A 57,671-nucleotide genomic window follows, 5' to 3' on the forward strand; every position below is an offset into this window, starting at 1 on the left:
TAAAAGGCGAGCATGTCGGCTTAATCGGCGCCAACGGTGAAGGAAAGTCAACGTTTATGAATATTATTACTGGCAAGCTGGAGCCAGATGCCGGAAAAGTCGAATGGGCGAAAAATGTCCGTGTCGGCTATCTTGATCAGCATACCGTGCTAGAAAAGGGAAGAACGATCCGTGAAGTTCTTCAGGATGCATTCCATTATTTATTCTCCATGGAAGCCGCAATGAATGACATTTATGGCAAAATGGGTGAAGCCGATCCTGATGAGCTGGAAAAGCTGTTAGAGGAAGTGGGCGTCATTCAGGATGCACTGACAAACAATGATTTCTATATCATTGATTCTAAGGTCGAGGAGATTGCAAGAGGTCTTGGCTTAACGGATCTCGGACTGGACCGTGATGTGACGGAGCTCAGCGGCGGTCAGCGTACGAAGGTGCTACTAGCGAAATTGCTGTTAGAGAAGCCAGAAATTCTCCTTCTCGATGAGCCGACCAACTATTTGGATGAGCAGCATATTGAATGGCTGAAGCGTTATTTACAGGAATATGAAAATGCGTTTATCCTCATTTCACATGATATTCCGTTTTTAAACAGTGTTATTAACTTGATTTATCATGTTGAAAATCAAGAGCTCACGCGTTATGTTGGCGACTACGACCAATTTAAACAAGTGTACGAAGTCAAAAAGCAGCAACTTGAAGCAGCTTATAAAAGACAGCAGCAGGAAGTGGCTGAACTAAAAGATTTTGTTGCAAGAAACAAAGCACGGGTCAGCACAAGAAATATGGCGATGTCCCGTCAAAAGAAACTGGATAAGATGGATATGATTGAACTGGCAGCAGAGAAGCCAAAACCAGAATTCCACTTTAAACCGGCACGTACGTCTGGGAAACTGATATTTGAAACGAAAGATTTGGTCATCGGTTATGATGAACCGCTCTCTCGCCCATTGAATTTGAAAATGGAACGCGGGCAAAAAATTGCGTTGTACGGTGCTAACGGTATCGGAAAAACGACGCTGCTCCGAAGTCTTCTTGGGGAAATCACACCTATTTCTGGTGAGGTGGAACGTGGAGAATTCTTGCATATTGGCTACTTTGAGCAAGAAGTAAAAGAGCAAAACAGCAATACTTGTATTGAAGAAGTATGGAGCACCTTCCCTTCTTACACGCAATATGAAGTCAGAGCCGCTCTTGCAAAATGCGGATTAACGACAAAACATATTGAAAGCCGTGTGTCTGTATTAAGCGGAGGAGAAAAAGCAAAGGTCCGTCTTTGCAAGCTGATCAACGAAGAAACCAACTTACTTGTTCTCGATGAGCCGACAAACCATTTAGATGTCGATGCAAAAGAAGAACTAAAACGCGCGTTAAAAGAATATAAAGGCAGCGTCTTATTGATTTCTCACGAACCTGAATTTTATCAAGATGTGGCAACCGAAACTTGGAATTGCGAATCTTGGACGACAAAAGTATTATAACGACAAAAAGGCCTTATATCTTTTGCAGATATAAGGCTTTTTTCTAATTAATGACCTGCTTGGATATTCACCAAATGCTTACGTCCAAGGAGCAGAATAATCATGCCTAGAAGAACAACAGCAGCCCCGACATAATAAGGTGTACTTGCTGTATAGGATTCAGCGAGCACTCCGGCAATCCAAGGAGCAATCGCGCCCCCAATAAACCGTACAGCACTGTAAGAGGATGAAGCAATTGAACGTTCAACCGGTGCTGAACCCATCACAGCTGTCGTGAGCACCGTATTGATCATACCGAGAATTCCCCCAGCAATGACAATTCCGCAGATCACGACCACAACATGAGACGTCCATATTCCAATGCCCAATAAAATCACAGCAAACGAAGCAAACAGAACCACCAGCGAGGTCAATGTCCCAAGTTTGCGATGAATGACCGGCGCGGAGAAGACGGAGGTCACAGCCAAAAATAGCCCCCAACCAAAAAAGACATAACCAAGTCCATGCTCATCAAGATGGAGCACAAATGGCGAATACGCTAAAAGCACAAAGAAACCGAAATTGTATAAGAAAGCAGCAGATGCCATCGTTAAAAGTCCTTTATATTTTAACGCCCCGACAGCCTCAAATAATTTCACTTTTTTCTGCGGCTTTTGCATAGGTGGAAGCATAAAGGTAATCGCTAAAAGAGCAATGAGCATTAACACGGCAACGCCAAAGAAAGGCCCGCGCCAAGAAATTGTTCCAAGCTCACCGCCAAGCAGCGGTCCAACCGATATCCCAAGACCTAGTGCTGCCTCGTATAAAATAATGGCCTTTGCACTTCCTCCAACAGACACACCGACAATGACAGAGAGTGCAGTTGAAATAAATAAAGCATTCCCAATGCCCCATCCGCCTCTAAAGCCAATTAATTCATTAATCGTTGAAGAAGTACCTCCTAAAGCAGAAAAAACAATAATAAAAATGAGTCCTACTAATAACGTCCATTTCGCACCAATCCGGCTAGAAATAAAACCGGTGAAAAACATCACAAAGCCGGTCACAAGTAAGTAGCTTGTAAATAAAAGAGACACCTGGCTTGGAGATGCGTGTAATTGCGATGCAATGGCTGGCAGGATTGGGTCGACGAGTCCTATTCCCATAAACGAAATCACACATGCAAAGGCAACAGCCCAAACGGCTTTTGGCTGCCTAAGCAGACTTGTACGCTGTTTCAACACTTCTTCTTCCTTCATTCCATCAGAACCTTTCCTTCAAATGTTGACAAAATAAAATAAACACGCAGAGGTGTTTAATCAGATTGTTGACAAAGGGCTAAAATGATGTTTATTTTAGCCCTTTGTCTTCTTTTCAGCGTGATAGAAAACCTTTGCAGTCTAGGAAGAACGAGCACTGGCGCGGAGCGAATTTGACATTCGTGAGCACCAGCGCGCAGGACTGACAAAGAATGCGAGGGTTTGTCTACACGCTGAAATAAACACGCAGAGGTGTTTATTTTTGTAATTGCTCAATTGCATGAGCCGCTCTTTCTTTCATCGCTTCAAGATCCTTTTTAAAAGATTGAATGGTTTCAAGCTTTTTTGAAATCAATTGATGCTGCACAGTCAGCTGCGCCTCAATATCTAACAGCTTCTCTAATCGTTCCTTCGGATCAAGCGACAGCAAGTAGCCTTCTTTATTCAGCTCTAGCTGCTTTCCAATTTCCATAAACGATTGAAGCTCCTGTAAAGAAAAGCCGAGTACTTCTTTTGCCTGCATCACTTTCTCTAGCTCTTCCATGTCGTCCTCTGAGTAAAGTCTGACTCCGCCCTCTGTCCGCTTTGGTGCTGATAATAAACCAATCTCTTCATAGAAACGAATCGTCCGTTTTGTCAGTCCGCTTCTTTTCGCCACTTGATCAATTTTCATCCATTCCATCACCAGTGCCTCCTGCTCATCAATTCATGTTTTATTATACACCTTTATAACCTTAACGTAAACGTTAAAGTTTTAACCAAATCGAGTGTCGTAATGAGGAATCCATCCACCAGCATGATGCGTATGCCAAATGCTCCTATGAAAAAAAACCTGTAGATTGCTCTACAGGTTTTTTATTTCCACTTCTTTATTCATTTAATTCCTCAATCATAAGCGACAGTTCTGTCCAGCGGTCCATTGCTTGTTCTAGTTCTTCCGCAACGGCTTTTTGTTCGTCCATCAGCTCTTGAATTTTCCCAAAATCACTGCCTGCTTCTGCAATACTTGCTTCAAGCTGCTGATGTTTTTCCTCTAATGCCTGTATCCGGTCTTCAATCCCGTCCCATTCAAGCTGGTCTTTATAAGAAAGTTTTTTTCTCTTTTTCGGCGCAGCTTCTACTTGTTTTTCAGCAGGCTTTGCCTCTGTCCGCTTCTGCTCTTTTTCCTGTTCCATATAATCACTGTAAGCACCTTGGAAGTGTGAAATGCGCCCATTTCCTTCAAAAACAAGCAGACGGTGAACCACTCGGTCTAAGAAATATCGATCATGGGACACGGTGATGACGACGCCAGGGAACTGCTCTAAATAATCCTCTAAAATACTGAGGGTCTCTGTATCAAGGTCGTTCGTCGGCTCATCTAAAAAGAGAACATTCGGCTCTTCCATTAAGACCTTCAATAAATACAATCTGCGGCGTTCTCCCCCTGACAGCTTACGGATAAACGTCCGCTGCATCGATCTTGGGAAAAGGAACCGCTCCAGCATCTGCTCTGCTGTGACAATGGCGCCATCAGATGTCTTGACGATCTCAGCTGTTTCCTTGATATACTCAATGATGGTCAGCTCATCATTCATTTCCTTGTGATCCTGCGTGTAATAGCCAATACGAACGGTTTGTCCAATGGTCAATTGTCCTGAGGTCGGTTCGATTTTACCCGCTAAACAGTTCAGCAGAGTGGTTTTGCCGACTCCATTCGGTCCGATGAATCCGATACGATCACCCGGCACGACTAAATCTGTAAACCGCTCCACAAGGGTCTGACCAGCAAATGAAATCGATAAGTCTTCTGCCTCGATCACTTGTTTTCCCAAGCGGTGCGAGCCGATGGCAAAATCAAGCTCTCCCTTCGCATCAGGTCCTTTTTGATCCTTCAGCTCTTCGACTCTGCCGATTCGTGCTTTCTGCTTTGTCGTTCTTGCTTTTGCTCCTCGTCTCAGCCATGCAAGCTCTCGTCTAAGCAAGTTTTGACGCTTCGTTTCTTTCACCTGAGCTTCTGCTTCCCGCTCCGCTCTTTTTTCTAAAAAGACTTCATAATTTCCTTTATACGTATAAAGCTGTCCTTGATTTAACTCATAAATCCGATTGGCCACCCTGTTTAAGAAATAACGATCGTGCGTCACGAGAATGACAGCACCGCTATATTGGCTTAAATATCCTTCAAGCCATTCAATAGTGGCATTATCAAGGTGGTTGGTTGGCTCATCTAAAATCAGCAAACCTGCAGGCTGAATTAAATTTTTAGCAATGGCGACACGTTTCTTCTGTCCGCCTGATAATGCATGTACAGAGCGGCTCACATCTTTCACACCAAGTTTTGTCAAAATCGTTTTGGCTGAAAGGTTCGCATCCCAAGCGTCTTCCTGATCCATTCGGTTTTGCATGCGCATCAGCGCCTCTTGTTTTGCCTCATTTTGCGGATCATGCTCTAAATCGGCGAGTGCCTGTTCATACGCCTTCATCGTTTGAATCATTGGTGCCGTACCAGAAAAAATGTAATCAAGAATCGTTTCATTTCCGCTCATTTCAGGATCTTGCTCAAGAAATTCAATATCAAGTGTCCCTGCTTTCGTGATGTCACCTTCCTCAAACGATTCAAGTCCCGCGATGACCTTTAAAAGCGTGGACTTCCCTGTTCCATTTGGTCCAATCAATCCGATGCGTTCCTTTGGTTCTATATGAAAAGAAATATGATCAAACAGCGTTTTCTCGCCATAGGTTTTATATAATCCTTCAACATTCAATAAACTCATTTTATCAGCCCTTACTTAGATTCTTCCTTTATTTTAAATCAGCCAGTGGCAGAAAACTAGTTTTAAAAAACCCGCTGCGGAAAAGAATGTTTCCTTTTGATGCTCGATACACTATGAAGAGGTGATCTAAAGATGATAACCATTAGTTTATGTATGATTGTGAAAAATGAAGAGGAAGTGCTGGCGGACTGTCTTTCTTCTGTTCATGACATTGTCGATGAGATGATCATCGTTGATACGGGATCAACAGATCAAACGAAGGAGATCGCACATTCTTTTTCAGCAAAGGTGCTGGATTTTGAATGGGTGCAGCATTTTGCAAAAGCACGTAATTTTGCTTTCTCACATGCAGCGAAAGAGTATATTTTATGGCTCGATGCTGACGATGTTCTGCTTGAAGAAGACCGCCAAAAACTGCTTCATCTCAAGCAGACACTTGATCCCTCGGTGGATGCCGTTTCGATGTTTTATCATGTGGGATTCGATGAAAGCGGTCAAGTCAATTTCAAATATAGAAGAAATCGCCTTGTGAAGCGCTCCTTAAACTTTCAGTGGTATGGGGCCGTTCATGAGTTTCTTCAAGTGTATGGAAACATCCTTCCAGCAGATATCGCCGTCACACATCAAAAACGCAAGAAAACAACTGCTGGTGAGCCTGGGCGCAACTTGCGAATTTATGAAGACATGCTGGCAAAAGGAGAGGACATGACGCCCCGTGATCTCTTTTATTTTGCCAATGAATTAAGAGACAACGGGCAGCATGTCAGGGCGATTCGTTTTTATCATGAATTTTTAAACACAAAACAGTGCTGGATTGAGGATGAAATTCGCACATGCCAATATTTAGCCGACTGCTATTATGCGGCAGGCTTTGAGGAAGCGGCCTTATCCTCATTATTACGATCCTTCTTATATGATCAGCCCCGGCCAGAATTTTGCTGCCGGATCGGGGATCATCTAAAAATACAAAATAAACATCAGGCGGCCATCTTTTGGTATGAGCAGGCGCTGAAGGCTCCTGAAAACGAAACAGCCTTCACACTTACACAATATAAAACGTGGTATCCTCACCTTCAGCTTTGCTACTGTTATTATCAGCTCGGCGACCTGGAGCAAGCCAAAATACATCACCATGCCTCCTCCGCCCATCATCCAACTCATCCAAGTGTCCTGTACAATGAAAAAATATTTGCTGAACAGACATAGGTCGTCTGTTACCACATCCGCCTTCCATCTCCCGGCGGATGTCTCTTTTTATACACTTATTCGGTTGTGACGTTTAACACTTTAGTGATTTAAAGCGTTTTTCAACCAATTGACTAAATTGTCATTTCCGCATATACTAACATTCGTCTTACGAAAAGATTTATCCATTAGGAGGTCAACATGAGTTCTTTATTTCGAAAAAAATCTCTCGACCAGCTCATGCTTGAAAGTCAAACAAAGCGGCTCAGCCGTTCGTTGAATACGTTTGATTTAATCTTGCTTGGCATTGGCTGTGTGGTCGGGACTGGAATCTTTGTCATTACGGGGGTTGCTGCGGCAAAAGATGCGGGACCTGCGATTATTATATCTTTTATTTTAGCTGCGATCGCATGCGCCCTTGCTGCTTTTTGCTACGCTGAATTCTCCTCATCCATTCCTGTGTCAGGAAGCGTTTATACGTATTCCTACGCAACACTTGGGGAATTTCTCGCCTTCTTAATGGGCTGGGATCTCATGCTTGAATATGTCATTGCGCTCTCTGCTGTAGCAAGTGGATGGTCGTCCTATTTTCAATCACTGCTCAGCGGATTTGGCCTGCACATACCGAAGGCTTTATCAGCTGCACCTGGAGCCGCTGACGGGGCCGTCTTTAACCTTCCAGGCGCACTCATTATTTTGCTCATTACCTTTATCGTCTCAAGAGGCGTCAAAGAAAGCACAAAGCTGAATAACATCATTGTGCTGATCAAAATTGCCATTGTCCTCCTCTTTATCATTTCAGGCTTTGCTTACGTTAAACCTGAAAATTGGACACCTTTTATGCCAATGGGCTTCCATGGCGTGATTGCTGGAGCGGCAACTGTCTTTTTTGCTTACCTTGGATTTGATGCAATCGCTAATGCATCTGAAGAAGTCAAAAACCCGCAAAAGGCGATGCCAATTGGAATCATCGGTGCGCTCGGTGTTTGTACGATTTTATATATCGGGGTTTCATTCGTCTTAACTGGCATGGTTCACTATACGAAGCTGAATGTCAGTGATCCTGTCGCATTTGCTCTTCAAGTGGTGGGCCTGAATAGTGTCGCTGGCATTATATCCGCAGGTGCTATTATCGGGATTACGACAGTGTTAATTGCACTTGTCTACGCTCAGGTTCGTTTAACCTTTGCCATGAGCCGAGATGGACTCATGCCGAAAATCTTTTCAAACGTTCATCCAAAATCGAAGACACCGGTTGCCAACACTTGGCTGACAGGCGCTGTTGCGGCCTGTATCGTTGGATTCGTCAACTTATCAACACTTGCTAATTTAGTCAGCATCGGTACACTTGCGGCCTTTACGGTGATCTCTATCGCTGTGATCGTACTCCGGAAAAAACATCCGAATATGAAGACAGCGTTTAAAGTACCCTTTGTCCCTGTCCTTCCTATCATTAGTGCGGTCATTTGTATGATCTTGGCTTTCACACTGAAATGGGAAACATGGAGAGCCTTCCTCATCTGGATCGTCATCGGTGTTGTTGTCTATTTCACCTATGCAAGACGAAAAAGCCATCTCAATGAAACACATTAGAAAAGAGACACGGGGATTCCCGGTCTCTTTTTTTGCTTAAATCACACTGTTTTTGACTGAATTTGAGTCCACCATATCTGGATCTAACACGCTTGAAATCGGAATGACAAGCGGTGAACAATCTCCATTGTCCTCACCAAAACCTTGGTTCAATTTCATTGAGAGAAAATAATCAATCTGCTGATAAGGTCCTAGCGTCAGTGATGCACCCCGATCCATTGCATTGATTTTAAAAGCACCGACATTGACGACTGAGGGTGAGAATAACATCACACGTCACTTCCTTTGAATGGGTTTAGCTGCTGGTGAAAAAGAGGCAGGTGAGTCCACTTGATCTCGATCATCTACATGGCTTTTTGTACCGACAAAACCGCTGGCATCTCCAAAATTCTGTCCGTAACCCTGATTTTTTTTATCTGAGTTTTGCCACTCTGCTAACAAATTTTGTCCGACATTCACCGCCGACGCATTTTCAAAGGAATTAATTTTTAACATGAAAATATTAATATTGATATACGGAGTTGGTTGAACCACAGATAAACCTCCTTTTTATAGGTATATGCAAGCACCCATCAAGTATGTTAACGGGAGGTCTTCACATGGACTTCGAAAAAATGAAGCAGTGGATGGATATTGCCCAGCAAATGCATGGAGATGATTTTTGGAAAATGATCTTCGATGATGAGCAAAGATCCCCCTTTATGGCAAACGGTCCATCTCCATTTACATTCACACAGCAGGATCAGCGGGGATCAGATGCGTCATTTCCTCCAATCGACATGGTGGAAACCCATGCAGAAATTCAATACTTAATTTACTTGCCTGGCTACCGAAAGGAAGATGTTCAGGTGTTATCATATGGTGAATATTTGGTTGTGAAAGGACAGCGTTTTTCCTTTTTTAACGAGCAGGACTTTCGCCAAAAGCAAGGAAAGTATGGTCCGTTTGAAAAGAAAATCCGCCTTCCAGAGATGATTCTCGGTCAAATGAATGCTGCCTTTAAAGACGGTGTACTTTACATCCGCCTGCAAAAGGATGAAGGAAAAGCGACGGCTATCATCATAGATGACGAATATTGATACTCACTGCGTCTATTTGATCACGATCATCAATTGTTTCAATTGGCAGGATCGTGATCACGCCATCAGCATTCTGTTCCCCAAAGCCATTGTTTCGTTTGATCGTACTGCAATGATTGCGAACAAACGTCGAGCCAAACGTCATAGATGATCCCGTGCCAATCGAATTCGTTTTCATATGAGCAATGTGAATCTGAGTAGGCAGCATGTGCGTCTCCCCTTTCTTGTCATCTCTATAAGTATATACGGGGCAGCTTTTCCATAGACTAGAGTAAGGCGGAAGAAAAGGTTGTGGTCTACTTGAAACATTTCATTCAATCACTCTTTAAAAAAACTGAATCCAATTCATCCCCATCTGTCATTGAGCTAGAAAAAAGACTCGCCGCTCTTGAGCAAAAAATGTCTGCACCAGCTGCTCCTGTCTCAGAGGATACACACATCCATATTGAATCCCTGCGCGTGGACAAAATTGATTACCATTTAGAATTTGGGGAGCTTTCTATTGACCAGCTTCAAGGCAGGCTCAATATTGGGGCAACCTATTACACGCCAAAGGACACATGCATCAAAAAATCCACACAAACACCGAAGCCAAAAGAAACAAAAACACCGGTTGTCTCGATTCGATCAAAGCCTTCATCTTCTTAATGCGCTCAGCTTTTCAGCACTACCGGCAGCCAGAAATAGACCGCAAGAACAATCACCACAATACTGATGATATTTAACCAAAAACCCGCCCTGACCATATCAGATATTTTCAGCACGTCCGCACTAAAGACAGCAGCGTTTGGGGGTGTGGAAATCGGCAGCATAAACGCACAGGAGGAAGCCAAAGCAGCCGCGGCCATTAACCCATACGGCTCGATTCCAATCGCAAGCCCAAGCCCTACCGTTATCGGAATAATCATATTGGCAACAGCCGTATTAGACATGATTTCAGTCATAAACAGAATCGCTCCCGTTAAAATAATCAACAGCATGATATACGAAAGCCCGTTTAAATGCTGTAAATTTTCTCCGATCCATCCTGTTAGATTGGTTTCTGCAAAGCCCGTAGCGAGCGAAAGCCCTCCTCCAAACAAAAGCAAAAGCCCCCACGGCAGTTCTTTCATATCCTGCCATTCTAATATTCTCTCTCCATTTGTTGCTGGAATGAGAAATAACAGCATGGCACCGAAAATGGCGATAGACGTATCAGATACGGTCATCCCTCCAAACAAAAAGAGCTTAAAAATCCATAAGAACGCCGTCATGAGAAAAACAACAAATACCCATTTTTCCTCTCTTTTCATTTTTCCTAAATCCTCTAATCCCTTTTGAATGAACGCAGCACTCATTTCACCTTTGTGTTCTACCTTGAACTGTATCCTCGTCAAATACAAAAATAAGAGAATAAGCAGAATTATCGCAACTGGAAAACCAAACAAAAACCATTCGAAAAACATAATCTCTCGATCTAGCAGTTTTTTTGACATCGCAGCAAACACCGCATTTGGCACAGACCCGACAAGTGTCGCCAAACCTCCAATTGACGCTGAATAGGCTACCGACAATAAGATGCTTTTACTGAATCGATCAAGAGATGGACCAGATAAGATTTCATTTGTCTTGACCTCTTTAATCACTGCAAGTGCCACTGGCAGCATCATTAGTGCTGTCGCTGCATTCGAAATCCACATAGATAAAAAAGCAGTCGCGATCATGACACCTAAGACAATGCGGTCACTTCTTGTGCCAATCACCCTTAAAATGTGTAAGGCCATTCTTCTATGTAATTTCCATTTTTCAATGGCAATTGCGATCATAAATCCTCCCATGTACATAAAGACGATCGGATCTCCATAAGCCCTTGATGCCTGTTCCATAGAAAGCCCGCCAAGTGTCGGCAGCAGGATGATGGGCAATAAAGAAGTAGCAGGAATGGGCAGTGCTTCAGTCACCCACCATGTAGCTGTCCAAGCCGTAATGCCCAAGACTATCCTCGCAGCATAGGTCAATTCATCTTCAGGTATGAGAAAAAAAACGAGCAAAAAGAGTGTCGGTCCAAGAACAAGTCCAATCAAATTCACCTTTTTATAAACGATAACAATTCCCCCCTATTGAAAGCGCTTGTCATATTTTTTCTAACATTCGATGATCTTTTAAGAAATCCTTTAAATCATAAGAAAAAATGAAGATATCTTTCATGATGAATAGCAGTTATTTTACTCCCATTACCCAACCATGACACGATCTCTTGGTCTATTTTCATAGGAGAAACTATACAAATCACGACCAATCACTGTAAAATATAGAGGATCTAATCAAAAATTGAGGTGTTTTCATTGTATACGGATCAAAAAAAATCATTTTGGAAACAGAAAAAGGTCATTATCCCTCTTCTTAGCATCATCGTCGTTGCTGCTGCTTTCTTTTTCTTAAAAGATACTCTTTTCTCAAAAGAAAAAGAGGCTTTAAAAGCCGCTCAAAGCTTTACGAAACATATGGAGAATAAAGACTTTACGAAGCTGGCAGATGAGGTGACAAGTGCATCTTTGAAAGCCAATGACTTTTCAAAAAAACAACTAGCCGAAAAATACGACAATATTTTCAACGGCATTGGTGCTTATGATCTGAACATTTCAAAGCTCAACGTTGAAAAACAGGACAAAGGAGATGGGTATCAATTCTCCTATGATGTAACGATGAAAACGTCTCTAGGCAAGCTGCATAAGCTGTCTTACAAGGGCATTCTCACCGAAGAAGATGACAAGTGGAAAGTGGACTGGAAACCAAATCTCATCTTCCCGCAAATGGAAAAAGGAGATACCATCAAGGTCAAATCTGACCCTGCTGTCCGCGGAAACATTGTCGACCGAAAAGGACGTACGCTCGCAGAAACAACTGGTGGAAACGCCCTTGGCATCATCCCAGGAAAGCTCGGAACAGGAGAAGAAAAAGAACGCAATATCAAAAAGATCAGCAAAGCTTTTGATATAGAGGAAGAACTAATCAACAATCAGCTGAAACAAGCATGGGTCACAGACGACACGTTTGTCCCGCTCAAATCGATGTTAAAACAAAAGCCAATTCCAAAGGACGTAAATGGCGTTACCTATCAAACGAAGGAAATGCGCTACTATCCATATAACAAAGCCGCCGCTCATCTCACCGGATATGTAGGAAAAGCAAATGCGGATGATATCAAAAGAAATCCAGCATTAAAGGCGGATCAAATTATCGGCAAAACCGGCCTTGAATTCACATTTGACAAAAACTTACGCGGACAAGATGGCGGAAGCATTCTCATCGTCCATGATGAAACAGGCATTGAAGAAACATTGCAAAAATCAGCTCGAAAAGATGGAAAAACAGTGAAGCTGACGATTGATGCTTCTTTACAGAAAAAAGCCTATGATCAGCTGAAAGGTGAAAAAGGGGCCGTCACAATCATGAATCCATCAACAGGTGATCTATTAGCACTTGTCAGCGCCCCTTCCTACGATGTCAATCTCATGACAAACGGGATCACACCTAAGCAATATCAGGCATACAGTGAAAATCCAGACCTTCCATTCCAAGCTCGATATGCGAGCCGGTTTGCACCAGGGTCCACATTCAAAACCATTACAGCCGCCATTGGGCTGGAAACAGGTGTCACAAAGCCTGACAAAGTGCGCACCATTCACGGACTGAAATGGCAAAAGGATCAATCTTGGGGAAATTATCGCATCACACGTGTTCACGATAAAGAAAAAGTAAGTATGGTCGATGCCCTTGTGTACTCAGACAATATTTATTTTGGACAGGAAGCACTCGAAATCGGCAAAGACACCTACGAGAAAAAAGTGAAAGCATTTGGATTTGGCGAAGACTTACACATGCCATTTACAATGAAGCCTGCACAAGTATCGAACGATGGTATTCAATCGGATATCTTACTGGCTGACTCGGCGTATGGCCAAGGCGAATTACTCATGTCACCGATTGAGCAAGTACATGCCTATTCTCCATTTGCTACAGGAGGCAAGCTTGTCTACCCTCGAGTGATTCAAGATGAAAAAACGGCATCACCAAAACAAATCATCAAAGAAGGCTCGGCAGACACAGTGAAAGATGCATTGACTAAGGTCGTGACCAGTCCAAACGGAACAGCCCACTCCTTACAAATCGAAGGAGCAGATATTGCCGCTAAAACGGGAACGGCAGAATTAAAAAGCAAACAAGGTGCAACAGACGGCACTGAAAATGGATTTTTACTTGCGTTTAATCCTAAAAAAGAAGATTACGTCCTCGTCGGCATGATCGAAGGGGTGAAAAACCGCGGCGGCAGTGGACTCGTCGTTCAAAAAATGAAGCCTGTCATTGCTTCTTTTTACAAATAACTCTTTAGAGACACAAGCTCAATCAAATGCTTGTGTCTCTTTTTTTCTAAATCATGACAATTTGCTATTGTTTTATAGTTCACCTTATGAATAAAATGAGAAGAATGCAAAAATCAGAAAACAGATAAATGAAGGGAGGAAGTCTCATTGGCCATTGCTGCTCGTCCAAAGGATAAACCTCAACATTCTGTTACCGGCTCAACGGTTTATCCCATCTTATTGATTATTGGTATTTGTCATATGCTGAACGACACATTACAAGCCGTTATTCCTGCGATGTTCCCTATTTTGGAACGCTCAATGGGGCTGACCTTTACACAATTAGGGCTGATTGCTTTTACATTAAATATGGTCTCCTCCGTGATGCAGCCAGCTATAGGGTGGTACACAGATAAACGGCCGATGCCTTATGCACTTCCGATTGCTTTATTTTCAAGTGCTGTTGGTATATTCGGACTCGCGTTTGCTCCGTCGTTTGCCACCATTCTGCTTTGCGTTGTCTTTATCGGACTCGGCTCTGCAATCTTCCATCCAGAGGGCTCCCGTGTTGCCAACATGGCAGCTGGTCCAAGACGAGGTCTTGCCCAGTCCATCTATCAAGTAGGCGGGAATACAGGTCAAGCCTTTGCTCCGCTTATCGCTGCATTAATGCTCGTCCCGCTCGGTCAGACAGGCGTGGCTTGGTTTACGATTGTTGGAATGATGGCGGTTGGTTTCCTTCTTTATATTTCAAGATGGTACGCAGGAAGGCTTCAAACCATTCGGGCCCAAGCGAAAAGAACACCTGCAAAAGCTGCTAGATCTGATATTCATCGTAAATCAGCACTCATTGCACTTGGCATTATCGTCTTTCTCATCTTCGCCCGCTCTTGGTATGGAAATGCCATTTCGAATTTCTATGCATTTTATGCGATTGAACAATACGGTTTGACGATTAAAGAATCACAGACTTATATCTTCTTATTTCTTATTCTAGGTGCAATTGGGACATTTTTAGGCGGGCCGCTTGCAGACCGCTTTGGCAAGAAAAACGTGATTTTAGTTTCCTTATTGGCATCCTTCCCGCTTGCCCTGCTGCTGCCATTTGCCGGACCGGTTTTTGCTTATGTTTTACTCGGACTGATTGGGCTCATTTTGACATCAAGCTTCTCTGTCACCGTGGTTTATGCCCAAGAACTATTTCCCGGGAAAATTGGCACAATGTCTGGTTTAACTGTTGGGCTTGCGTTTGGTATGGGTGCAATCGGATCGGTTGCCCTCGGCTCATTCATTGATGCCTTCGGCTTAACGCCTACCATGATCGGTGTTGCCTTTTTACCGATATTAGGCATCCTAGCCTTCTTACTTCCCAGCGACCAAACCATCTCTAAATGGAATGAATCATAAAAAGAAAACCGCTCAATAAATGAGCGGTTTTTTCATCTCTCATAAAAATGCGTGTCAGGAACATGCTTCCTTGCAATAAATCCTTGCTTAAATTCTGGAAATACCTTTTGCACCTGCTTAATCTTTTGATGAACCAAGTCGGCATACGGAATATACAAATGATCCACAAGCTTCTGTTCTTTCATATAATAATACCAATTAAGGTTAAAGGTATTCTCGTCAATGATCGTAAAGGCAGAAAAATGATAGAACAAGAGTGGACATTCGTCGAGATACATATCTCCTTTTACAACTGAAAGCTTGTAGTTTTCAATGTTCCAAATCGCCGCATTGGCTCCTTTAGATGCAACGATATGAACCCCTTCAAAATCATCAACCCATCTTTCCACATACCGCTGATCTCCGTATGTCTTTTTTTCTGTATCCATTTCTACAGTACAATGGGCAAGACAGTTTTCTTTCCATTGCGTGACTGCCTGTTTGGCAACATCTGTGTTACGGCAGCCTACAAACCCAGTATTAAAGCGGCCAGACAACTCATAAAAATGATAGAACCGCTTGGAATTCATATGATCCGTCAAAAATAAATGAGCGCTTGGATTTTCTGCAAAAATCGCCTCCGGATCATGATAAAAATACAAATCCGTATCCAGATGGGCAAGATAATCTGCATCTGAGGACTCAAGAATTTTGAGCAGAAAAGCAGGCTTTAATGTCCAGCAATACTCATGAAACGTTCGATCTTCTTTTGCCTTCCGCAGCGTATCATCTTCAATGTCCTCAAGCTGTTCATATTGAACATGCGGGTGAGGGAACTCCTTTAATACCTTATAAGCCAAAGGGTCTGCACATAAAACGGACAGCTTGAAGGCATGCGCGTTTTGTTCAAGCGAATGAATCAGCGCCAAAAGCTTAAAAACATGGGTATTCGACACAATGGTTGTAAAGTGATAAGACGCCATTTACAACACATCCACTTGGAACAAATCAACGCGCAACAGCTCTTTCGTCAGCCCTTGAATGGCTTCTACAAGCACCATGCAGCCATACTCCTCACGTGCAAGCTGCGCCGCTTCTGCCAGCTTTTTCAAAGGAACATGCTTGGCTGTCAACATATCTTTTTTATCCCGCTTGATGCCTACATTCCGCTCTGTGATCAAATGAAGCAGCTCTAAAAAATAGGATAACAGGTCATCAAATGCTGGATTCTCACGCAGCTGCCGAACTTCTTTCACAATATCATTTGTCACAGTGTGAGAAAACGGACCAGAGAAAGCCAAATGAACATCAATAGCGTCAATATGATTGTACTTCTCACACATATACAAAATGTTGTATTTGATGTCATCAAATGACGTTAAATTACTTGGATGCTCTTGATGCACACTCATGATATCCTCTCTCAATTCAAAGGAGAGACCAAGCTGATTCAATCGAATCCCTAAATCATAATCCTCAAATCCGTACCGAACGATATTTTCATCAAACATCCCTAGTGCCATGACATGCTTACGTTTAACAGAGGAGTTATTTGTAATAAAAAATCGCCATGGCAGCTCATAAGAATCTAAATCATAGTGGTACGTTTCCAAAATGTCTTTCAGGATATCAATAAACTCAGACTGCAAATCGAAGCTTTTCTCTAGAAATGCACCATTTTCGACTTCTTCCAATGATAAAAGAGGCGTTTTGTCCTCCATTTTCCGTTTATACAGTCCTTGCTTTTTCAACCGCTTCATATGATCCTTATCAAACGCTTTGTAAAAATAGCGATAAATCCGCTTCCAGCACACACCGCAAATGACAAGATCCTCCCTGTCAGCATGAGCCTCTGCATGCTTTTGAATAAATCTCGGTTCTGCCAGCATATCACTGTCATGAAAAATGAGCAGATCTCCCTCCGCCTCGCGAATGGCATGATTACGCCCCTTTGCAATCCCTTGATTGACAGGAATACGCACCTTTTTAAACGGGAAGTTCACCTCAATATTCTTGAGCATTTCCATCGTGCCATCCGTTGAGCCATTATCGGCAACAATGACCTCAAATGGAATATCTGTTTCCTGAAGCGTTAAGGAAAAAAGGCTTCCTTCTAAACGCTCTTTGGCATTATAGCTTGGAATAATGACGCTTACCTTTGGCTTTTCATTCATGCGTCATCCTCCTCCCGTTTGGCATAGCCGTTAAACAGCGGATCGACCTGCTCCACAGATTCAATCACATGGCGAAGCACTTGCCGATAGGCTTCTTGGAAAAACGGCAGGTCATTTCGTCCTTTTTCATGAATTTGCTGCATCTCATCCTTGCTCACAATCCGAAAGCCGCTGTAATGATAGCAAATGAGCGGGTGCCCATCCTCCAGAAGAATACGTCCATTCTCCTCCCGATAAGAATGCTGCCCATAGTTCCAATGACCAATATTCACGCCTTTTGTCTCAATATCTTCTACTTTGTCAAACAGTCTCGGCATATGATCTAGATATCCTTGATCGCCAAACTTGCCTTCTCCCGGTGCATTTTTACATTCTTTTAAGCATTCTTCTTTCCACCAGCTGAGGCATTTTCGTCCGGCTTCATCTCCTTTAAAATGCAGAAAGCCTGAGTTATAGCGTCCTAAAAGCTTCTGAAGCATCTTCACTTCCTCTGCATCAAAGCTTGGAATGACAATATCCCCTCTCGAAATTAAAACAGAAGCATTCGGCTGATGTTGAAAAATCACCTGAGGGCTCTCATAAAAGAACAAATCCGCATCAAGATAGGTCACGCTCTCTGCCTGCTCCTGTTCAAATAACCACTCAATCCAAATCGGCTTTAGGGTCCAGCAATATTCCGATGCATCCCGTTCCTCTTTTTTCTCCAGCAGCTCTGGTGTTTCGAGCTCCCGTACATGAACAAGATCCACATGCGGAAAATTCATTTGATGAAGCAAATCAAATGCAGCATCATCCATGCATAACGTCTTGATGACAGCATCATCTTCTACTTGCTTCAACGATAAGAAAAACGCAATGGCTTGATAAAGTCTTCCACTTGAAAGAACCGTACAATATATGCTGTTCATCTATTTACACCTCTATTTTTGAAAGAATTCGCGGTACCATTCAATCGTCTTCTCTAAGCCTTCATCAATGGAGTAATCAGGCTTCCAATCAAGCAGCTTTCTCGCTTTCTCTGCTGACAAATATTGATGCTTAATTTCATGTGTTCCTTGGCTCAAAATACGAGGCTTCAGTTCACTTCCCATTGCCTTTAAAATCTTATCCACAAGCTCAAGCACTGTCAGCTGAATCTCGTTACTAAAGTTAAAGGCTTCTCCCGCCAGCCCTTTTTCCTCCATCTTCTCAGCTAGCAGCAAATAAGCCTTCACTGCATCTTCAATGTAGAAATAATCACGAATAAATGTCCCGTCACTTCTAATTTCCGGCGCCTTTCCTTCTAACACAAGCTGAATGGTTTGCGGAATGATTCTGTTGAAATTCAAATCTCCGCCTCCATATAAATTACCGCAGCGTGTAATACAAACCGGAAGACCATATGTGTTGTAGTACGTATGAGAAATGAGATCTGCACAGCTCTTCGAAACATCATACGGATGTTTCCCGTTTAACGGCATGTCTTCATCGTATGGCAGCTGCTCTTGATCACCGTAGGCTTTGTCACTTGATGCCACGATCACTCGTTTGATCAGCGGCTGTCTTCTGCAAGCCTCCAGTACATTCCATGTCCCTAAAATATTCGCTTCAAATGTAGAAACAGGATGTCTATTTGCGACCCCAACAATGGCTTGGGCAGCCAAATGGAAGACGGTGTCAATTTCATATTCTCCTAACGCACGTTCAATCGTCTGCATATCCTCTAATGCGCCTTGCACCACATTCATTTTTTCAAATTGACTGCCTTGATATAAATTCGATCGAGGCACCTGATCACGCACAAGTCCAGTCACGTTTGCCCCTTGATCAACCAATTCCTTAACGAGATAGCTCCCTAACAGCCCTGTACATCCAGTTACAAATACGTTCTTTCCATTCCAAAATCCGCTCATGCTGTCACCAAACCTTCCATGGTTGTTTTCCATCTGTCCACATGTCGTTGATTTCCTTCAGGTTTTTATACGTATCAATTGCTGTCCAAAATCCGTGATGCTCATAAACGGCAAGCTCTCCATCATCCGCCAGGTTTTGAAGAGGCTCCGCTTCAAACACGCATTGATCATCATCTGTCAAATAATCAAATACCTTTGGAGACAACACAAAAAATCCTCCATTGATCATCCCGATACTGTCTGTCTTCTCAGAGAAGGATTGTGCCATCCCGTTATACACCTTCAGTGTCCCGTACTGGGACTTCTTTTCAATGCCTGTGACAGTCGCAGCTGCTCCAAGATCCTGATGACGTTTCAGCAAATGAAACATATTGATATTGGCCAGTCCATCACCATACGTCATCATAAAGGTCTCATCACCAATGTAATCCTGTGCCTGCTTTAAACGTCCGCCTGTCATCGTATCTTCACCTGTATCTAAAAAGGTGATTTTCCAGTTCTCCTTTTTCCCTAAAAGCTTCATTTCTCCTGTCGCCATATCGAGCTGCATGCTGTGATGCTGCCAGTCGTAGTTCAGAAAGTACTCTTTGATCTTCTCTCCTTTATATCCAAGCAATAGGATAAATTCGTCTACACCGTAATACTGATAGATTTTCATAATATGCCATAGAATAGGCCGATCTCCGATCATAGCAAGTGGTTTAGGAAGCGCTTGTGTGACCTCACTCATTCTCGTTCCCTTTCCTCCGCAGAGAATGACTGCTTTCATCTTCTCCCCTCATCTCTCTATGAAAATTTTTTGATTAAAAACCCTATCTTTATGCGGAAAATCAGTACATGTACCCCCATACTTTGTCCGACATCAGGTTTTGAATCTACTCTATTCATATGTCGAAATGAGAGAGTGTGCCACCTAGCATTTAACTATTTTTAAAAATAAAAAAAGAGCGAGATTCATATTCTCGCTCTTCCAAAGTTTAAATTGTATATTTTCAGGGTAGATGGTATGATAAACATGTGCATAACCAGCACAAACAGCCTCTTTCTACAAAGAGACTACTAGATTGAATGAATTCAAGTGGCAGCTTGTTTCATTCTCAATATGAATTACGGAGGTGAATTCCCTTGGCACAAAACGTTCTTTGTGAAGTGAACTCTTGCCGTTTTTGGGCTGAAAACAGCTGTACCGCTTCTACCATTAAAATCGGTAAAAACACGATGACTGAAGTGACTCGCAATGCTGAAACTGATTGCGAAACATTTGAAACAAAATAATCTATTTTTTTCTGAGATGAAGGAACTGGCAGGTTCCTTCTTTTCTTTTATCATTCTATCAAGAATGATAATTATTATCAAGTGTTTTTCAATAAACATTTCTCGGGAAATAATGACACGATATTTCTCCATTCGTTGACGATTTTCACTCCTTTTTCTATACTCAACATATCCGAAGAAGAAAAAGTGGTGACCAATCAATGGATTTTACGATACGTTTTCTATCATTCTTTGTCGTGGAAATCGAAGGCAAAGATGAACAAGCAAATAAACGATTTAAACATTATCAAACACTAGATCAAGAAGAATTTGAACAAAGTGAGCTGAAGGACTTTTTAGACGGTGAACTGAAAAAAATCGTCAAACGAAAAGTGGACAGACACCCTAAATCTGAACAAGTACCGACCAAAATTGGCCGATTTATTGTAGAGCCCGGTCATGAGCTCGATTCAAATCCAAACTACAACCTATTTCATCAAACGAGATTTGCAGATACAAAAGAATTGTTTAATGAATACAGTGAACAGTTTGTTCGCACATATTTAGATACAAGTGCTGTCAGAGGCGGCGTTTTTTTAGTTGCTTCTGCTGTTCCTAAAAAGTATTTCGATGATTCCTTTGTCTTTATTATGAAATGCGATTTCGAACAAAAAGTGGCTTCTATCGCTGATACATCTACCTTAATTAGAAAAGTCGAAATGGCTATTACGACCAAAAACATGAAATCGATTCAATACCCGTTTATGCCAGAAGAGGGAATGACTGAGGAAGCTGAAGTGAAAATTCACCAATCCTCACACGCTCGTTATTTTGAGGACTTTTTGAAATTCGTCGAATACGGTGAATCCATGCCTGAAATCATGAAATCACAGGTTATGAATATGGTACAGGAACAGGTTTTTGAAACATTACAGGATGAAAGTGAAGAATTAAAGCAGTTTGAAGAGGATCTTGAAATATGGGAAGCGAGTGAAAAGCGAGAAATTAGAGAAACACTCGATACAGAGCAGGTCACACAAGCGGCCTCCCATATTGTTGAACAAACCCCTGATATCACAATGAAAATGCGTCTAGGCGAAACGGAAATCAAAGGTCTTCTAGCAGACTTTGGCCACTCGATCCATATTGCAAAGCTCAACAATCGATATGTCGTGCTCGTTGAAGCAGATCAAATCGTCTTCGAAAAAGGAAGCACACCTGTTGAGTTTCATAAACCAAATGGGTTAAAAGAGGTGGTCAGCCAGCTGACGCAAAAAGCCTATGATTCAGATCTAGAATAAAAAAACACGACTGCCTCTTGCATTCAGCGCATGAGGCAGTTTTTTGTATAACGCTTGATTTATTACGCTGGATCAGAAGTAACATGCAGCTCTCTGCCTCTTGCCCACATGCTGACAAGCAATAAGCTTATAATGAGCATCAGCCAAAAGACGCTGCTTGATCCAAAAAACTGAATCATCGTATACCCGCACAAGGGTCCTAGAGCTGCTCCCATATCTTGAACAAAGGAATAGCTTGCGAGAAAGCGGTTTTTATCTGTTTGAGCAGACGCTTTTTGAAAAGCAAGCGTATCCGTTAATGTTGTTAAGATTGTTGACAGCAGCTGGATCAAAAGCAGCATCACAAGAAACCAGCCGCTTACCTTCAGCATGACCGCCAGAAGACTGAGACCTCCAAATGAAAGAAACATCCAGCAAAGCGTTCGTTCCTTCATCACAAGCCCATCAAACCATCTGCCCGTTTTCGGTGCTACAAATGGTTCCCACCCCCATCTGAGCGCTTGAATGATTCCACTTAAAGCCGAAGCTCCGATAACAAAGCCGAACAGAGCAAATTCACCATGACCGATCCTTGCTTCAATGACATGACTGAGGGTTGATGCGAATAACCCTTGGATCACAAGTGCGATCAGCATACCTGTCATTAATACTTTTACAACATCCCGTGCAAGCCACCTCTGTTTGATGACTTGATACACCTGCCCCTCTTCTCCCTTTTCAATCTCATCCAAAGAGACATAAAAAATGATTCCTAGTAATGTGAGTAAACCAAAAACAAGCGTCATGGACTGGAAGCCGATCAGGCTGGCGAATATTCCGCCAAATAACATGCCGAATAAACTGCCAAGCCGGTAAAGCCCATTATAAATGCCCGTATAATGCCCTTGAGAGCTTTCCTCCATCTCAGCAATTAATCTCATTCCACTCATACGCAATAACGTCCATGCCAGCCCCCAAGCGCAGCGGCAAATCAGCAGCAGCCAAAAACCGCTCACACCATAAAGCACTGTGGTCACTGATGCAATCAAAATAGCGATCAATACACCGGTCTTCATTGGGACAAACCGATAGAGCCACCAAACAACAGGTGTTAACGGGATGCGGATGAATCGGTTAATGGACAGCAGCAGCCCGACCTCCCAAATAGATGATAAACCAACCTCTTTCCAATAGATCGGAAGCACAATATAAAGCATTGAATCTCCAATCAGTGCAAATGCTGTGATAAGCGATATTGACACCACTTGCTTTTGACGATGATCCATTTTCCCTTCCCCCTTCGCTATCTTTACAATAAGGGATGCCTTATAATAAATCTAATGAATGTTTTTGATTAAACCATCAAAATAATTGATAGGTGGTGCAAAGTTGAATTTACATGCCCTTCGGATTTTTGCAAAGGTCGCAGAGACAAAAAGCGTTACACAAACAGCAGACTTGCTATCTTTGACACAGCCAGCTGTGACGGCTCAGCTTAGAAGCATTGAAAGTGAGATCGGTTTCCGTCTTTTTAAACGAAATGGCAGAGGCATTACACTTACGGAAATGGGGAAAATTCTATACCCTTATGCCCGGCAAGTGTTCGAGGCTGAAAAAGAAGTAGAATATCAGATCACACTTTTACAAAACGGAAAAAAGGGGCGGCTCCGCATCGCTTCTACCTATGTACCACTCAACTTTTTACTGCCAGATTGGCTTGCTGCTTTTAAAAAATCTTCACCACAGACAGAAATTGAATTAAAAAGCGGAAACTCCGCTCAGGTTTTAGAGAGCCTGCTTCAATATGAATCAGATGTGGCCATCGCTGTGATCGAGGATCTGCACCATGAGGAGATTCTCACTTCTCATTTAACGAATTTAAGCTATGATTTTATTGTGCCGGCAGACCATCCGTTAAACGGAAAAACCGTCCCGCTGGAGCGCCTGAGTCAGGAGCCTTTTTTGATGCGTGAAGAAGGCAGTTCCACAAGAGATAAGCTCTTTTCTCTTTTTACCTCGAAAGGAATCAAAAAACCGACCGTTGATTTACAATTCAGCGGTGTTCATGAAGCGATTCAAATGATCAAAGCTGGATATGGCATCACACTTGTTCCCCGTGATGCGGTTCATGGCAGTCTCAAGCGGCAAGAAATTGGGCGCGTGTACATTGAAGGCATCGAGATCGTCAGACCGGTTGTTGTGTGCAAACGGGCGAATGATCTTGAAGAAAATAGAACCGTGGATGCCTTCCTGCAAATGAAAGGTATCGGTCCATTTACTACGCCTGCTACCAATTAAAAAAGTGCCTGCTTCTGAAACAGGCACTTTTTTTATTCAGCTGGCTGCACGATGTCAAACGGTACAGCTTTTGAGGCTTTCACTAATTGTTCTGGTGTGATGAGGATTTCATTTCCCCATTCGCCTGCCCCAACACCTAATATTTCCTCTTCTAATAACGAAGCCTCAATAATGGTGCGGAATCCTTCTGGCTGCCAGCAAAACGGCGGAATCGAGCCAATTCGATAGCCCGTCACTTCAAGAACCTTCTCCGGTGAAGCCATTTTAATATTACGGGAGCCGGCCGCTTTCTTGAGTTTCCCTGACTTAATATGCTGATCAGCGCCAACCATCACAAGCAGCTGCTCTCCTTCTCCTGTTTCAAAAATCAATGTTTTAATCATTTGTCTTTCACGAAAACCAAGAGCTGCCGCTACATTTGCTGCTCCCTTTTCTGTTTCGGCAGAAAATGTTTTGACCTCGTATGGAATGCCATGTTTGTCCAAAAAGTCATGTGCCGGTAATTTTTTCAATCGATTGAACCCCTTTCCTTACAATGTCCTTCATTTAGCTTATCACAATCTTCTCATCCTTAAGATGTATTTTTCAATGGAAAGCCTCTGGCCCCTTCATCACCATGCTATACTAAACTTGTTTTTGAAAAGGAGCCGGTTTGATATGGGAAACAAATTTTGGTGTTATACAAGCAGTAAAAGCCTTCTCATGCTGAGTGATATTTTATTTGTGATGACGATCACGTTTGTCATTTATCAAGATACACAATCTGTTGCCTATGCGGCTGTATTTCCGCTGATTAGAACAATATGCCAGCTATTGGCTGGGCTCTTCTCTCCTGTTTTAACCGATTACTTTCAAGCTGGCCGGCTATTGAAATGGGTCCCGCTTTTACGTCTTGGGATGCTCATCGTGTTTACAGCCCAATTTCATTTCTTTCAGCAGCATATGGTCTGGCTGTTTAGTGCGCTCATTTTGATTTCCATCACAGGCGGGTTCATCAGTCCTTTAATGCAGGCCATCATGCCGATGCTTGTGAAAGCAAATCAGCTTGTGAAAGCAAACAGTACAGCCTCCATTTTTCATCAAATGGTTCAAATCGCTGGCTATTCGTTCACTGGAATGCTCGTCCTATGGATCGGGCCATTTTATTTAATGTGGATCACCTGTGTCATGATTGTGTTGTCTTATCTATTATTCATCCCTGTCTTTCCTGTTCTCAAGCAAGAAGAGACGGTTCGAAAAGCAAATAAGATGAACAGCTTCAAAGATGGCTGGACGATCATTTGGAGAAATAAAACGGTGCGCACCCTGACCTTTATGGATGTTTGTGAAAATATTGCGGGTGCTGTGTGGATCGGGGCGATTACGCTTGCCTTTGTCACCCATGATTTAAAGCAAGGTGAGGAATGGTGGGGATTTATCAATGCCGCTTATTATACAGGTGCCATCATAGGCGGACTCTTGGCTGCGTGGATAAGCCGGTTCATTCAAAAGCAGCTTCTTCTCTTTATGGCAGGTGGTTCATTCATTTATGCAGTGCTGACCATTGTCTATTCACTGAACAGCCTCCCATGGCTTGCTTTGCTGCTTTGTATTTTGATGGGGCCTGCCTACCAAATCCGAGATGTTTCGCAGCAAACCATTCTTCAAACGGAAACGCCAGTACGTGATTTATCAAAGGTGTATTCGGCTCACTACGTCCTTTCTTCTGTATCGGTCGGTTTGTCTATTTTCTTTGTTGGATTGATTGCAGATGCATACGGGGCGAGGTCTGTGTATTTGCTGGGCGGTCTATTTGTACTCGTTTGTTCCGGCATTGCCATCCTTGCTTTTATGAAGCAGAAAAAAGAGAGCAGCTGATGTATGCAGCGGCTCTTTTACTTTTCTTTTAACATCGCAAACATGTCACGGGCCATGGCTTCTAAAATATACACAACTGGCGTCTGTGTGGTGATATTGGCTCTGTGGACCCGTTCATCTGTGACGTAGTAGGCAATATTTAAATCTGAAATGCGCGAAATCGTGCAGTGCTGGTTATTCGTAATACTAATGATCTTGCTGCCTTCTCTTTTTAACTTCGAAATATGATCAATCGTAATACTGTTCTCCCCTGATACAGACAGCACAATGGTGACACTATTGTCTAAATACTGCATATTCATCGGGAAAAACGGATCGTTGATGTAAAATGAAAATTTCTCAAGACTTGAAAAGTACCTCGCCCCATACTGCGCCAAAATGCCAGAACTGCCAGTCCCAATAAACAGCACATTTTTTGCCTCAGCAATGAGCTTTGCTGCCTCCTTAATTTTCCCCTCAAAGTCTCCCTTCAATGTTCGTTCAATAAATTCATATAGAAAGTGCTGTGTACTTTTTAAAGAAGGTGTCTGCTCTGATTCTAAATACATTTTGAGCTTCACTTTAAACTCTGAAAAGCCTTCACAATTTACTTTTCGGCAAAAGCGAAGGACAGACGAGGTGGAAATATGTGCAGCATCTGCAAGATCTCGAATTCTCATGTACACGACCTTTTCACTGTTTTCCATGATATATCGGTATAAAGCGCTTTCTAGTTCATTAAAGCTGGAAATGACCTCACTTGAAAACATCTGACTTCCCCTTTCTCCAACAACATGTCACAATGTGTTTCTTTTATGTAACAAATCTCTAAATAGGGCACCCTTGCCTAAAGACACTGAAGTCATTTACGCACACGATGCTCTCACGATAAGCTAAAGATGTACAAACAAGAAAAAAGACTTTTCTCTATTATAACATTGCGCGTTACATTATTCGGAGGTGCAGAACATGGCAAAAGGATTAAAGGTTGTCACAATTGGCGGAGGATCAAGCTATACACCAGAGCTTGTAGAAGGATTTATTAAACGATACGATGAATTTCCGATTAGCGAGCTTTGGCTCGTTGATATTGAAGCGGGAAAAGAAAAGCTTGAGATCGTCGGAAACCTTGCAAAACGCATGGTCAAAAAAGCAGGGCTTCCAATCGAGGTTCATTTAACATTAGACCGCAGAAAAGCACTTGTAGATGCTGATTTTGTCACAACACAATTCCGTGTCGGACTTCTTGAAGCACGTATGAAAGATGAACGCATTCCTTTAAAATATGATGTCATTGGTCAAGAAACAAATGGTCCAGGAGGTCTATTCAAAGGACTTCGCACCATTCCTGTCATTCTTGATATTGTCAAAGATATTGAAGAGCTTTGCCCGAATGCATGGCTTGTGAATTTCACAAATCCAGCTGGTATGGTCACTGAAGCCGTTCTTCGTTATTCAAACCATCGTAAAGTCGTTGGTTTATGTAACGTGCCGATCGGCATTCGCATGGGAATCGCCAAAGGGCTTGGTGTCGACGCAAGCAGAGTCGAAGTCAGCTTTGCTGGATTAAACCATATGGTCTTTGGACTCAATGTATTCTTAGATGGCAAAAGCATCATGGATCAAGTCATTGAAGACATGGCTGATCCAAACTCCAGCATGTCGATGAACAACATTCAAGCGATTCCGTGGGATGCTGATTTCTTAAAAGGGCTTGGCGTCATTCCTTGTCCGTATCACCGTTACTACTACAAAACAAGTGATATGCTGGCTGAGGAAAAGAAAGCAGCAGCAAATGAAGGAACTCGTGCTGAAGTCGTTCGCGCATTAGAAAATGATTTGTTCGAGCTTTACAAAGACCCTGATCTCGACATCAAGCCGCCACAGCTTGAAAAACGAGGCGGTGCCTACTACAGTGATGCGGCTTGTAACTTGATTGCATCCATTTATAACGACAAGCATGACATTCAGCCTGTAAACACCATTAATAACGGGGCTATTAGCGACATTCCAAATGATTCTGCGGTTGAACTCAACTGTGTGATCACAAAAGACGGTCCTAAACCAATCGCTGTTGGTGAAATGCCGGTCGCTGTCAAAGGACTTATTTCTCAAATTAAATCCTTTGAACGTGTAGCTGCTGAAGCAGCCGTGACAGGCGATTACAACACAGCTCTTGTCGCAATGACCATCAACCCGCTTGTCCCATCAGATGCCATTGCAAAAAGCATCCTAGATGAAATGCTAGAAGCACACAAAGAATATTTGCCACAGTTCTTCAATAAAGTAGAAGCATAAAACTGTCTACCCGCTGACCGCACTTGTCGAAAGTGCGGTTTTTTATTTGGCTGCAAACAGCCGGTCCATCTTAGGACGATCATAGTCTAATAGCAAGTGCTGTAAGCCTTCATAGACTGGGCGTAGACGCTTAGCATCTGCCGCAATGAGATCACAGCCTCGATCATCATATAAGTGAAAAATCATTTTTTTTGAGAGATTCATTAAGTAAATTTCATACCCCAGTTTTCCCTTCAAGATTTGATTCGGTGCATAGAAGTCCTCCTGGCACATCGCATGGAGAAGCGGACGCAATCGAATGTCTTGCAGCTGGCATTTGAGTGTAAATCTCTCTAATGTCAGTGAATCTTCTATTTCTGGACGTACATAAGTCAAAAGCTCGTGGCGCAATCTGTTCCTTACTTGCCGATGCACATATTTTTGATAGACAAGGAGCTTATGCTTCGTTAATTCATGTTCATGATCTGTATACACATCCGTCACAAGCAGCATCTCGTCTTCTGGATCAAAAGTATATTTCACAATCTCTAAAGCACGATCTCCCGCTTTTTCTAATACAATCGATTCTTTTCCTAATGACCAATCTGCCACTTCAAACCGAAGCCCAATAGGCCACTCATAAAAAAGAGGCGGCGTGAGGATAAGATGAGGAAAATGATTTTTTAGAAACATATTTGTTTGATCACTCATTTGCTTTCCTTTCACTCGTTTTATTTTTCATTTTACCGTTGAAACATATAGGAAAACAAATTGGAAATAAACTGTCATTTCTTATATGATAGAAAGAGATGGAGGTGTGGTCAATTGAAAACATCAAAATGGTTTTTACAAGTGTTCCTTACAGCACTGATCACCATGTGGATACAGGCTGGACTTGATCAGGCGAACATCATTCAGATCACCAATGTATGGGTCGATGTCAGCAGCTGGATCCTGATCTTCTTTGTCATCTACGCACTTTTTGAATGGACAGCTCACGTCTTAGCAAAACGGAAAACCGTTCATCGCTGAACATCTCTTTTCATAGAGATGTTTTTTCTTGAAATTCTTCTTGCACCAGTTCATGAATGACGCCCATTCCTGCCTGGCTTCCAGCTGCTGCTGCGAGAACTAACTGAGCAGGACCGCCTAGATTATCACCACATGCAAAGACACCACTGACGGTTGTACGTCCAAGAATATCTGTTTCAATACCCGCATTCTTCGTCATTTGACAGCCAAGCTTTTCGGCAAATGGGGCTGACTGCTTGAATTCACTTGCGACAAAACCGCCTTCCCTATTCACTATCTCCCCATTCGCAAGCTGTAGAGAGCGCAGCTGCCCATTGTCATGATCAATCGACACAATTGGCACATCAATGACTTGAATAGAATGTGCCGTCAGAAGCGTCTTGTCCTCTTCAACCAACACGTGCCCATTCGTAAACACGATCAAATCCTTTGTCCAATTGGAAAGAAGCTTAGCCATATGCAAGGCTCGCTGATTCTCTGCAATGAGGGCAAGTGCTTTGTCCTTTAATTCCCATCCATCACAGAAAGGACAGCTAAACAACGTTTTTCCGTACACATCATGAATTCCTTCGATCTCTGGCAGTATATCCTGAAGACCTGTTGCCAAAATGATTTTTTTCGCTTCAAATGCATCCCCCTCGTGTGTCAGTAACGTAAAGCTTTCCTCTTTCTTTTGTATATCAACAATTCTACTTCGTTTGATTGTGATATTAGGGTATTTTTGAAGATCTGCCTCTCCCGCTTGTCTGATCTCAAATGGTGTCATTCCATCGTTTGTAATAAATCCATGTGATTCCTGCGTCACTCGATTTCTTGGCAGCTCATCATCAAATACAGTGACCTGCTTTCTGCCTCTTCCTACAACAAGTGCTGCACTTAATCCGGCTGGCCCGCCTCCGATAATGGCACAATCTAATAACATATCAACCTCTCCTTTTTCATTCAAGACTTTAAAGACTCTTAATATCCATAATCAGTTCAAAAAAATCACATGTTGAAAAATGGATTTTTTTCTGTCTGCTCAATTTGGTTCGCAATATCACTTAACCGTTTTTGACTTAACGTCTCCTGCATTTTCGTTTCAACATCCTGCATGACCTGTTCAATCAAACAGCCATCATGAGGCATGAAGGAGTCATGCTCTAAGGAGCAGCGAAATAAATTCGTTTGTCCTTCTACAGCCTGAATGACATCTAAAAACGAAATGTCTTCCTTTCGTTTGATAAGGGTATAACCTCCCTTTGCACCAGGTGTTGATTCAATCAATCCCGCCTTCACAAGCTTTGTTAAAATTTTAGATAAATAGGTTGGTGAAAGGTCTTGCATCTTAGCAAGAGGCTCAACGCCAATCGCTCTACCCTTTGGCGCAAGAGTTAAAAACACCATCGTATGCAGCGCATAGTTGGTCGCCTTAGAATATTTCATGAGGAAACTCCTTTCTATCTATTATAGATCTTTTATATCTGTAATTGATCATAGATGATTCAAGAGAAAAAAGCAAGAGTTGTGAATCTGCTCCACTTTTCATTCCACATTTCACATTTCCTTCCGATAATAGAAGTAAGCACGAAATAAAGTTTTGATTGAGAACGAGAAGGAGTGAAGAAAAATGTCAGATCAACAGCACAATGCAGCACACGAAGAAGAAGAGGAATTTAACGTATACGACATGCTTCCGCCCGCAGGTACAATCATCGGAGAAGCAACAGAAGAAGAAATGGAAGCCGCAGCAGCACTTGAAGTGAGACATGTCGCGTTCATGCGCCTTCAAGATATGTACATTCAATTTGATGGCTCGTCTTACAAAGACTTATTAAAAGACTTCCAAGAATTCGAATTGGATTCCACAAAATTCTGGAGAGCCATTGCTAGACGTCTTCAAATTCCGTACGAATGGCCAATCCGAATCGACCACGCAAACGGCCCTATTTATATTGGTGAAACAGAGGATAGCCGTGAGGTTGAGGAGAGCGCAGAGTAAGGAATGGCGGCCCCCTTTTGGTAAGGGGGCTTTTTGTCTCCATTACAATACATCGGTTGAAAAAACAAATAAGCAATATGAGCGCTGTCACGCCCATATTGCTTATTCTCGTGTTATGTTAACTCTGGCCAAAATGCTTGATTTGCCACAATTAAGTCGTCTAAAATATCTTTTGCTACTTTAGCACTCGGCACCGTTTTCGATAATGTGATAGCCTGCCATAGTTTTTGATAGGACCCTTCTTCAAATGCTTCTACTACTAGTTTTTCTACGCCAACTTGCTGCTCCATGAGACTTTTCTGAAATCTAGGAATCTCTCCAACTACTAATTTTTCTGGTCCATTGCTCCCAACGATACAAGGAATTTCGACCATAGCTGTTGGATCAAAGTTCCTAATGGCGCCATTGTTCTCTACAATCATCAGCATCCGTTCCTTTTTATTAAAAGCAATGGCTCTTGCTAAATCAACAATATAAGAAGCGTGCTCATCAATGGTCAGCTTTGTTTCCTTTGCAGTTCCTTTATCAATGATGGCCTGACATTCACTAAAAACAAAAGCTTCCCGCCCCTCCATCACTTCATTGGCACGCGTGAACTCAATATTTGAATGTGCCACTTCTTCATCTGGAAATATATAGTATTTCAAATACGTATTCGGTACCGTTTTTGGATCAAGTGCTTGAATATCTTTGGCCTTTTTTAATGTGCTGTTCCAGCTCTTCTGCTGTTCTAATTCAGATGTTCCATCTGTTGCATAACCATGCTGGCTTACATGCTTAATTACCTCAGGCATTAAGCTATTTCCTGATTTATCTCGAATATCTGTCCACCAGCCAAAATGATTTAAACCATAGTAATCGACTTCTAGTTCTTTCCGTGAAGATAAACCTAAATTCTTTGCAATTAATTCTTCGATGCCAATTGGCATATCGCATATGTTTAAAATCTTGGAATTCGGTCTTAGCTTACGTGTTGCCTCTGCTACTATCGCTGCAGGGTTCGAATAGTTTAACATCCAAGCTTCAGGTGAGTATTTTTCCATATAATCGACAAGTTCTAATACACCTGGAATGGACCGCATTCCGTAAGCTATCCCGCCTGGGCCGCATGTTTCCTGTCCGACGACTCCATGCTTCAATGGAATTTTCTCATCTAATTCACGCATTGCATATTTGCCGACACGAATATGTGCCATCACAAAATCGACTTGAGTAAAGGCTTCTTCTGGGTCCGTGCTTGCCAGTAATCGCACTTCTGGTGCTCGTTCTTTTAACATAATCTCACATGCATCTGCAATCGTCTTTTGTCTAGCTTCATCATTATCATAGAGTTTAATTGTATGAATTGGGAACTCCTCTAGATAGTCTAACAGCATCAAAATGATTCCCGGTGTAAATGTACTTCCGCCTCCAGCGATGGTAATATTAAATTTTTTCATCATATCCAGCTCCTTTTTCAATCTAATAAAAGTTTTGTCTCAAAGGACTCTCTTACTTGCGGTACACTTAAGCCAACAATGATTTGAATGCTTTGACCACTCTTCGCCATGCCGTGGGCCAGTTTATTTTTTGTAAAGTAGTCCCTATCTTTCACCAAGCTAGGGTCAATCACTGTAATACGCAGACGTGTGGCACAGTTTGTCACATCTTTAATGTTTTCTTTACCGCCAAGGCCTTCTAAGAAATAAACGGCTTTCTCTTCATACTCAGACGCATAAACGGGCGCTTCCTTTTGGTCATGACCTTTTTTATGAGCATTCTCATAATCTTGTTTTGTATATAGCCTCGTCTCCTCCTCATGTTTTCGTCCTGGTAATGGAATATCAAATTTCACAATCAGCCATCTAAATATGACAAAATACAATGCTGTAAAAAGAAGTCCAATCATCGCTTGGATCAGATAAATCCCTCCATGATTTGAAGAGAGCGGAATCCAGTTCAATGCAGCTATTTCAATAAGCCCGGAACCCATCATTCCGACAACACCAAACATATTCATGATTGTCACCATGGTCGCTCCAAGAAGTGCATGTATCACAAACAAATAAGGCGCGAGAAATAGAAACGTAAATTCAAGCGGTTCTGTAATTCCAGCAAATATGGCTGTTAATGTGGCGGGTAGTACCAATGCCAAAACCTTTTTTCTGTTTTCTTTCGGTGTAGAAAAATACATGGCTAAAGCTATCCCTAAACAGCCAAACATCTTAATATTCCCATGCAATAAAAATCCGTATGGATAAAGATCCTTCAAATCGGAAGTGGAGGACGCAAATTCATTTAAGTGAGCAATCCAATATGGTTTTAACCCCCCATTTACAGCCGCTGGACCAAACTCAAAAGGTGTATAAATAAAATGGTGAAGTCCTGTTGGAATTAACACCCTTTCCAAGAAATGAAACAGCCAGACACCAATATAACCAGACTGTGCCATGAACCCTTGGAGAGATTGAATCCCCTGCTGAACATAGGGCCATACAAAAGCAACGATAAAAGCAATAGGAATCATCACAAAGAATCCGATGATGACAACAAATACAAGCCCCTGGAAAATCCCAAGCATTTCAGGCAACTTTTGATCATAAAAACGATTATGGATCCAAATGACGATTCCAGATATCATCACCGCACCAATGATACTTGTATCCAGCGTAGGTATACCCGCTATTTCTTTTACTCCCGCTACATTTTCGACACCTTGCGATAAATCAACACCAAAAGTAGACGGCCAAAGTGTCAAAATAGCATGAATATAATTGTTAAATACAAGATAAATCATCAAAGCTGCGAGCGTCGCACGTGCTTGCGCTTTTTTTGCAAGTGAGATGGGCAATCCAATCACAAAGGCTAATTCCATATGATTGAAAATCGTCCATCCCCCGCTTTCAATCAGTGACCAAACCTTGTACCACATCGTACCTTCTGCAGCCATTTCCCCCATAATCGCTGGATTCTTACATAAAGTCGCGAGGCCGACAACAATACCAAAAAACGCGAATAAAAGTACAGGAACTACCATAGCACTGCCAAACCGCTTGATTGCATTCATAAGCATAACCCCTTTGCTTGATCCATAACACCACTGTAAAGGGAGCGCTTACAAAAACCAATAGGTTTGACGTATTTAGAAATCAAGTTGTAACATTAGATTATATTTTCACAGGAAGAAAATATTTTCATGTTGGAGGGCACATCGCATGATACTGGACAAGCTGGTAAATGAATACTTCGAAGATTTAAATAAGAATGACCTGCACATTATTAAAACAATCCATGATCATCTTGAAGAAATGAAGACAATGAAAATTCAGGACCTTGCCCGTTATGCTCATACTTCCATCTCATCCATCCATCGGCTTGCTAAGAAAATAGGATTTGACGGCTACAGTGACTTAAAGTCTTATGTGAAATTAAATGCTTTCAGTGAAGAGACAACACAGGATTTAATGCAGCTGCTTGATCAAGATATCAGGCAGACAAGAAAATATATGGAGCAGCTGGACTTTCATCAATTAAATCAACTGATTGATCGTGCACCGTATATTTATATTTATGGGACAGGAACTGCACAGCTTGATTTGGCAAATGATGTACAGCGGCAGCTATGGTCACTGCATAAGAAATCTCAAGTATTACGAAGCAAGCGGGACTTAACAGATGGAATCATTGAATTTGGTGAGGATGACCTTTTATTTATCATTTCTTTATCGGGTGAATCGAAGAATTTAGATGAAATCATTCAATTGGTGAAAACGAGACATATCAAATTTATCAGCATGACCACATTAAGGAATAACCTCCTTGCACAAAATGCCATGTTTAATATCTATGTAAGCAGCACCCCGTTTCACTTATATAACAAAGTGGACAACTCCAGCTTTCTGCCATTTTACATTGTGGCAGATATTATCGTCAGAAAATTTAGTGAGTGGAAAGTGAACCAATTGAATAATAAGACTTAAACATAACAGATACAGTTTTAGAGAGAGATTCAATGTTGCTTCGCAAAAAAAAAGAGAGACTCTTTTGTCTCTCTCAAAAAATACTATATAACAACGGTTTTAATGAAATATATCTACTCGCGGCTGCCTTTTCCTTTTCATGTTATTCAGCAGTATAATGCCCAGCAATCAGTTCATCAAACGAATCCGCTAATTTAAAATCCGTCTCATCTTCTAAATCAAAGTAGTGAATCGGCGGATGCTCCTTTGTTTCTCTATAATCCAATGCAATCCACGTATGACCATCCCCACAAATGAGCACAAGTCCCTCAGGCAATTCCCATTCTTCTATTAAATAATCACTATCCATAATGCCTTCGTCTTTGGCAATTCCTCTTAAATGATCAAATGATACATGATCCTCTGCCCATCCATTCGGCTGGTCCGTTGGAAAAGCGTTATGCAATGTATACCCGCCATTTTGTTCGAGGATCAGTTGCTTATATGTATCAGGCAGGATGACGCCTAGCTTCTTTTCCGCTTTTGCAATGCCTTTCTCATTGATTTTCTTAAATGTTTCTTCGCTTTCTCTATCTTTATCCCAAAATGGTTTCAAATAAAATACCTCCAATTGTTATTTCTATCTCATTTTACCATTTAAGTGAACTAGTTTAATAGTCCTATTCAATAAAAAAAGAGAAGGGTTCCCCCTCCTCTTGTTGGTCATGATTGTTCTTGATTTCTCGCTTCAAACTCATCCAGCATGGCACGCACTTCATCTGTTGATGATGTGTTCATTAATTGATTTCTCAAGAAACTCGCTCCTCTGAATCCTTTTACATAAATCTTAAAGAAACGGTGCAGTGCCTTGAATGGACGCAAACCTAGTGATGAGTATTGATCATGGAGATCAAGATGTAATCTTAAAAGACCGAGCAGTTCATCACTTGTATGCTCCTTCGGCTCTTTTTCAAAAGCAAATGGGTTATGGAAAATCCCGCGCCCAATCATCACGCCGTCCACTCCATACTGTTCAGCAAGTTTTAAGCCTGTTTGACGATCTGGAATATCACCATTGATTGTTAAAAGCGTATCAGGTGCTACTTCATCACGAAGTTTTTTAATCTCAGGAATGAGCTCCCAATGAGCATCCACCTGGCTCATTTCCTTTCTTGTGCGAAGGTGGATCGATAAATTCACAATATCTTGCTCCAAAATGTGTCTAAGCCACCCGCGCCATTCATCGACTTCAGTAAAACCTAGTCTTGTTTTGACGCTGACAGGTAATCCCCCAGCTTTTGCTGCTTGAATCAGCTCTGCGGCAACGTCTGGACGAAGAATCAAGCCGCTTCCCTTCCCGTTTTGCGTGACATTTGGAACAGGACAGCCCATATTAATATCAAGCCCCTGAAATCCCATTTCCGCCATTCCAATGCTCATTTGTCTAAAGTTCTCAGGCTTGTCTCCCCAAATATGAGCAACAATCGGCTGCTCATCCTCTGTAAACGTTAAACGCCCCTTCACACTTTGAATGCCATCAGGATGGCAATAGCTCTCACTGTTCGTAAACTCTGTAAAAAACACATCCGGTCTCGCCGCCTCACTCACGACATGACGAAACACAACATCTGTCACTTCTTCCATTGGTGCTAATATAAAAAATGGCCGCGGTAAATCACGCCAGAAATTTTTACTCATCTTTCATCCAATTCCTCTCATGACATAGCGCCTTTTAGGGCATGTCCTTCTGTAAATTCTTTCAGCAATTTTTATCATTATATACTTTAATATGAACCGGGCAAAATTGCAAAAAAGGACATTTGGTAATGAATTACGGGATAAAAATATAAATTCCACTTCCAAATATCATTTTTTAGTGCCGATTGAACATACAAAAATAAAAACATCCCGATATCGATGTTTTTCACGAAATCGGGATGTCTCAATACATTACTGATTAATCACAAGACTTGCTACACATTCTACATGGTTGGTATGCGGAAACATATCCACCGGCTGCACTTCCTCCGTCACATACCCGCCATCTTCAAGAATACGCAAATCACGAGCAAGCGTCCCAGGATTACAGGATACATAAACAACTCGGTTTGGTTTCATCTTTAAAATGGTGTCAAGTAATGCTTCGTCACAGCCCTTTCTTGGAGGATCAACGACTAATGTATCTGCTTTGATGCCTTCTTTGTACCAATTCGGAATAACCGCTTCTGCTTCGCCGACTGCGAATTCAACATTATTGATTCCGTTTAAGGCAGCGTTTCGTTTTGCATCTTCAATTGCTTCTGGAACAATTTCAACCCCATATACTCTGCCTGCTTTTTGTGCGAGAAATAAGGAAATCGTACCGATTCCGCAGTAGGCATCGATGACGGTTTCTTCGCCTTGCAGCTCTGCATATTCAAGCGCTTTGTCATAAAGCACCTTTGTTTGGGCTGGGTTCACTTGATAAAACGAACGAGCTGAAATGGCAAATTTGATGTCGCCAATCGTGTCATAAATGTATTCTTCTCCCCATAAAACGGTTGTTTCGTCTCCGAAAATGACATTTGTTTTCTTTGAATTCACGTTTTGCACAATTGACCGAACATGTGGGAAGCGTGCTATAATCTGCTCAATCACCTGCTGCTTTTGCGGAAAGTCAGCCGTTCTAGTCACAAACACAACCATCATTTCACCTGTTGCAATACCGTAGCGAACCATCACATGACGCAGCCAGCCTTTGTGCCGCTCTTCGTTATATGCTTTGATGCCAAACGCATTGCATATGTCTTTTACTGCCTGTACCACTTCGTCGTTTTCTGACTGTTGAATCAAACATTTTTCCATATCAATGATTTCATGGGTACGCTGCTGATAAAATCCTGCAACAAGTCCGCCTTCCCGTTCGCCAACTGGAACTTGTGCTTTGTTTCGGTAATTCCAAGGGTCTTCCATGCCGAGTACAGGATGAACTTTTACACGGCTCATATCAAGCTTGCCGATCCGCTCTAAAACGTCCTTTACTTGTTTTTGTTTGAATAGCAGCTGGCCTTCATAGCTCATATGCTGAATTTGACAGCCGCCGCACTGCTTGTAAATGGGACATGGCGCATCTTGCCTGTGCTGACTTTCCTTTGTCAGCTCCATGAGTCGTCCAAAAGCAAATCCTTTTTTGACTCGTGTGACTTTGATTTGCCCTTGTTCGTCAGGAAGGGCATTTGGTACAAAGACAGGGAATCCTTCAATTTTCGCTACACCTGCACCTTCATGCGTTAAGTCTTCGAAGGTTACATTGTAGTATTCATTCTTTTCAACAGGCGGTTTCATTTTCACCAATTTTATCACCTCATTTGCAAAGAAAAACTTGGCCGCCATAAGGAACCAAGTTCAGTCTTCACCCTATTTTTTCAGCTGTTGCTTTTGGCACAATAAATTCAATATGGCGATACAGGTTTTCAAATTCACCTGGCAGCATGCCGCCGTATTCACCATCTAAATTCAATTGCATTTTATCTTTTACATCTACCTTCACGCGATTCGCTTTTGCGTAGATGACATTGTTATCATGAATATGCTCGCCTCTAAGAGCAAGACTAACCACTCGAATGGCTTCTGCTAAATTGACCTTCTTTAGAATAATCAGGTCAAACATCCCATCATCTAAAATGGAATCTGGCGCTAGTTTTTCAAAGCCGCCTACTGAGTTTGTGAGTGAAACAAGAAACAGCATGATTTCTCCATGAAACAATTTGCCGTCATATTCAATTTCGACTTCTGTCGGGCGGATAGAAGGAAGCATCTCCATGCCTTTTAAATAATAAGCAAGCTGTCCAAGCATGGTCTTCAGCTTACTAGGCACCTCATAGGTGAGCTCTGTTAACCGGCCGCCGCCAGCAATATTAATAAAATAATGGCCATTGACTTTACCGATATCAAGCGGCTTTGCTACACCCTCAATAATGGCATCTGTCGCTTTCAAAACACCTTCTCGTGGAATTCCAAGTGCTCTTGCGAAATCATTTGTCGTTCCAACTGGAATAATTCCTAGTTTTGGTCTTTTTTCAAGCGGTGCTAGTCCGTTGACGACTTCATTGATCGTGCCGTCTCCACCTGCTGCTACAATTAAATCAAAATCTCTCTGTGCGGCTTTTTCTGCTGCTTGCGTGGCATCTCCTGCACATGTCGTCGCATGACAAGAAGTTTCATAGCCAGCTTGTTCAAATTTTTGCAAAACCTGCGGTAAATTCTTCTTGAAGAGTTCACGCCCAGATGTCGGATTGTATATAATTCGAGCACGTTTCATTCATCATCATCCTATATTCATTATGCAATCTATTTTCACCACTAACAACCTTTAATTATACTATGAGATTTGAAAATGGCAACAAAACAACCACCTAATTATGTGAAATCTCCTAGCCAACCTCCCTCAGCAAGAAAGCATTCTGATAAGATAAAGGTAAACACTGTAAAGGATGATATGCGATGAAAAAGCCTGTCTATTTTAATCATGACGGCGGTGTTGATGATCTCGTCTCTTTATTTCTTCTCCTTCAAATGGAACATGTGAAAGTCATTGGAATGTCTGTGATTCCTGCTGATTGTTATTTAGAGCCTGCTCTCAGTGCATCTCAAAAAATCATTGATCGCTTCAGTCCTTATGAAATTGAAGTTGCTGCTTCAACTTCTAGAGGCGTCAATCCATTTCCGAAGGAGTGGCGTATGCATGCTTTTTATGTAGATGCTCTGCCAATTTTAAATGAAAAAGGCACTGTTGATACAAAAGTGTCCAAGCTGCCAGCACACCTTCACCTGATTGAAACGGTTAAGAAGGCAAAAGAACCTGTCACCCTGCTCTTTACTGGTCCGCTCACAGATCTTGCACGCGCTTTAGAAGAAGATCCTTCGATCTCTAATAGAATTGAAAAATTGGTGTGGATGGGTGGAACGTTCCTTGAAAAAGGCAATGTTGAAGAGCCCGAGCATGATGGGACAGCAGAATGGAATGCCTTTTGGGACCCTTATGCTGTCAGCACTGTCTTTCAGGAACCGTTTCCTATTGAAATGGTCGCGCTTGAAAGTACAAATCAAGTCCCGCTTACACTTGATGTACGTCAGCGCTGGGCTTCTCTTCGTTCTTATATTGGAATAGATTTTATCGGACAGTGCTACGCCTTTTGTCCCCCGCTCATTCATCATGAAACGAACTCGACTTACTACTTATGGGACGTGCTAACAACGATTACTCTTGCTTCTACATCATTTACCCGTTCAAAAGAAGTGAACGCAATCGTTTATACCGAAACGCCTAGACAAGGTCGCACTGAAGAGCATCCAGATGGAAAATCAATTCAAGTGATTGACCATGTCGATCGTGATGCCTTTTTCCACGCATTTGAAGAGCTTATGAGAAAAGCTGTTTGTCAGATTTCAACATAAAAAAAGCCCCGCTCATTGGCGGGGCTTCCTCTTACTCTTCTTCTGCGTACTTTTTCTTACGTCTAAACTTGCTTAACATTTCATACACGATTGGAACGATAACCAATGTGAGAAGTGTAGAACTTGTTAAGCCGCCAATTACGGTAACACCAAGTCCTTTTGATACGATCTGGCTTCCGCCTTCAAATCCTAATGCGAGTGGTAGCAGTGCACCAATTGTCGCAAGTGCCGTCATTAAGATTGGACGTAATCTTGTTGTACCTGCTTCAAGTAACGCTTCTCTTGTTGAGAGACCTTCTTGTTCTTTATGAATCACTCGGTCAATCAAGACAATGGCATTAGTTACAACGATACCGATCAGCATGAGCAATCCAATCATGGCATTTAAGCTGATGGTTTCTTTTGCTATAAACAATCCAAGCAGTGCGCCAATAATCGTAAATGGCAGGGAGAAAAGAATCGCAAATGGTGCAAGACCTCCGCCAAATGTGATGACGAGAACGAGATACACAATGGCAATCGCTGCAAGCATTGCAAGGCCCAGCTGTGTAAAGGATTCCTCAATATCCGCACTTACGCCGCCTGTGTCAATCGTTACGCCAGATTTTAGATCAAGCTTGTCGACTTTCTTCTGAACATCCTGCGTTACACTTGAGACGTCGTCTGTTGTCATGTCACCAGACACTTCTGCGTAGATTTTTCCATCACGTTTTGTCACCGTATTTGCAGTCGTACCATCTTTTACTTTGACGACATCACCAATTCGGACTTCTTGCCCTGTTGGTGTGGTGATCTTTTTATTTTCTAAATCTTTTTTGCTCTTATATTCATCTTTTTCCGTTTGAAGCTTCACATCAAGTTCTTTGCCGTCCTCTGTGACTTTCGTCAGTGTTGTTTCACTATTTTGAGGTGCAATTGCTTGAGCGATTTGTGAAGCAGTTAGACCTAGTTTCGCTAGTTTTTCTTGATCTGCATTAAACGTATATTCATCGTATTTCTCAGATAAGCTTGTGCTGACATTTTTCAGGTTTTTCTCATCTTTTAAGATGTTCTCAACATCTTTTACTGTGCCTTCAATATCACTTGCTTTGTCCCCGTACACATAGTATGTCACGGTATTATTTGCACCAGCAGATGAGAAGTTTTGTGATTTCCATTCCCCTTTAGACGCTTTGTCTTGAAGGGCTTTGACCACCCGGTCTTTTTCTTTATCAAAGTTTGGCGTGTCATCATCATATTGTACGAAGAATAATGCACCGTTAGAGTTACCGCCAACACTTGCGGTCATGGCATTTGAAGAGCCTAGTGAATACTGAACTGTATTGACATGGTCACGTTTCATCAAATATTCTTCAGCTTTTTTCGTTTCATCAATTGCTTGCTCTCTCGTTTGTCCAGGTTCAGGTGTATATGTTACCATGGCCGTTTTCTCTGCTTCCTGTGGTAAGAAGCTGACACCGACAAGTGGTGCTAAGAATAAGCTTCCGACAAGCATAAGAATGGCAATTCCTGATGTGATCCATTTATGGTTGAGTGTCCAATTAAGTACACGTCTATAACCGCCAGCAAGTTTGCTTGGTTTATGCTCTTTTACTTTTTTCGCTGTGCCGTAGAGATTCTTTTTAAATAGACTGTGTGCCATCATTGGAACAATTGTAATAGCGACAAGCAGTGAAGCAAGCAACGCAAACACAATTGTTAGGGCAAATGGGATGAATAGTTCACCAATCATTCCACCTACTAATGCTAACGGTAAGAATACTGCAATTGTCACAATCGTCGAAGACATGATTGGGATAAACATTTCTTTTGTGGCTTCTCTGACGAGTGCCTTACCTTTTAACGGTTCATCCTTTAACGCCATTCGTCGATAGATATTTTCTATGACCACTATCGAGTCATCGACAACACGCCCGATGGCGACGGTCATGGCACCAAGTGTCATAATATTTAACGTGATATCCAGCTGATTTAATATTAAAACAGCAATCAACAGAGATAACGGAATGGAAATGACCGAAATTAATGTTGATTTGATATCTCGCAGGAACAACATAATGATAATGATCGCAAAGATTGCTCCGATGATCGCCTTGTTCAGCATTGTGCTGACAGACTCTTTAATCGGCTCTGCTTGATCATATGTGGTGCTTACTTTGATGCCTTTGTTGTCTTTTTTGAATTTCTCAAGCTCTTTTGTCACTTCTTCTGCTACACTCACTGTGTTGGCATCAGAGCCTTTGACAATTTGCAGACCGATACTGTCTTTTCCATTCGTTCTAGAGATCGATTCTGCATCTTTTACGACTTTAATATCTGCTATCTCAGATAGCTTGATCGTCGGCAGCTCTACAGATTGACTGCTTGCTGCACCTCCACCTGCTGGCTGCTGAGCTGCTGCTTGCTGCTGACTTGCACTTCCAGCCTGCTGCTCCGCACCTTGCGCACCTGGGTTTTCTGAACCGCTAGAAGGTGCTCCAGCTCCAGCGCTTCCCGCACCGCCGCCTGCACTTGGTGTGACTGGAATGCGCATGTTTTTCAAATCTTTGACGCTTAAAATATTGCCGTCCACGACAACTGATTTTTGTTTGTTGCCAAATGTGTATAGACCTAATGGTACATTCACATCAGAGCCTTTAATCATGTTTTGGACGGTATCTTCATCGAGACCGTATTCTTTTAATTTCTTTTGTTTAAACGAAAATTCTACTTCTTTGATTTGCTGTCCTGAAGTTTCGACAGAAGAGACACCGTCTAATCCTTGAAGTGAAGGAACGAGATCATTTTCTACTTTTTGTGTAAGGTCTTGTAATGATTCTTTATCACCAGAGACACTAAGGGCTAGGATTGGAATCGCATTAATACTAAAGCGTGCGATTTTAGGTTTTTCTGCATTTTCAGGGAAATCGATATTGCTAATCGCATCTTCAATTTCCTTTTTTGCTTCATCCATGTCTTTGTTGTAATCGTACTCGATTTGAATGGATGATGCATTTTCAAAAGAATTAGAAGTGACTACGCTGACCCCATTGAGGTTTTGAATCGACTTTTCAATTGGATCTGTCACCTTATCTGATACTTCGTCCGGCGTTGCGCCAGGGTACGTTGTAGAAACCGTAATGACTGGCGTGTTGATATTCGGGATTGATTCTTGTTTCATATTCAATCCGGCATATAGACCAGCAACTGTTACGATAATCGTCATGAGCCATACAGCGAACTTATTCTTTAACACAAAATTGATGATCGAATTCATTATATCCTCCATTTTCCTTTATGTATTGACTGACTGGTCATTCTATATCATAATAAACGGTGATATACAATGCCGTCAACCATTTCACTTGCGTTTGACGTAACATTCTAAAGCTGAAGGGGCCTTATTTCATGAACGAAAAAAAAGAAAAAATCATTAAAGCAAGCATCCAATTGTTTGCGAAAAAGGGTTTTTCTTCTACGACCATTCAGGAAATTGCAGATGAATGCGGAATATCAAAAGGCGCATTTTATTTACATTTCAAATCAAAAGAACAGCTTTTCAACCGAGCGTTTGAATATTATATCGACACTTCGATGCAAACTATCGAAATGATTCGAAAAGAGAATCAGCATCTCGCGCCGAGAGAGATCTTTCAGAAACAAATCGCTGAACAGTTTCAGCATTTTGCTGAGAACAAGGATTTTATCATTCTGATCCTCAGCGAGAACATTATTCCGGAAAACCAGCAGATTAAAAAGTATTCAAAAACTGTGAAAAAGCAAATGAACGATGAAATTCAAATTTCCATCTTGACGACTTATGGACAGGAGATCGAACCCTATATAACTGACCTGTCAGTCATGATTCAAGGAATTATTCAATCGTATGTGCAGGTTCTGCTTTTACAGGATCAAATGCAATTATCATTTAATGAGCTCTCATCCTTTATACTCGAACGGTTTGATGATCTGGTCCAAGGCTTGCTTCGTTCTCAGACGAAGCCGATTTTGAAGCAAGCCATTTGGGATGATGAAGCGCCGAGTGCTGCTTCCCTTCAGGAGGAGCTTCGTTCGTTAAAGCTTGATCATCTGCTTTCAGATGATACCGTTGTATCCATTGAAGTGATTGAAGAAGAGCTGGCAAAAGCTGAACCTCGTAAGCCAGTCATCCAAGGGATGCTGACGAATTTAGAAAAGTGTGAGGAACCTGCTGTTCTAAGAGCAGTGGAGCAATTGAAGCTATTTCTTCAGTAACATGACGTGCTGTTTTTCGATTTAGCTCACCTTTTCCCCTTCGAATGTGCACTTTCGCTTATGCTTCATTATAAGAAAAGATTCTCTAAATTGATATACGGCGGTGGTCTGAATCTATGATAAGACCCTGTCATTTCAAGCAAAAAAACCGCCTATTTCATCAGGCGGTTTTTTGCTATTTAACGTTTTTTGATTTCTTCAAGGAGAATCTTGTTCACCATCGGCGGGTTAGCTTGGCCCTTCGATGCTTTCATGATTTGTCCGACTAAGAAACCAATCGCGCGGTCTTTACCATTTTTAAAGTCTTCAATGGATTGCGGGTTGTTATCAAGTGCTTCTGTAACAAGTTTAAGCAGCGCACCTTCGTCAGAAATTTGGACAAGTCCTTTTTCATTGACGATTGTTTCTGCATCTCCCCCATTTTCAATGAGCTCTTTGAATACCTTTTTCGCAATCTTAGAGGAAATCGTTCCTTTTTCAATGAGCTTAATCATGCCAGCAAGTCCTTGCGGCGTTAGCTTTGTATCGTCCAGCTCTTTTTGAGCAGAGTTTAAGTAAGCAGATACTTCACCCATGAGCCAGTTTGAAGCTTGCTTCGCTTCTGCACCTTCTGAAATGGTCGCTTCAAAGAAATCAGACATTTCTTTCGTCAGCGTGAGTACCATTGCATCGTATGCAGGGAGTCCAAGCTCATCAATATAGCGTTTGCGGCGCTCGTCTGGAAGCTCTGGGATCGATGCTCTTACGCGTTCTTTCCACTCGTCATCAATGTACAGCTCCACCAAATCCGGTTCTGGGAAGTAGCGGTAATCATCAGAGCCCTCTTTGACACGCATCAGGATCGTCTTTTTAGACGCTTCGTCATAACGACGGGTTTCCTGTTCGATCAAGCCGCCAGAAAGCAATACTTGCTCTTGACGCTTTTCTTCGAATTCAAGGCCTTTTTGTACGAAAGCGAATGAGTTTAAGTTTTTGAGCTCTGTCTTTGTACCAAACTCTTCACGGCCGATTGGGCGAAGAGAAATATTGGCATCACAGCGAAGTGAGCCTTCTTCCATCTTACAGTCAGAAACGCCTGTATATTGAATAATGGATTTTAATTTTTCTAAGTAAGCATACGCTTCTTCTGGAGTACGAATGTCTGGCTCAGATACGATTTCAACAAGCGGCGTGCCTTGACGGTTGAAATCGACGAGTGAGTAACCGTCACCTGTGTGCGTCAGTTTCCCTGCATCCTCTTCCAAATGGAGACGCGTAATACCGATTCGTTTTGTTTTGCCTTCTACTTCAATTTCAATCCAGCCGTTTTCACCGATCGGTTTATCAAATTGAGAAATTTGATACGCCTTTGGGTTATCAGGATAGAAATAGTTTTTACGGTCAAATTTTGTATCTGTTGCGATTTCACAGTTCAGCGCCATGGCCGCTTTCATCGCAAAGTTCACCGCTTCTTTGTTCAGTACAGGCAGTACGCCAGGATAGCCAAGGTCGATGACACTTGTTTGCGTGTTGGCAGCTGCACCAAAAGGTGTCGGCGAGCTTGAGAAAATTTTCGATTGTGTTTTTAGCTCTACGTGGACTTCAAGTCCAATTACCGTTTCAAAGTTCATTCTAATTCACCCCTTACAGTTCAGGTTTTGCTTTATGATGATCTGTTGCTTGCTCAAAAGCGTGAGCCACGCGGTACACTGTTCCTTCGTCAAAGTGCTTGCCGATGATTTGCAGTCCTAACGGAAGCCCATTTGCAAATCCACAAGGTACACTGATTCCTGGAACGCCTGCAAGGTTAACAGGGATCGTTAAAATATCGTTTGCATACATGGTCAGCGGGTCGCTTGTCTTTTCACCAATCTTAAATGCAGGAGTTGGTGTTGTTGGTCCTACAATGACATCATACTTTTCGAAAACATCTTCAAAGTCTTTTTTGATCAATGTACGGACTTTTTGTGCTTTTTTATAGTACGCATCATAATATCCTGAGCTTAGCGCGAATGTACCAAGCATGATGCGGCGCTTCACTTCGTCTCCGAAGCCTTCAGAACGAGTATTTTTGTATAAATCAATCAGGTTGTCTGCATTATCTGTACGGTAGCCATAGCGAATGCCGTCAAAACGAGCAAGGTTCGCAGATGCTTCTGAAGAAGACAGTAAGTAGTAAGTCGCAAGCGCATATTTAGAATGCGGAAGAGACACTTCTTCCCACGAAGCACCAAGTCCTTCTAATACTTTTAACGCTTGAAGAACAGATTCTTTTGCTTCCTCGCCAACGCCTTCGCCAAGGTATTCTTTCGGCACAGCAATTTTCAAGCCTTTGATGTCGCCAGTTAATGAAGAAAGAAAATCTGGGACATCGACATTTGCACTTGTTGCGTCCATTTGATCGACACCTGCAATGGCTTGAAGAACATATGCGTTGTCTTCTACATTACGTGTAATCGGACCAATTTGGTCTAATGATGAAGCAAATGCGATTAATCCGTATCTGGATACACGGCCATATGTCGGCTTAAGACCGACAACCCCGCAGAAAGATGCCGGCTGACGAATAGAACCGCCTGTATCTGATCCAAGTGAGAATGGTACTTCACCTGCTGCAACAGAAGCTGCTGATCCACCGCTTGATCCGCCTGGAACGGTATTTAAATTCCATGGGTTTTTCGTCGCTTTGAAGCCTGAGTTCTCCGTAGAAGATCCCATAGCAAATTCGTCCATATTTAATTTACCGATTGTGACTGCTTCTGCGTCTCTTAGGCGGTTCACAACGGTTGCATCATAAATAGGATCAAAGTTTTGCAGGATTTTACTTGAAGCTGTTGTACGCAAATCCTTTGTAACAATGTTATCTTTCACACCAATTGGCATACCGAACAATAGGCCAAGCTCGTCCTTTTCACCAACTGCCTCGTCCAATTCCTTTGCATACGCACGTGCTTTCTCTTCGTCCAGTGCAAGGAATGCTTGTACTTTTCCGTCTACTTCATTGATTCGTTTATAAGACTCGTCCACTAAATCAGAAACAGCCAGTTCCTTTTTATGTAAAAGCTCTTTTAATTCAGAAATTTTGTGATCAAACAGTGACATGTCTCGGGCCTCCTTTAGTCCAAAATTGATGGCACACGAATATAGCCGTCTTTATGATCAGGCGCGTTTTTGACGACTGCCTCAATGGAAAGACCTTTATTCGGAACATCTTCTCTCATGACGTTTTTCATTTTTAATACGTGTGTAGTAGGTTCAACGTTTTCCGTATCTACCTCGTTTAACTGCTCTGCAAATGAAATGATGCTATCAAGCTGTTCTGTAAACATCTCAGCTTCTTCTTCTGTAATCGCAAGCCTTGCTAAATGGGCAACGTGCTTGACTTCTTCTATTGAAATTCTTGACATGCAGGTTCACCTCCAAAAATGATGCGTACTCGTGGTCATGATCATAAGTCATATACACTTTATCATATCAAATTTTACTGTTCTAAAGCAACTTTACGCAGGCTTCAGAAGGTAGCCATTCTCCCCATCACCCTTAAAACCAGAAAGTATGAAAATGATTTGTATCAGAAGTTGATTATTTATCAGAAAATTTTTTCTTTTAAATGTTTTTGATAACGCTTACATATAGATTCTTATCAATCATTTACGCATTTTTTTATGTAAGAAAGAGGTTTAAGAAGGTTGATCAGCAGGGAATACTCTGTTAGGTTAAGTAACCATAGCAGTGAGCAGACAGACGATTTGAATGTTCTTGTATATTTTGAATGAGGTGATGTCAAATTAATACGAAAAAGGTGATATGGAAACATGAGTATTGAGATTGGAATTTCTCTAGCTATTTATTTTATTGGAATGCTGGCCATTGGCTGGTATGCATTTAGAAAAACAAATGACTTAAATGATTATATGTTGGGCGGACGCGGGCTGGGTCCTTACGTGACAGCTCTATCTGCTGGTGCTTCAGATATGAGCGGCTGGATGCTCATGGGGCTTCCAGGCGCGATGTATACAACAGGGCTTTCGTCAGGATGGCTTGCTGTTGGTTTGATTAGTGGGGCTTACTTGAATTATCTATTTTTAGCTCCTCGCTTACGATCGTATACTGAGGTTGCTGATGATGCGATCACCATTCCAGACTTTTTTGACAAACGATTTAAAGATTCTTCTACTTTATTAAAAGCTGTCTCAGCTGTCATTATTATGATTTTCTTTACACTGTACACCTCATCAGGTATGGTATCTGGCGGTCGTTTATTCGAATCTGCGTTTGGTGCCAATTATATATTTGGTTTAATTTTAACCTCTAGTATCGTGATCTTATACACTTTATTCGGCGGCTTTTTGGCAGTGAGCTTAACTGATTTTGTTCAAGGAGCCATTATGTTTTTAGCATTAGTGCTCGTGCCGATCGTTGCCTTTACTCAATTAGGTGGCCCAATTGCCACGTATCAAGATATCCAACAAATTGATCCAAAATTGCTTGATATATTCAGAGGAACGAGCGTCATTGGCATTATTTCCTTCTTAGCATGGGGGCTTGGTTACTTTGGACAGCCGCACATCATTGTTCGATTCATGGCCATTACGACTGTAAAAGATTTAAAACCAGCACGTCGTATCGGGATGAGCTGGATGATTGTGTCTGTTATTGGTTCACTGTCTGTTGGATTAGTCGGTGTCGCTTATGTACATGAGACTAGTACCACTTTAGCAGATCCAGAAACCATCTTTATTGTGTTTTCTAAAGTGTTATTCCACCCGTATATTACTGGATTTTTACTCTCTGCTATTTTAGCTGCGATTATGAGTTCGATCTCTTCACAGCTGCTTGTGACTGCAAGTGCCATGACAGAGGATTTATACCGAACCTTCTTTAGAAGAAAAGCGTCAGACAAAGAACTAGTGATGATTGGGCGTATGTCTGTATTGGTGGTTGCCATTATCGCGCTTTGTCTTTCACTTAATCCAAGTGATACCATTCTTGACCTTGTTGGTTATGCTTGGGCAGGCTTTGGATCTTCATTTGGTCCAGTCATCCTTCTATGCCTATATTGGAAGCGAATGAACCATCACGGTGCACTTGCAGGAATGGTTGTAGGGGCAGTTGTAGTGTTAACATGGATTTCAACCGGCTTGAATAATACAACTGGCTTGTACGAAATGGTTCCAGGATTTATTTTGAGTGGTTTGACTGCCATCATTGTCAGCCTCTTGACCAATAAACCATCTAAAGCTTCTAAGAAACTGTTTACCAAAATGGAAAATCATCTTGAAGAAGAATCAAAATAAAGAATTGAAGAGTCATCTGCCCAATGCGGATGACTCTCTTTTTAAATAAAATAAAAAGCTTTTCTTTCTTCAGAAACTGAATAAAATAAGAGTTGTGCAGCTATATGGGCTGTGAGAAGATCATATACATGTTGTGAAACGTACATGAAGTGAAAGGAGCGATACGCATGTTTTGGACAATTGAATGGGATACAGTCTTAAAATTAGCCGTGGCCACCTTAATCGGTCTGATTATCGGGCTTGAACGAGAGCTGAAGAAAAAGCCCCTCGGCTTAAAAACGTGTATTGTCATTGCTGTCAGCTCCTGCGTCTTAACCATCATCAGCATTGATGCAGCCTACAATTTCCCTCGAGTCTCTAAGCTTCAAATGGACCCACTCAGGTTACCGGCGCAAATTATATCAGGTGTTGGTTTTATTGGAGCAGGTGTAATTCTTCGAAAAAGCAATGATGTCATCTCAGGTCTCACGACTTCTGCGATGATCTGGGGAGCAGCAGGACTTGGGGTTGCAACAGGTGCAGGGTTTTATAAAGAAGCCTTCCTCAGTCTTTTCTTTATTCTCATTAGTGTTGAATTTCTACCATGGCTCTTCCAGCGGATCGGACCGATTCGCCTGCAGGAAAAAGAAATCCGCATCAGAATGTCTCTTTCTGATCGAAACCGCATGACCGATATTTTAAAAGAAATGAAAGCCCTCAATATCCGTATTCATTCTGTTCGAATTGATGATTTAAAGGAAAAGGATTATCCGATCATGGAAGTACGCGTACGTGTGCATAAAGACCGCTATACAACCGATGTGTACTTTGATATTAAAGATCTAGAAGGCGTCGTTGGCGTGAAGTGTGATACGGTGTAGTCATAAAAAACCCCTTGCTGTTTGACACAGCAAGGGGTTTCTTTTATCGGGCCAGCTGTTGAAAGTCAAAAGGAGTAATTGGTGTTTTTTGCTCAATTTCCTTTCGAAAACATGACAGCATGGCTTTTTGGTCAGAAGTCATTGTTTGGAGATCAAATGCTTGATGTAAAAGCCCATAAATAAGCATATGACGCAGCATGAGAAAATCAGGAATTGTTGCCAGCCACGCGTCATCAAGCTCATTTTCCTGTCGATAGCCTTTTAGAAAATGACTCATAAATTCTGCCGTAAATTCAGCTTTATCATCATATGGAATCACTGGATACCAAAGAACATTGTATAGCAAAATACTAATATCATTGATAAACCAGTGATATCCAATATCATCAAAATCGAATGCGATAATCTCTCCTTGATGATAATGGAAGTTTCCATGATGCAAATCAGCATGCACCAGCCCATACACATCCTTCGAAATTCGGAGCTGGTGAAGCTTTTGCATCAGTTCATCTTTTCTTCGCAAAACAACCGTTTGATCAGACGGAATATATTGATCCAGCTTTAATTGCTCCTCTTCATACCACTCTTGACGCTTATAAAGAGGATCTTTTACTTGATATCGTTTTGTTATTTGATGCATTCGTCCTGTATAGGACCCTAACGCTTCAAACAGCTTCCCATTCCAATCTCCTTCATTCACTTTTCTCCCTGGTGCTTTTTCATACACACGAAGTAAAAATGCGCCTCCGGCTTGATCAGGAATGGTTTCAACGTCTTTTCCTCTTGCTGATGAAATCGGCTTTGCTACGGAAATACCATGATGAGCCAGGAATCGAATCCAGTCCATTTCTCCTAAAATATATGTGGGTGAACGACGAATGGTATGGGTGATTTTTAATATATAATTCTCCCCATTCATTGCCTTATATTCATACACATAATTTTCTGCATCGGCTAGAAATGTGACTTGGTCAAGCTGAAAGTCATACAAATGAGCCGCTTTCTTTAAGACTTTCTGTTCATCGTATCGTGCTTTTACTTCTTTATGCATGCTGATTCTCCTTTATCGTCTTTTTAAATGTTCTTGACGGTAATCAGCATTATACGAGCATCAACATACCTGCCTTTCTTCTTGGTTTCTCCTAATATTTTGACAAGAGTTTGGAAATCCCTCTTATTTAGTCATATATATGAACAGTCGGTTCTTTGTCTTCAGCATTTTTCGTAATCAAGGCTTCTTGTTGATCAGAAGATGTAATGTTGATTTCGATATTGGTACTCTTGTAGTAATCCATGACTTCACCGGTTAAATATTGTGTGAAGGCTACGACTTCCGTTTTTCCATAGAACTGCATTGGAATTTCGATTTTCATTTTTTGCAGGTTGCCGTTTTTGTAAAAGCCTTTTCCTACAACACCAGTATAATTCGGGAAGTAGTCTTCGACCTTTGTCTTGAAGCGGTCAAATCGCTCTGAATCATCTTTGTAGCTGCTTTTCGCATTATCTGAAGGGAAGAATACATTCTCCTCATTGATCGTATCCCAATTTCCGATATCAGCGGAGCCTGCTTTCACATCCGTTTTGGCGATAAAGTTACCTGGAACGATAGATGATTTTGGTGCTTGCTTATAAAGGGCAATCATGACAGGCACTTTTTGCAGTCCGTCCATTTGACGAATGCGCTTGACCACTTGTTCAGCGATTTTTTCACCCTCTGCCAAAAGTTTCTTTGAATTTTTCGATGAATCGATGGTCACCTCTTGCTGCGGGTCACCGATCTTTTCACGGTAATAATAAACAGAGTTCAGTGCAAGACCAATGACAACTCCGCCAAGCTGTAAGCTGTTTTTGTCTTTTCGAATTAAGTAATTATGCTCTAGCATGGAAGCTAAGTAGATGGGACTATTTTCATTTTTAGACTTTGTTGAACCTGAGTTTGGAAGAGCAGGATTTAAGCCTAGATTCTTAAAGTCTTTATCTTCTTTTTCTGCCTTTTTCAGATCACTGCCTGTTTTTTTGCGTGCCAGCCAGCTGAGAACGGTGTCCTCATCTAAATGCTGTCCTTCTTGGAAAAGATAGTCGTTAGTATTAAATGACTCTGTTGCAAGACGCATGAGTCCTGTTTCAAATTCATCAATGTCCAAGCGTGTGTTGAGACGCTCCGCTGTTAAACCTCTCGCAGCTCCTTGTTTAAACGGCAGTACCATTTTGTAATAGGAGTCTGAGATATTGTACATCGGGATGATGGCTGTTTCCTTTGTTTCCTTCGTTTCATCCGTTTTTTGTGTGACCTCTTCCTCTTCCTTTCCCCCAAAAGGTGCACACGCTGACAATACCAGTGTGAGCATTGTCAGCAGCAATAACAACTTTTTCAATAGAAAACACTCCTCTTATTTCTTTAGCTCCTCGAGCATTTTAGCTTCGTCCCAAATTTCAATATTGAGTTCTTCTGCCTTTGTCAGCTTACTCCCCGCTGCTTCTCCGGCAATGACTAGATCTGTTTTTTTACTCACACTACCTGCCAGCTTGCCGCCTAACGCTTCGATCGCTGCTTTTGCATCGTTTCGAGCCATTTCTTCTAATTTTCCTGTCAGCACAACGGTTTTTCCTGCAAAGTAGGAATCACTTTCTTCTGCTTTTACCGGCTTCGGTCCTGTATAGGTCATATTGACTCCAAGCTCTTTTAGTTCGTTTAGCAGATCGAGTATTTCTTCTTTCTCAAAGTACGTAACGACGGCATCAGCCATTTTTTCACCAATTTCGTCGACTTCAAGTAATTGTTCTTTCGTTGCTTGCTTTAATTGATCGATGTTTTCGAAATGCATCGCCAAGGTCTTTGCCGCTTTTGAACCAATAAATCGAATGCCGAGTCCAAATAGTAAACGCTCAAGAGAGTTTTCTTTCGACTGCTCAATCGAGCGCAGTAAATTGTCGACAGATTTTTCGCCCATTCGTTCAAGCTGAATGAGCTCTTCTTTCGTTAAACGGTAAAGGTCTGATACACGAGAGACTAGCTGTTCCTTGAAGAGCTGTGTAATGACCCGCTCGCCAAGCCCATCAATATTCATTGCATTACGGGAAACGAAGTGAATGAGTCCCTCACGTATTTGGGCAGGACATTCTGGATTGATGCATCGCAAGGCCACTTCGCCTTCGATTCGCACCAGCTCACTATGACACTCTGGACATTCAGTTGGCATGTGAAACGGCTTTTCTTCGCCTGTACGCTGATCGACAAGGACACCTGCGACTTCAGGAATAATATCGCCGGCTTTTTTCACAATCACCTGATCAAAATAGCGAATATCCTTTTCTTTGATCAAATCTTCATTATGAAGAGATGCACGCTGCACTGTCGTCCCTGCTACTTTGACAGGCTCAAGAATCGCTGTTGGTGTAATCACTCCTGTACGTCCGACACTTAGTTCAATATCAAGCAGCTTCGTTACGACCTCTTCAGCCGGAAACTTGTACGCAACCGCCCAGCGCGGGCTTTTTGCTGTAAAGCCGAGTTCTTCCTGCTGAGCCAATGAATCGACTTTAATGACAATTCCATCGATTTCATATGAAAAATCGGCACGCTTTACTTTTAATGTTTCAATGAGGTCGATGACTTCTTCGATCGTTTGGCACATCCGTCTTTCTTTGTTTGTTTTAAAGCCAAGTTCGTCGAGAAGATCAAGTCCTGCGCTTTGCGTTTCAACACCAATTTCATCAAGCTCCGCTATACTGTAGACGAATATATCAAGGTTTCGTTTCGCTGCAATTTTCGTATCAAGCTGACGAAGTGAACCTGCAGCCGCATTACGCGGGTTTGCAAACGGCTCTTCTTCGTTTTGTATTCTTTTTTCATTTAATGCTTCAAAAGAAGGTTTTGGCATAAATGCCTCGCCTCTCACTTCGATCGACAGAGGGCGTTTGATTTTAAGCGGGATGGAACGAATCGTTTTGAGGTTTTCAGTAATATCCTCCCCCGTTGTTCCATCGCCGCGTGTCGCTCCTCGGACAAACACGCCATTTTCATAACGGAGAGAAACAGCGAGTCCATCAATTTTCAGCTCGACATTGTAAGCGACATCGTCACCGACTGCTTGACGAACCCGGCGGTCAAAATCAAGAAGGTCCTGTTCATTAAACGCATTCCCAAGGCTGAGCATCGGTGTGCCGTGACGCACTTTTTGGAAGGCGTCTAAAACAGCGCCGCCTACTCTTTGTGAAGGAGAATCCGCTGATTTTAAATCAGGGTGTTCTTCCTCCAGAGAGATCAGCTCACGCATCCGCGCATCATATTCAGCGTCAGGAACACTTGGACGATCAAGTGTATGATATTCGTAGTTGTATTGATTCAAAATCTGGTGCAGTTCCTCGATCCGGCGTTTCGCTGCTTCTTTATCCATCTGCTTCTTCCTTTCAATTCATCCGTTTTGTCCTATCAGTTTATTGCTTCTCAATTGGTGCAAATGCTGCGAGAAGACGCTTAATGCCTGTAGGGCTTGGGAACGCAATGTCAAGCTCTGTGCTGTCTCCGCTGCCCTTCACACTGACAACCGTACCAACGCCCCATTTTTTATGGGCCGCTTTATCGCCCACAGCCCAGCCAATACTGCCGCCGCCTGTGTTTTGAATGGTTTGTGTTTGCGGACGTGAGACAGGTCCCCGTCTTTGCGGTCTTTCTCTTGTTTGGCCAAACGGTGTTTTTGTTTCTTTTTTCTCATTTAGGTTGTCCAATAAATCCGCTGGTATTTCTCGAATGAATCTTGATTCAAGGTTCATGTTCGTCCGGCCGAAAAGTGTTCTCATTTTTGCACTTGATAAATAAAGCTCTTCTTCAGCCCGTGTGATGCCAACATAAGCGAGGCGGCGCTCTTCTTCCATCTCTGCATCTTCCATTAATGAACGGCTGTGCGGGAAGACACCTTCCTCCATTCCCATTAAGAAAACAACAGGGAATTCTAGACCTTTTGCGGCGTGAAGTGTCATTAAGATGACGGCATCCTGATCTTCTTCTTCATTCTCATCCAGCTTATCAATGTCTGCGACGAGGGCGAGATCTGTCAGGAAGGTCACAAGTGACTTGTCCTCATTTTGTTCTTCAAAATTCTTAGTGACGGATAAAAACTCGTCAATATTTTCTAAACGGCTTTGTGCTTCAATCGTTTTTTCGAGCTTCAGCGCTTCACGATAGCCTGTTTTCTCTAGAATTTCTTCTGTTAATTCAGTGACAGATAAATAGTCCTGCATGTTTGTCATTTGATCAATGAGCTGTTTGAACTCATCAAGCGCATTGGCTGCCCGTGCACTCAGTCCAATGAAATCCACCTGACCAAGTGCTTCAAACATAGACAGATCATTCATCTCCGCATATGCCGCAATTTTATCAACAGATGTCGCACCGATTCCGCGCTTTGGTACGTTGACAATTCGTGCAAAACTAATATCGTCATCTGGGTTTGCCACTAGGCGTAAGTATGCCAAAATGTCCTTGATCTCTTTTCTGTCATAGAACTTCGTGCCGCCGACAATGTTGTATTGAATGTTGGCTTTCATTAACGTTTCCTCTATGACACGAGACTGGGCATTTGTCCGGTAAAGGATCGCAAAATCGGATAATTTGCGCTTTCCGCTCTGATGAAGCTGACGAATCTTTCCTGCGACAAATTGTCCTTCACCGAATTCATTATCTGCACGGTAATAGGCGATCTTCGCTCCTTCATCATTTTCTGTCCAAAGATTTTTCGGCTTCCGGTTTGCATTGTTTTGAATGACCGTATTTGCGGCATGCAAAATGCGTTTCGTCGATCTGTAATTTTGCTCAAGCAGAATCACTTCACTGGATGGATAATCTTTTTCAAAGGAGAGGATGTTTGTAATATCCGCTCCGCGCCAGCGATAAATAGACTGATCCGAGTCACCTACAACACATATATTTTGAAAGCGCTGCGCGAGCAGTTTCACAAGCATGTACTGCGCTCTGTTCGTATCCTGATACTCATCCACATGAATGTATTGGAATTTCCGCTGATAGTGCTCTAATACTTCAGGAATGCGCTCAAACAGACGAATTGTCATCATAATTAAATCATCAAAGTCGAGTGATTGGTTTTTGAGTAAACGCTTTTGATAATCTGTATAGACATCACTGACCACTTGATCATAGAAATCACCGGCTGTTTTGGCGTATTCCTCTGCGTCAATGAGTTCGTTTTTTGCACTGCTGATTGATCCTAAAATACTGCGCGGGTCAAACTTTTTAGGATCGATATTCCGTTCTTTTAAAATGTTTTTGATGACTGAAAGCTGGTCAGATGTGTCTAAAATAGAGAAGTTGCGATTCACACCAATGCGGTCAATATCGCGTCTTAAAATACGGACACACATGCTGTGGAACGTAGAGATCCAAATGTCATCTGCGCCAGGCCCTAAAATAGCCTGGACACGTTCACGCATTTCACGTGCTGCTTTATTCGTAAATGTAATCGCTAAAATGTTCCACGGCGCCACATGCTTTTCTGCCATTAAGTAGGCAATTCGATGTGTGAGCACCCGTGTCTTCCCGCTTCCTGCTCCTGCCATCAACAATAAAGGACCGTCTGTTGCTTTGACTGCTTCTTTCTGTGCGTCATTCAGCCCTTCTAATAGATGATTCGATATTTCATTCATTCCATTCACCGCCAATTCGAACTTATGTTCTATTTTAACCCGTTTCGTCTTATTTGACTATGATGACTTTTTGACTGCTTCGACTGTCTTTAATGCTTCTTTGAAATTGTCATAAATGACGTTTCCTACAACCACGACGTCTGCATGCTGGGAGAAGTCTTTTGCCTGCTTAGCGTTCTGAATGCCGCC

51 protein-coding genes and 1 pseudogene (2 of these 52 cut by a window edge) are annotated in these 57,671 nt (G+C 42.1%); 19 read left to right on the plus strand and 33 right to left on the minus strand.

Features of this window, described 5'->3' with window-relative positions; translation table 11 throughout:
- Nucleotides 1-1,478: the 3' portion of an ABC-F family ATP-binding cassette domain-containing protein gene (locus tag AAZR19_RS16235; protein WP_024426645.1), read on the plus strand. 76 nt of this gene lie to the left of the window's left edge; only the last 1,478 of its 1,554 coding nucleotides appear in the window; the start codon falls outside the window, past its left edge; it ends in the stop codon at nucleotides 1,476-1,478.
- A 47-nt stretch (nucleotides 1,479-1,525) separates the two neighbouring features.
- Here AAZR19_RS16235 and AAZR19_RS16240 read toward each other — a convergent pair whose 3' ends face one another.
- From AAZR19_RS16240 to AAZR19_RS16250, 3 genes are all read right to left on the minus strand, one after another.
- Nucleotides 1,526-2,716: an MFS transporter gene (locus AAZR19_RS16240; protein WP_041108608.1), complete on the minus strand. Its 1,191-nt coding sequence runs from the start codon at nucleotides 2,714-2,716 to the stop codon at nucleotides 1,526-1,528.
- Between the two features lie 256 nt (nucleotides 2,717-2,972).
- Complete coding sequence (locus tag AAZR19_RS16245) at nucleotides 2,973-3,398, minus strand: MerR family transcriptional regulator (protein WP_024424586.1); 426 nt, start codon at nucleotides 3,396-3,398, stop codon at nucleotides 2,973-2,975.
- 187 nt (nucleotides 3,399-3,585) lie between these two features.
- Entirely contained in the window at nucleotides 3,586-5,469 is a 1,884-nt protein-coding gene (locus AAZR19_RS16250; protein WP_041108610.1) for an ABC-F family ATP-binding cassette domain-containing protein, read from the minus strand.
- Between the two features lie 132 nt (nucleotides 5,470-5,601).
- Between AAZR19_RS16250 and AAZR19_RS16255 the strand changes: the two genes are divergently transcribed.
- Together AAZR19_RS16255 and AAZR19_RS16260 are read left to right on the plus strand one after the other, a co-directional pair.
- Nucleotides 5,602-6,675, plus strand: coding sequence for a tetratricopeptide repeat-containing glycosyltransferase family 2 protein (locus AAZR19_RS16255; protein WP_041108612.1), 1,074 nt, complete (start codon nucleotides 5,602-5,604; stop codon nucleotides 6,673-6,675).
- Nucleotides 6,676-6,855: 180 nt separating this feature from the next.
- Nucleotides 6,856-8,247 (plus strand): amino acid permease, encoded by a 1,392-nt coding sequence (locus AAZR19_RS16260; RefSeq protein WP_041108614.1) that lies wholly within the window; start codon nucleotides 6,856-6,858, stop codon nucleotides 8,245-8,247.
- Between the two features lie 36 nt (nucleotides 8,248-8,283).
- Here the strand turns inward: AAZR19_RS16260 and AAZR19_RS16265 are convergent, their stop codons facing one another.
- On the minus strand, nucleotides 8,284-8,517 hold the full coding sequence (locus tag AAZR19_RS16265) for a hypothetical protein (protein WP_008344178.1): 234 nt from the start codon (nucleotides 8,515-8,517) through the stop codon (nucleotides 8,284-8,286).
- A gap of 6 nt (nucleotides 8,518-8,523) precedes the next feature.
- A complete protein-coding gene (locus AAZR19_RS16270; protein WP_003213975.1) occupies nucleotides 8,524-8,781 on the minus strand; it encodes a hypothetical protein in 258 nt (85 codons plus the stop codon).
- 65 nt (nucleotides 8,782-8,846) lie between these two features.
- Here AAZR19_RS16270 and AAZR19_RS16275 point away from each other — a divergent pair, with 65 nt between their 5' ends.
- A complete protein-coding gene (locus AAZR19_RS16275; protein WP_024424582.1) occupies nucleotides 8,847-9,326 on the plus strand; it encodes an Hsp20/alpha crystallin family protein in 480 nt (159 codons plus the stop codon).
- Here the strand turns inward: AAZR19_RS16275 and AAZR19_RS16280 are convergent.
- The gene (locus tag AAZR19_RS16280; protein ID WP_039177063.1) at nucleotides 9,307-9,534 is read right to left on the minus strand and encodes a hypothetical protein; all 228 of its coding nucleotides are present in this window, start codon (nucleotides 9,532-9,534) and stop codon (nucleotides 9,307-9,309) included. The genes AAZR19_RS16275 and AAZR19_RS16280 overlap by 20 nt on opposite strands.
- An 83-nt stretch (nucleotides 9,535-9,617) precedes the next feature.
- On the opposite strand from AAZR19_RS16280, the gene AAZR19_RS16285 reads away from it, so the two are divergent.
- A complete protein-coding gene (locus AAZR19_RS16285) occupies nucleotides 9,618-9,974 on the plus strand; it encodes a hypothetical protein (RefSeq protein WP_041108616.1) in 357 nt (118 codons plus the stop codon).
- Between the two features lie 5 nt (nucleotides 9,975-9,979).
- Here the strand turns inward: AAZR19_RS16285 and AAZR19_RS16290 are convergent, their stop codons facing one another.
- On the minus strand, nucleotides 9,980-11,395 hold the full coding sequence (locus AAZR19_RS16290) for an SLC13 family permease (RefSeq protein WP_041108618.1): 1,416 nt from the start codon (nucleotides 11,393-11,395) through the stop codon (nucleotides 9,980-9,982).
- Between the two features lie 255 nt (nucleotides 11,396-11,650).
- Between AAZR19_RS16290 and AAZR19_RS16295 the strand changes: the two genes are divergently transcribed.
- Nucleotides 11,651-13,690 carry a penicillin-binding transpeptidase domain-containing protein gene (locus AAZR19_RS16295; protein WP_041108620.1) on the plus strand — a complete coding sequence of 680 codons (2,040 nt, stop codon included), beginning with the start codon at nucleotides 11,651-11,653 and terminating at the stop codon, nucleotides 13,688-13,690.
- A 147-nt stretch (nucleotides 13,691-13,837) separates the two neighbouring features.
- Complete coding sequence (locus AAZR19_RS16300; RefSeq protein WP_041108622.1) at nucleotides 13,838-15,076, plus strand: MFS transporter; 1,239 nt, start codon at nucleotides 13,838-13,840, stop codon at nucleotides 15,074-15,076.
- Between the two features lie 32 nt (nucleotides 15,077-15,108).
- On the opposite strand, the gene AAZR19_RS16305 is transcribed toward AAZR19_RS16300, so the two are convergent.
- Genes AAZR19_RS16305 through rfbF form a run of 5 tightly spaced genes read right to left on the minus strand, consistent with a single transcriptional unit; the run spans nucleotide 15,109 to nucleotide 19,890 of the window.
- Entirely contained in the window at nucleotides 15,109-16,038 is a 930-nt protein-coding gene (locus AAZR19_RS16305; RefSeq protein ID WP_041108624.1) for a putative nucleotide-diphospho-sugar transferase, read from the minus strand.
- Nucleotides 16,039-17,229, minus strand: coding sequence for a glycosyltransferase family 2 protein (locus AAZR19_RS16310; protein WP_041108626.1), 1,191 nt, complete (start codon nucleotides 17,227-17,229; stop codon nucleotides 16,039-16,041).
- Nucleotides 17,226-18,137 (minus strand): putative nucleotide-diphospho-sugar transferase, encoded by a 912-nt coding sequence (locus tag AAZR19_RS16315; protein ID WP_024426658.1) that lies wholly within the window; start codon nucleotides 18,135-18,137, stop codon nucleotides 17,226-17,228. Before AAZR19_RS16315 ends, AAZR19_RS16310 begins: the two co-directional genes overlap by 4 nt.
- 12 nt (nucleotides 18,138-18,149) lie before the next feature.
- Complete coding sequence (locus AAZR19_RS16320; RefSeq protein WP_041108628.1) at nucleotides 18,150-19,121, minus strand: GDP-mannose 4,6-dehydratase; 972 nt, start codon at nucleotides 19,119-19,121, stop codon at nucleotides 18,150-18,152.
- 4 nt (nucleotides 19,122-19,125) lie between these two features.
- On the minus strand, nucleotides 19,126-19,890 hold the full coding sequence (gene rfbF / locus AAZR19_RS16325) for a glucose-1-phosphate cytidylyltransferase (RefSeq protein WP_024424573.1): 765 nt from the start codon (nucleotides 19,888-19,890) through the stop codon (nucleotides 19,126-19,128).
- 356 nt (nucleotides 19,891-20,246) lie between these two features.
- Here rfbF and AAZR19_RS16330 point away from each other — a divergent pair, with 356 nt between their 5' ends.
- Together AAZR19_RS16330 and AAZR19_RS16335 are read left to right on the plus strand one after the other, a co-directional pair.
- Nucleotides 20,247-20,396: a DUF1540 domain-containing protein gene (locus AAZR19_RS16330; RefSeq protein WP_073204211.1), complete on the plus strand. Its 150-nt coding sequence runs from the start codon at nucleotides 20,247-20,249 to the stop codon at nucleotides 20,394-20,396.
- 200 nt (nucleotides 20,397-20,596) lie between these two features.
- Nucleotides 20,597-21,676 (plus strand): DUF3900 domain-containing protein, encoded by a 1,080-nt coding sequence (locus tag AAZR19_RS16335; RefSeq protein ID WP_163115636.1) that lies wholly within the window; start codon nucleotides 20,597-20,599, stop codon nucleotides 21,674-21,676.
- Between the two features lie 62 nt (nucleotides 21,677-21,738).
- Here AAZR19_RS16335 and AAZR19_RS16340 read toward each other — a convergent pair whose 3' ends face one another.
- Complete coding sequence (locus tag AAZR19_RS16340) at nucleotides 21,739-22,941, minus strand: MFS transporter (protein WP_087976401.1); 1,203 nt, start codon at nucleotides 22,939-22,941, stop codon at nucleotides 21,739-21,741.
- 103 nt (nucleotides 22,942-23,044) lie between these two features.
- Between AAZR19_RS16340 and AAZR19_RS16345 the strand changes: the two genes are divergently transcribed.
- Nucleotides 23,045-23,953 carry a LysR family transcriptional regulator gene (locus AAZR19_RS16345; protein WP_434703750.1) on the plus strand — a complete coding sequence of 303 codons (909 nt, stop codon included), beginning with the start codon at nucleotides 23,045-23,047 and terminating at the stop codon, nucleotides 23,951-23,953.
- Between the two features lie 32 nt (nucleotides 23,954-23,985).
- Here the strand turns inward: AAZR19_RS16345 and AAZR19_RS16350 are convergent, their stop codons facing one another.
- Nucleotides 23,986-24,465: an aminoacyl-tRNA deacylase gene (locus AAZR19_RS16350; RefSeq protein ID WP_024426664.1), complete on the minus strand. Its 480-nt coding sequence runs from the start codon at nucleotides 24,463-24,465 to the stop codon at nucleotides 23,986-23,988.
- A gap of 145 nt (nucleotides 24,466-24,610) precedes the next feature.
- Here AAZR19_RS16350 and AAZR19_RS16355 point away from each other — a divergent pair, with 145 nt between their 5' ends.
- Nucleotides 24,611-25,810, plus strand: coding sequence for an MFS transporter (locus tag AAZR19_RS16355; protein WP_434703752.1), 1,200 nt, complete (start codon nucleotides 24,611-24,613; stop codon nucleotides 25,808-25,810).
- A gap of 17 nt (nucleotides 25,811-25,827) precedes the next feature.
- Here AAZR19_RS16355 and AAZR19_RS16360 read toward each other — a convergent pair whose 3' ends face one another.
- Nucleotides 25,828-26,559: a MurR/RpiR family transcriptional regulator gene (locus AAZR19_RS16360; protein ID WP_024424566.1), complete on the minus strand. Its 732-nt coding sequence runs from the start codon at nucleotides 26,557-26,559 to the stop codon at nucleotides 25,828-25,830.
- Between the two features lie 199 nt (nucleotides 26,560-26,758).
- Here AAZR19_RS16360 and AAZR19_RS16365 point away from each other — a divergent pair, with 199 nt between their 5' ends.
- On the plus strand, nucleotides 26,759-28,087 hold the full coding sequence (locus tag AAZR19_RS16365) for a 6-phospho-beta-glucosidase (protein WP_024424565.1): 1,329 nt from the start codon (nucleotides 26,759-26,761) through the stop codon (nucleotides 28,085-28,087).
- Between the two features lie 42 nt (nucleotides 28,088-28,129).
- Here AAZR19_RS16365 and AAZR19_RS16370 read toward each other — a convergent pair whose 3' ends face one another.
- Nucleotides 28,130-28,777 (minus strand): DUF3885 domain-containing protein, encoded by a 648-nt coding sequence (locus tag AAZR19_RS16370; RefSeq protein ID WP_434703754.1) that lies wholly within the window; start codon nucleotides 28,775-28,777, stop codon nucleotides 28,130-28,132.
- A gap of 114 nt (nucleotides 28,778-28,891) precedes the next feature.
- Between AAZR19_RS16370 and AAZR19_RS16375 the strand changes: the two genes are divergently transcribed.
- Nucleotides 28,892-29,098 (plus strand): hypothetical protein, encoded by a 207-nt coding sequence (locus AAZR19_RS16375; protein ID WP_163115608.1) that lies wholly within the window; start codon nucleotides 28,892-28,894, stop codon nucleotides 29,096-29,098.
- A 10-nt stretch (nucleotides 29,099-29,108) separates the two neighbouring features.
- On the opposite strand, the gene AAZR19_RS16380 is transcribed toward AAZR19_RS16375, so the two are convergent.
- Together AAZR19_RS16380 and AAZR19_RS16385 are read right to left on the minus strand one after the other, a co-directional pair.
- Nucleotides 29,109-30,020, minus strand: a complete 912-nt coding sequence (locus tag AAZR19_RS16380) for an NAD(P)/FAD-dependent oxidoreductase (RefSeq protein ID WP_434703757.1) — start codon at nucleotides 30,018-30,020, stop codon at nucleotides 29,109-29,111.
- A gap of 65 nt (nucleotides 30,021-30,085) precedes the next feature.
- Complete coding sequence (locus tag AAZR19_RS16385; RefSeq protein WP_076841112.1) at nucleotides 30,086-30,523, minus strand: Rrf2 family transcriptional regulator; 438 nt, start codon at nucleotides 30,521-30,523, stop codon at nucleotides 30,086-30,088.
- A 184-nt stretch (nucleotides 30,524-30,707) separates the two neighbouring features.
- Here AAZR19_RS16385 and AAZR19_RS16390 point away from each other — a divergent pair, with 184 nt between their 5' ends.
- Nucleotides 30,708-31,079 (plus strand): hypothetical protein, encoded by a 372-nt coding sequence (locus tag AAZR19_RS16390; RefSeq protein ID WP_039177014.1) that lies wholly within the window; start codon nucleotides 30,708-30,710, stop codon nucleotides 31,077-31,079.
- A 113-nt stretch (nucleotides 31,080-31,192) separates the two neighbouring features.
- On the opposite strand, the gene AAZR19_RS16395 is transcribed toward AAZR19_RS16390, so the two are convergent.
- Together AAZR19_RS16395 and AAZR19_RS16400 are read right to left on the minus strand one after the other, a co-directional pair.
- A complete protein-coding gene (locus tag AAZR19_RS16395) occupies nucleotides 31,193-32,518 on the minus strand; it encodes a 6-phospho-alpha-glucosidase (RefSeq protein WP_434703759.1) in 1,326 nt (441 codons plus the stop codon).
- A gap of 17 nt (nucleotides 32,519-32,535) precedes the next feature.
- Nucleotides 32,536-34,125 (minus strand): alpha-glucoside-specific PTS transporter subunit IIBC, encoded by a 1,590-nt coding sequence (locus tag AAZR19_RS16400; protein WP_326349918.1) that lies wholly within the window; start codon nucleotides 34,123-34,125, stop codon nucleotides 32,536-32,538.
- A 148-nt stretch (nucleotides 34,126-34,273) separates the two neighbouring features.
- Here AAZR19_RS16400 and AAZR19_RS16405 point away from each other — a divergent pair, with 148 nt between their 5' ends.
- Entirely contained in the window at nucleotides 34,274-35,038 is a 765-nt protein-coding gene (locus AAZR19_RS16405; RefSeq protein WP_087976394.1) for a MurR/RpiR family transcriptional regulator, read from the plus strand.
- Nucleotides 35,039-35,183: 145 nt separating this feature from the next.
- Here AAZR19_RS16405 and AAZR19_RS16410 read toward each other — a convergent pair.
- The 4 genes and pseudogenes from AAZR19_RS16410 to AAZR19_RS16425 form a co-directional block, all read right to left on the minus strand.
- Nucleotides 35,184-35,633: pseudogene (locus tag AAZR19_RS16410) on the minus strand (SMI1/KNR4 family protein); the annotation flags it as partial.
- 107 nt (nucleotides 35,634-35,740) lie between these two features.
- A complete protein-coding gene (locus tag AAZR19_RS16415; protein ID WP_041108655.1) occupies nucleotides 35,741-36,715 on the minus strand; it encodes a tRNA dihydrouridine synthase in 975 nt (324 codons plus the stop codon).
- 252 nt (nucleotides 36,716-36,967) lie between these two features.
- Entirely contained in the window at nucleotides 36,968-38,347 is a 1,380-nt protein-coding gene (gene rlmD, locus AAZR19_RS16420; RefSeq protein ID WP_076841157.1) for a 23S rRNA (uracil(1939)-C(5))-methyltransferase RlmD, read from the minus strand.
- Between the two features lie 61 nt (nucleotides 38,348-38,408).
- Complete coding sequence (locus AAZR19_RS16425; protein WP_024424554.1) at nucleotides 38,409-39,317, minus strand: diacylglycerol kinase; 909 nt, start codon at nucleotides 39,315-39,317, stop codon at nucleotides 38,409-38,411.
- Nucleotides 39,318-39,499: 182 nt separating this feature from the next.
- Here AAZR19_RS16425 and AAZR19_RS16430 point away from each other — a divergent pair, with 182 nt between their 5' ends.
- Nucleotides 39,500-40,453, plus strand: a complete 954-nt coding sequence (locus tag AAZR19_RS16430) for a nucleoside hydrolase (protein WP_076841116.1) — start codon at nucleotides 39,500-39,502, stop codon at nucleotides 40,451-40,453.
- Nucleotides 40,454-40,484: 31 nt separating this feature from the next.
- Here the strand turns inward: AAZR19_RS16430 and AAZR19_RS16435 are convergent, their stop codons facing one another.
- Entirely contained in the window at nucleotides 40,485-43,709 is a 3,225-nt protein-coding gene (locus AAZR19_RS16435; RefSeq protein ID WP_218677246.1) for an efflux RND transporter permease subunit, read from the minus strand.
- A 131-nt stretch (nucleotides 43,710-43,840) separates the two neighbouring features.
- On the opposite strand from AAZR19_RS16435, the gene AAZR19_RS16440 reads away from it, so the two are divergent.
- Nucleotides 43,841-44,686, plus strand: a complete 846-nt coding sequence (locus AAZR19_RS16440; protein WP_218677247.1) for a TetR/AcrR family transcriptional regulator — start codon at nucleotides 43,841-43,843, stop codon at nucleotides 44,684-44,686.
- A gap of 179 nt (nucleotides 44,687-44,865) precedes the next feature.
- On the opposite strand, the gene gatB is transcribed toward AAZR19_RS16440, so the two are convergent.
- Genes gatB through gatC form a run of 3 tightly spaced genes read right to left on the minus strand, consistent with a single transcriptional unit; the run spans nucleotide 44,866 to nucleotide 48,072 of the window.
- Nucleotides 44,866-46,296 carry an Asp-tRNA(Asn)/Glu-tRNA(Gln) amidotransferase subunit GatB gene (gene gatB / locus AAZR19_RS16445; RefSeq protein ID WP_218677248.1) on the minus strand — a complete coding sequence of 477 codons (1,431 nt, stop codon included), beginning with the start codon at nucleotides 46,294-46,296 and terminating at the stop codon, nucleotides 44,866-44,868.
- A gap of 13 nt (nucleotides 46,297-46,309) precedes the next feature.
- Nucleotides 46,310-47,767, minus strand: coding sequence for an Asp-tRNA(Asn)/Glu-tRNA(Gln) amidotransferase subunit GatA (gatA, locus tag AAZR19_RS16450; RefSeq protein ID WP_218677249.1), 1,458 nt, complete (start codon nucleotides 47,765-47,767; stop codon nucleotides 46,310-46,312).
- A 14-nt stretch (nucleotides 47,768-47,781) separates the two neighbouring features.
- The gene (gene gatC / locus AAZR19_RS16455) at nucleotides 47,782-48,072 is read right to left on the minus strand and encodes an Asp-tRNA(Asn)/Glu-tRNA(Gln) amidotransferase subunit GatC (protein ID WP_024424549.1); all 291 of its coding nucleotides are present in this window, start codon (nucleotides 48,070-48,072) and stop codon (nucleotides 47,782-47,784) included.
- 408 nt (nucleotides 48,073-48,480) lie between these two features.
- Between gatC and putP the strand changes: the two genes are divergently transcribed.
- Nucleotides 48,481-49,962, plus strand: coding sequence for a sodium/proline symporter PutP (gene putP / locus AAZR19_RS16460; RefSeq protein ID WP_041108664.1), 1,482 nt, complete (start codon nucleotides 48,481-48,483; stop codon nucleotides 49,960-49,962).
- Between the two features lie 167 nt (nucleotides 49,963-50,129).
- Nucleotides 50,130-50,822: an MgtC/SapB family protein gene (locus tag AAZR19_RS16465; RefSeq protein WP_024424547.1), complete on the plus strand. Its 693-nt coding sequence runs from the start codon at nucleotides 50,130-50,132 to the stop codon at nucleotides 50,820-50,822.
- A gap of 43 nt (nucleotides 50,823-50,865) precedes the next feature.
- On the opposite strand, the gene AAZR19_RS16470 is transcribed toward AAZR19_RS16465, so the two are convergent.
- From AAZR19_RS16470 to AAZR19_RS16490, 5 genes are all read right to left on the minus strand, one after another.
- Nucleotides 50,866-51,873: a phosphotransferase enzyme family protein gene (locus tag AAZR19_RS16470; RefSeq protein WP_163115649.1), complete on the minus strand. Its 1,008-nt coding sequence runs from the start codon at nucleotides 51,871-51,873 to the stop codon at nucleotides 50,866-50,868.
- Between the two features lie 127 nt (nucleotides 51,874-52,000).
- Nucleotides 52,001-53,197: a CamS family sex pheromone protein gene (locus tag AAZR19_RS16475; RefSeq protein ID WP_163115650.1), complete on the minus strand. Its 1,197-nt coding sequence runs from the start codon at nucleotides 53,195-53,197 to the stop codon at nucleotides 52,001-52,003.
- 15 nt (nucleotides 53,198-53,212) lie between these two features.
- Nucleotides 53,213-55,219: an NAD-dependent DNA ligase LigA gene (gene ligA, locus AAZR19_RS16480; protein WP_349905926.1), complete on the minus strand. Its 2,007-nt coding sequence runs from the start codon at nucleotides 55,217-55,219 to the stop codon at nucleotides 53,213-53,215.
- Nucleotides 55,220-55,259: 40 nt separating this feature from the next.
- A complete protein-coding gene (gene pcrA / locus AAZR19_RS16485; RefSeq protein ID WP_024426683.1) occupies nucleotides 55,260-57,482 on the minus strand; it encodes a DNA helicase PcrA in 2,223 nt (740 codons plus the stop codon).
- 57 nt (nucleotides 57,483-57,539) lie between these two features.
- A protein-coding gene (locus AAZR19_RS16490) for a heptaprenylglyceryl phosphate synthase (protein ID WP_041108669.1) crosses the window boundary here: on the minus strand, nucleotides 57,540-57,671 show its 3' portion. Its footprint extends 561 nt past the window's final position; only the last 132 of its 693 coding nucleotides appear in the window; its start codon lies beyond the right edge, outside the window; it ends in the stop codon at nucleotides 57,540-57,542.

It is taken from the genome of Bacillus sp. Je.9.29.b (genome assembly GCF_051129925.1).
Classification (GTDB): domain Bacteria; phylum Bacillota; class Bacilli; order Bacillales; family Bacillaceae; genus Bacillus; species Bacillus safensis.

Bases quoted from the DNA above. Each gene is read 5' to 3' on its own strand.
- AAZR19_RS16265 (WP_008344178.1), bottom strand. From the start codon at position 8,517: ATGTTATTCTCACCCTCAGTCGTCAATGTCGGTGCTTTTAAAATCAAT.
- AAZR19_RS16245 (WP_024424586.1), bottom strand. From the start codon at position 3,398: ATGGAATGGATGAAAATTGATCAAGTGGCGAAAAGAAGCGGACTGACA.
- AAZR19_RS16280 (WP_039177063.1), bottom strand. From the start codon at position 9,534: ATGCTGCCTACTCAGATTCACATTGCTCATATGAAAACGAATTCGATT.
- AAZR19_RS16365 (WP_024424565.1), top strand. From the start codon at position 26,759: ATGGCAAAAGGATTAAAGGTTGTCACAATTGGCGGAGGATCAAGCTAT.
- AAZR19_RS16320 (WP_041108628.1), bottom strand. From the start codon at position 19,121: ATGAGCGGATTTTGGAATGGAAAGAACGTATTTGTAACTGGATGTACA.
- AAZR19_RS16465 (WP_024424547.1), top strand. From the start codon at position 50,130: ATGTTTTGGACAATTGAATGGGATACAGTCTTAAAATTAGCCGTGGCC.
- AAZR19_RS16315 (WP_024426658.1), bottom strand. From the start codon at position 18,137: ATGAACAGCATATATTGTACGGTTCTTTCAAGTGGAAGACTTTATCAA.
- AAZR19_RS16425 (WP_024424554.1), bottom strand. From the start codon at position 39,317: ATGAAACGTGCTCGAATTATATACAATCCGACATCTGGGCGTGAACTC.
- AAZR19_RS16360 (WP_024424566.1), bottom strand. From the start codon at position 26,559: ATGTTTTCAAGTGAGGTCATTTCCAGCTTTAATGAACTAGAAAGCGCT.
- AAZR19_RS16370 (WP_434703754.1), bottom strand. From the start codon at position 28,777: ATGAGTGATCAAACAAATATGTTTCTAAAAAATCATTTTCCTCATCTT.
- gatC (WP_024424549.1), bottom strand. From the start codon at position 48,072: ATGTCAAGAATTTCAATAGAAGAAGTCAAGCACGTTGCCCATTTAGCA.
- gatB (WP_218677248.1), bottom strand. From the start codon at position 46,296: ATGAACTTTGAAACGGTAATTGGACTTGAAGTCCACGTAGAGCTAAAA.
- putP (WP_041108664.1), top strand. From the start codon at position 48,481: ATGAGTATTGAGATTGGAATTTCTCTAGCTATTTATTTTATTGGAATG.
- AAZR19_RS16380 (WP_434703757.1), bottom strand. From the start codon at position 30,020: ATGTTATTAGATTGTGCCATTATCGGAGGCGGGCCAGCCGGATTAAGT.
- AAZR19_RS16335 (WP_163115636.1), top strand. From the start codon at position 20,597: ATGGATTTTACGATACGTTTTCTATCATTCTTTGTCGTGGAAATCGAA.
- gatA (WP_218677249.1), bottom strand. From the start codon at position 47,767: ATGTCACTGTTTGATCACAAAATTTCTGAATTAAAAGAGCTTTTACAT.
- AAZR19_RS16470 (WP_163115649.1), bottom strand. From the start codon at position 51,873: ATGCATAAAGAAGTAAAAGCACGATACGATGAACAGAAAGTCTTAAAG.
- AAZR19_RS16305 (WP_041108624.1), bottom strand. From the start codon at position 16,038: ATGGCGTCTTATCACTTTACAACCATTGTGTCGAATACCCATGTTTTT.
- AAZR19_RS16430 (WP_076841116.1), top strand. From the start codon at position 39,500: ATGAAAAAGCCTGTCTATTTTAATCATGACGGCGGTGTTGATGATCTC.
- AAZR19_RS16395 (WP_434703759.1), bottom strand. From the start codon at position 32,518: ATGAAAAAATTTAATATTACCATCGCTGGAGGCGGAAGTACATTTACA.
- AAZR19_RS16340 (WP_087976401.1), bottom strand. From the start codon at position 22,941: ATGGATCATCGTCAAAAGCAAGTGGTGTCAATATCGCTTATCACAGCA.
- AAZR19_RS16260 (WP_041108614.1), top strand. From the start codon at position 6,856: ATGAGTTCTTTATTTCGAAAAAAATCTCTCGACCAGCTCATGCTTGAA.
- AAZR19_RS16405 (WP_087976394.1), top strand. From the start codon at position 34,274: ATGATACTGGACAAGCTGGTAAATGAATACTTCGAAGATTTAAATAAG.
- AAZR19_RS16385 (WP_076841112.1), bottom strand. From the start codon at position 30,523: ATGAAATATTCTAAGGCGACCAACTATGCGCTGCATACGATGGTGTTT.
- AAZR19_RS16275 (WP_024424582.1), top strand. From the start codon at position 8,847: ATGGACTTCGAAAAAATGAAGCAGTGGATGGATATTGCCCAGCAAATG.
- AAZR19_RS16355 (WP_434703752.1), top strand. From the start codon at position 24,611: ATGGGAAACAAATTTTGGTGTTATACAAGCAGTAAAAGCCTTCTCATG.
- rfbF (WP_024424573.1), bottom strand. From the start codon at position 19,890: ATGAAAGCAGTCATTCTCTGCGGAGGAAAGGGAACGAGAATGAGTGAG.
- AAZR19_RS16390 (WP_039177014.1), top strand. From the start codon at position 30,708: ATGTCAGATCAACAGCACAATGCAGCACACGAAGAAGAAGAGGAATTT.
- AAZR19_RS16440 (WP_218677247.1), top strand. From the start codon at position 43,841: ATGAACGAAAAAAAAGAAAAAATCATTAAAGCAAGCATCCAATTGTTT.
- AAZR19_RS16255 (WP_041108612.1), top strand. From the start codon at position 5,602: ATGATAACCATTAGTTTATGTATGATTGTGAAAAATGAAGAGGAAGTG.
- AAZR19_RS16400 (WP_326349918.1), bottom strand. From the start codon at position 34,125: ATGAATGCAATCAAGCGGTTTGGCAGTGCTATGGTAGTTCCTGTACTT.
- pcrA (WP_024426683.1), bottom strand. From the start codon at position 57,482: ATGAATGAAATATCGAATCATCTATTAGAAGGGCTGAATGACGCACAG.
- AAZR19_RS16415 (WP_041108655.1), bottom strand. From the start codon at position 36,715: ATGAGTAAAAATTTCTGGCGTGATTTACCGCGGCCATTTTTTATATTA.
- AAZR19_RS16250 (WP_041108610.1), bottom strand. From the start codon at position 5,469: ATGAGTTTATTGAATGTTGAAGGATTATATAAAACCTATGGCGAGAAA.
- AAZR19_RS16240 (WP_041108608.1), bottom strand. From the start codon at position 2,716: ATGAAGGAAGAAGAAGTGTTGAAACAGCGTACAAGTCTGCTTAGGCAG.
- AAZR19_RS16310 (WP_041108626.1), bottom strand. From the start codon at position 17,229: ATGAATGAAAAGCCAAAGGTAAGCGTCATTATTCCAAGCTATAATGCC.
- ligA (WP_349905926.1), bottom strand. From the start codon at position 55,219: ATGGATAAAGAAGCAGCGAAACGCCGGATCGAGGAACTGCACCAGATT.
- AAZR19_RS16435 (WP_218677246.1), bottom strand. From the start codon at position 43,709: ATGAATTCGATCATCAATTTTGTGTTAAAGAATAAGTTCGCTGTATGG.